General features: G+C 73.6%; 53 protein-coding genes, 1 pseudogene and 1 riboswitch (1 of these 55 cut by a window edge). Of the genes and pseudogenes, 20 read left to right on the plus strand and 34 right to left on the minus strand.

The features are described 5' to 3' along the window. Window positions 1-406 (plus strand): hypothetical protein (locus ABEA81_RS13540; protein ID WP_345605371.1); only part of this gene is annotated, 406 nt, incomplete at its 5' end. Between the two features lie 293 nt (window positions 407-699). On the opposite strand, the gene ABEA81_RS13545 is transcribed toward ABEA81_RS13540, so the two are convergent. From ABEA81_RS13545 to ABEA81_RS13575, 7 genes are read right to left on the minus strand one after another with little or no spacing between them, the layout of a single operon-like run. Beyond that, window positions 700-1,536, minus strand: a complete 837-nt coding sequence (locus ABEA81_RS13545; protein ID WP_345605372.1) for an amidohydrolase family protein — start codon at window positions 1,534-1,536, stop codon at window positions 700-702. Next, window positions 1,533-3,542 (minus strand): enoyl-CoA hydratase, encoded by a 2,010-nt coding sequence (locus tag ABEA81_RS13550; protein ID WP_345605373.1) that lies wholly within the window; start codon window positions 3,540-3,542, stop codon window positions 1,533-1,535. The genes ABEA81_RS13545 and ABEA81_RS13550 overlap by 4 nt, the downstream gene beginning before the upstream one ends. A gap of 13 nt (window positions 3,543-3,555) precedes the next feature. After that, the gene (locus ABEA81_RS13555) at window positions 3,556-4,884 is read right to left on the minus strand and encodes an ABC transporter substrate-binding protein (RefSeq protein ID WP_345605374.1); all 1,329 of its coding nucleotides are present in this window, start codon (window positions 4,882-4,884) and stop codon (window positions 3,556-3,558) included. A 30-nt stretch (window positions 4,885-4,914) separates the two neighbouring features. Beyond that, on the minus strand, window positions 4,915-5,769 hold the full coding sequence (locus ABEA81_RS13560) for a carbohydrate ABC transporter permease (RefSeq protein ID WP_345605375.1): 855 nt from the start codon (window positions 5,767-5,769) through the stop codon (window positions 4,915-4,917). Continuing rightward, window positions 5,766-6,722, minus strand: a complete 957-nt coding sequence (locus ABEA81_RS13565) for a carbohydrate ABC transporter permease (protein ID WP_345605376.1) — start codon at window positions 6,720-6,722, stop codon at window positions 5,766-5,768. The genes ABEA81_RS13560 and ABEA81_RS13565 overlap by 4 nt, the downstream gene beginning before the upstream one ends. After that, window positions 6,719-7,564, minus strand: a complete 846-nt coding sequence (locus tag ABEA81_RS13570) for an NAD(P)-dependent oxidoreductase (RefSeq protein WP_345605377.1) — start codon at window positions 7,562-7,564, stop codon at window positions 6,719-6,721. Before ABEA81_RS13570 ends, ABEA81_RS13565 begins: the two co-directional genes overlap by 4 nt. A 15-nt stretch (window positions 7,565-7,579) precedes the next feature. Next, window positions 7,580-8,341, minus strand: a complete 762-nt coding sequence (locus ABEA81_RS13575) for an RraA family protein (protein ID WP_345605378.1) — start codon at window positions 8,339-8,341, stop codon at window positions 7,580-7,582. 139 nt (window positions 8,342-8,480) lie between these two features. Between ABEA81_RS13575 and ABEA81_RS13580 the strand changes: the two genes are divergently transcribed. Then, entirely contained in the window at window positions 8,481-9,176 is a 696-nt protein-coding gene (locus ABEA81_RS13580) for a GntR family transcriptional regulator (RefSeq protein ID WP_345605379.1), read from the plus strand. 5 nt (window positions 9,177-9,181) lie between these two features. Here the strand turns inward: ABEA81_RS13580 and ABEA81_RS13585 are convergent, their stop codons facing one another. The 5 genes from ABEA81_RS13585 to ABEA81_RS13605 form a co-directional block, all read right to left on the minus strand. Continuing rightward, window positions 9,182-9,691, minus strand: a complete 510-nt coding sequence (locus ABEA81_RS13585; protein WP_345605380.1) for a DUF5134 domain-containing protein — start codon at window positions 9,689-9,691, stop codon at window positions 9,182-9,184. Between the two features lie 81 nt (window positions 9,692-9,772). Next, window positions 9,773-10,690: a fumarylacetoacetate hydrolase family protein gene (locus ABEA81_RS13590; RefSeq protein ID WP_345605381.1), complete on the minus strand. Its 918-nt coding sequence runs from the start codon at window positions 10,688-10,690 to the stop codon at window positions 9,773-9,775. Next, the gene (locus ABEA81_RS13595; protein ID WP_345605382.1) at window positions 10,690-11,616 is read right to left on the minus strand and encodes an MBL fold metallo-hydrolase; all 927 of its coding nucleotides are present in this window, start codon (window positions 11,614-11,616) and stop codon (window positions 10,690-10,692) included. The genes ABEA81_RS13590 and ABEA81_RS13595 overlap by 1 nt, the downstream gene beginning before the upstream one ends. After that, window positions 11,613-12,167, minus strand: a complete 555-nt coding sequence (locus ABEA81_RS13600; RefSeq protein WP_345605383.1) for an MFS transporter — start codon at window positions 12,165-12,167, stop codon at window positions 11,613-11,615. The genes ABEA81_RS13595 and ABEA81_RS13600 overlap by 4 nt, the downstream gene beginning before the upstream one ends. Continuing rightward, on the minus strand, window positions 12,062-12,814 hold the full coding sequence (locus ABEA81_RS13605) for an MFS transporter (protein WP_345605384.1): 753 nt from the start codon (window positions 12,812-12,814) through the stop codon (window positions 12,062-12,064). The genes ABEA81_RS13600 and ABEA81_RS13605 overlap by 106 nt, the downstream gene beginning before the upstream one ends. 95 nt (window positions 12,815-12,909) lie before the next feature. Between ABEA81_RS13605 and ABEA81_RS13610 the strand changes: the two genes are divergently transcribed. Then, a complete protein-coding gene (locus ABEA81_RS13610; protein ID WP_345605386.1) occupies window positions 12,910-13,524 on the plus strand; it encodes a TetR/AcrR family transcriptional regulator in 615 nt (204 codons plus the stop codon). Between the two features lie 116 nt (window positions 13,525-13,640). After that, on the plus strand, window positions 13,641-14,789 hold the full coding sequence (locus tag ABEA81_RS13615; RefSeq protein ID WP_345605387.1) for a Gfo/Idh/MocA family protein: 1,149 nt from the start codon (window positions 13,641-13,643) through the stop codon (window positions 14,787-14,789). Window positions 14,790-14,835: 46 nt separating this feature from the next. On the opposite strand, the gene ABEA81_RS13620 is transcribed toward ABEA81_RS13615, so the two are convergent. Beyond that, window positions 14,836-15,771, minus strand: a complete 936-nt coding sequence (locus ABEA81_RS13620) for a DMT family transporter (protein WP_345605388.1) — start codon at window positions 15,769-15,771, stop codon at window positions 14,836-14,838. Between ABEA81_RS13620 and ABEA81_RS13625 the strand changes: the two genes are divergently transcribed. Then, complete coding sequence (locus ABEA81_RS13625) at window positions 15,770-17,221, plus strand: aminotransferase-like domain-containing protein (RefSeq protein WP_345605390.1); 1,452 nt, start codon at window positions 15,770-15,772, stop codon at window positions 17,219-17,221. The two genes, ABEA81_RS13620 and ABEA81_RS13625, sit on opposite strands and share 2 nt — an antisense overlap. Here the strand turns inward: ABEA81_RS13625 and ABEA81_RS13630 are convergent. Next, the gene (locus ABEA81_RS13630; protein ID WP_345605391.1) at window positions 17,203-18,144 is read right to left on the minus strand and encodes a nucleotidyltransferase domain-containing protein; all 942 of its coding nucleotides are present in this window, start codon (window positions 18,142-18,144) and stop codon (window positions 17,203-17,205) included. The genes ABEA81_RS13625 and ABEA81_RS13630 overlap by 19 nt on opposite strands. Before the next feature lie 232 nt (window positions 18,145-18,376). On the opposite strand from ABEA81_RS13630, the gene ABEA81_RS13635 reads away from it, so the two are divergent. Next, window positions 18,377-19,159, plus strand: coding sequence for a GntR family transcriptional regulator (locus tag ABEA81_RS13635; protein WP_345605392.1), 783 nt, complete (start codon window positions 18,377-18,379; stop codon window positions 19,157-19,159). Window positions 19,160-19,204: 45 nt separating this feature from the next. Here the strand turns inward: ABEA81_RS13635 and ABEA81_RS13640 are convergent, their stop codons facing one another. Beyond that, a complete protein-coding gene (locus tag ABEA81_RS13640; protein WP_345605393.1) occupies window positions 19,205-19,762 on the minus strand; it encodes a cysteine hydrolase family protein in 558 nt (185 codons plus the stop codon). Between the two features lie 265 nt (window positions 19,763-20,027). Here ABEA81_RS13640 and ABEA81_RS13645 point away from each other — a divergent pair, with 265 nt between their 5' ends. Both ABEA81_RS13645 and ABEA81_RS42670 read left to right on the plus strand, forming a co-directional pair. Continuing rightward, window positions 20,028-20,219, plus strand: a complete 192-nt coding sequence (locus ABEA81_RS13645; RefSeq protein WP_345605394.1) for a hypothetical protein — start codon at window positions 20,028-20,030, stop codon at window positions 20,217-20,219. A gap of 87 nt (window positions 20,220-20,306) precedes the next feature. Continuing rightward, window positions 20,307-20,534: pseudogene (locus tag ABEA81_RS42670) on the plus strand (tannase/feruloyl esterase family alpha/beta hydrolase); the annotation flags it as partial. Window positions 20,535-20,653: 119 nt separating this feature from the next. On the opposite strand, the gene ABEA81_RS13650 reads toward ABEA81_RS42670, so the two are convergent. The 4 genes from ABEA81_RS13650 to ABEA81_RS13665 are packed head-to-tail and all read right to left on the minus strand — an operon-like array spanning window position 20,654 to window position 23,992. Continuing rightward, the gene (locus ABEA81_RS13650; protein ID WP_345605395.1) at window positions 20,654-21,970 is read right to left on the minus strand and encodes an ABC transporter substrate-binding protein; all 1,317 of its coding nucleotides are present in this window, start codon (window positions 21,968-21,970) and stop codon (window positions 20,654-20,656) included. A gap of 9 nt (window positions 21,971-21,979) precedes the next feature. Then, the gene (locus ABEA81_RS13655) at window positions 21,980-22,792 is read right to left on the minus strand and encodes a carbohydrate ABC transporter permease (protein ID WP_345605396.1); all 813 of its coding nucleotides are present in this window, start codon (window positions 22,790-22,792) and stop codon (window positions 21,980-21,982) included. Further along, complete coding sequence (locus tag ABEA81_RS13660; protein ID WP_345605397.1) at window positions 22,789-23,676, minus strand: carbohydrate ABC transporter permease; 888 nt, start codon at window positions 23,674-23,676, stop codon at window positions 22,789-22,791. The genes ABEA81_RS13655 and ABEA81_RS13660 overlap by 4 nt, the downstream gene beginning before the upstream one ends. A 16-nt stretch (window positions 23,677-23,692) precedes the next feature. Further along, a complete protein-coding gene (locus ABEA81_RS13665) occupies window positions 23,693-23,992 on the minus strand; it encodes an acyl-CoA dehydrogenase family protein (RefSeq protein ID WP_345605398.1) in 300 nt (99 codons plus the stop codon). Between the two features lie 598 nt (window positions 23,993-24,590). Here ABEA81_RS13665 and ABEA81_RS13670 point away from each other — a divergent pair. From ABEA81_RS13670 to ABEA81_RS13700, 7 genes are all read left to right on the plus strand, one after another. Beyond that, window positions 24,591-25,745 (plus strand): LLM class flavin-dependent oxidoreductase, encoded by a 1,155-nt coding sequence (locus ABEA81_RS13670; RefSeq protein WP_345605399.1) that lies wholly within the window; start codon window positions 24,591-24,593, stop codon window positions 25,743-25,745. After that, a complete protein-coding gene (locus tag ABEA81_RS13675; protein WP_345605400.1) occupies window positions 25,742-27,085 on the plus strand; it encodes an MFS transporter in 1,344 nt (447 codons plus the stop codon). The genes ABEA81_RS13670 and ABEA81_RS13675 overlap by 4 nt, the downstream gene beginning before the upstream one ends. 160 nt (window positions 27,086-27,245) lie before the next feature. After that, window positions 27,246-28,715 carry an aspartate aminotransferase family protein gene (locus ABEA81_RS13680; RefSeq protein ID WP_345605401.1) on the plus strand — a complete coding sequence of 490 codons (1,470 nt, stop codon included), beginning with the start codon at window positions 27,246-27,248 and terminating at the stop codon, window positions 28,713-28,715. Then, window positions 28,712-30,394: an amino acid adenylation domain-containing protein gene (locus tag ABEA81_RS13685; RefSeq protein WP_345605402.1), complete on the plus strand. Its 1,683-nt coding sequence runs from the start codon at window positions 28,712-28,714 to the stop codon at window positions 30,392-30,394. The genes ABEA81_RS13680 and ABEA81_RS13685 overlap by 4 nt, the downstream gene beginning before the upstream one ends. Further along, window positions 30,319-32,925 carry a Pls/PosA family non-ribosomal peptide synthetase gene (locus ABEA81_RS13690; protein WP_345605403.1) on the plus strand — a complete coding sequence of 869 codons (2,607 nt, stop codon included), beginning with the start codon at window positions 30,319-30,321 and terminating at the stop codon, window positions 32,923-32,925. Before ABEA81_RS13685 ends, ABEA81_RS13690 begins: the two co-directional genes overlap by 76 nt. Window positions 32,926-32,966: 41 nt before the next feature. Beyond that, window positions 32,967-33,683: a dienelactone hydrolase family protein gene (locus ABEA81_RS13695; RefSeq protein WP_345605404.1), complete on the plus strand. Its 717-nt coding sequence runs from the start codon at window positions 32,967-32,969 to the stop codon at window positions 33,681-33,683. 98 nt (window positions 33,684-33,781) lie between these two features. Further along, on the plus strand, window positions 33,782-35,905 hold the full coding sequence (locus tag ABEA81_RS13700; RefSeq protein ID WP_345605671.1) for a DUF222 domain-containing protein: 2,124 nt from the start codon (window positions 33,782-33,784) through the stop codon (window positions 35,903-35,905). A 37-nt stretch (window positions 35,906-35,942) separates the two neighbouring features. On the opposite strand, the gene ABEA81_RS13705 is transcribed toward ABEA81_RS13700, so the two are convergent. The 11 genes from ABEA81_RS13705 to ABEA81_RS13755 form a co-directional block, all read right to left on the minus strand. After that, entirely contained in the window at window positions 35,943-36,485 is a 543-nt protein-coding gene (locus ABEA81_RS13705; protein ID WP_345605405.1) for an NAD(P)H-dependent oxidoreductase, read from the minus strand. Further along, window positions 36,482-36,979 (minus strand): flavin reductase family protein, encoded by a 498-nt coding sequence (locus tag ABEA81_RS13710; RefSeq protein ID WP_345605406.1) that lies wholly within the window; start codon window positions 36,977-36,979, stop codon window positions 36,482-36,484. The genes ABEA81_RS13705 and ABEA81_RS13710 overlap by 4 nt, the downstream gene beginning before the upstream one ends. Beyond that, the gene (locus tag ABEA81_RS13715; RefSeq protein ID WP_345605407.1) at window positions 36,976-37,782 is read right to left on the minus strand and encodes a DUF1684 domain-containing protein; all 807 of its coding nucleotides are present in this window, start codon (window positions 37,780-37,782) and stop codon (window positions 36,976-36,978) included. The genes ABEA81_RS13710 and ABEA81_RS13715 overlap by 4 nt, the downstream gene beginning before the upstream one ends. Further along, window positions 37,779-39,107, minus strand: a complete 1,329-nt coding sequence (locus ABEA81_RS13720; protein ID WP_345605408.1) for an NtaA/DmoA family FMN-dependent monooxygenase — start codon at window positions 39,105-39,107, stop codon at window positions 37,779-37,781. The genes ABEA81_RS13715 and ABEA81_RS13720 overlap by 4 nt, the downstream gene beginning before the upstream one ends. Further along, window positions 39,104-40,216 (minus strand): LLM class flavin-dependent oxidoreductase, encoded by a 1,113-nt coding sequence (locus ABEA81_RS13725; protein ID WP_345605409.1) that lies wholly within the window; start codon window positions 40,214-40,216, stop codon window positions 39,104-39,106. The genes ABEA81_RS13720 and ABEA81_RS13725 overlap by 4 nt, the downstream gene beginning before the upstream one ends. A gap of 166 nt (window positions 40,217-40,382) precedes the next feature. Beyond that, on the minus strand, window positions 40,383-41,573 hold the full coding sequence (locus ABEA81_RS13730; RefSeq protein WP_345605411.1) for an LLM class flavin-dependent oxidoreductase: 1,191 nt from the start codon (window positions 41,571-41,573) through the stop codon (window positions 40,383-40,385). Beyond that, window positions 41,570-42,673: an LLM class flavin-dependent oxidoreductase gene (locus ABEA81_RS13735; protein WP_345605412.1), complete on the minus strand. Its 1,104-nt coding sequence runs from the start codon at window positions 42,671-42,673 to the stop codon at window positions 41,570-41,572. The genes ABEA81_RS13730 and ABEA81_RS13735 overlap by 4 nt, the downstream gene beginning before the upstream one ends. Beyond that, window positions 42,670-44,265: an ABC transporter ATP-binding protein gene (locus ABEA81_RS13740; RefSeq protein WP_345605413.1), complete on the minus strand. Its 1,596-nt coding sequence runs from the start codon at window positions 44,263-44,265 to the stop codon at window positions 42,670-42,672. Before ABEA81_RS13740 ends, ABEA81_RS13735 begins: the two co-directional genes overlap by 4 nt. After that, window positions 44,262-45,173, minus strand: coding sequence for an ABC transporter permease (locus ABEA81_RS13745; RefSeq protein ID WP_345605414.1), 912 nt, complete (start codon window positions 45,171-45,173; stop codon window positions 44,262-44,264). Before ABEA81_RS13745 ends, ABEA81_RS13740 begins: the two co-directional genes overlap by 4 nt. Beyond that, window positions 45,170-46,120, minus strand: a complete 951-nt coding sequence (locus ABEA81_RS13750) for an ABC transporter permease (RefSeq protein ID WP_345605415.1) — start codon at window positions 46,118-46,120, stop codon at window positions 45,170-45,172. The genes ABEA81_RS13745 and ABEA81_RS13750 overlap by 4 nt, the downstream gene beginning before the upstream one ends. Next, window positions 46,117-47,712, minus strand: coding sequence for an ABC transporter substrate-binding protein (locus ABEA81_RS13755; protein ID WP_345605416.1), 1,596 nt, complete (start codon window positions 47,710-47,712; stop codon window positions 46,117-46,119). The genes ABEA81_RS13750 and ABEA81_RS13755 overlap by 4 nt, the downstream gene beginning before the upstream one ends. Window positions 47,713-48,203: 491 nt before the next feature. Here ABEA81_RS13755 and ABEA81_RS13760 point away from each other — a divergent pair, with 491 nt between their 5' ends. From ABEA81_RS13760 to ABEA81_RS13780, 5 genes are all read left to right on the plus strand, one after another. After that, window positions 48,204-48,776: an FAD-dependent oxidoreductase gene (locus ABEA81_RS13760; RefSeq protein WP_345605417.1), complete on the plus strand. Its 573-nt coding sequence runs from the start codon at window positions 48,204-48,206 to the stop codon at window positions 48,774-48,776. A gap of 240 nt (window positions 48,777-49,016) precedes the next feature. Further along, a riboswitch (SAM riboswitch) is annotated at window positions 49,017-49,130 on the plus strand. A gap of 40 nt (window positions 49,131-49,170) precedes the next feature. Further along, a complete protein-coding gene (locus tag ABEA81_RS13765) occupies window positions 49,171-50,520 on the plus strand; it encodes an aminotransferase class V-fold PLP-dependent enzyme (RefSeq protein ID WP_345605418.1) in 1,350 nt (449 codons plus the stop codon). Between the two features lie 43 nt (window positions 50,521-50,563). Then, window positions 50,564-51,397 (plus strand): pentapeptide repeat-containing protein, encoded by an 834-nt coding sequence (locus tag ABEA81_RS13770; protein ID WP_345605672.1) that lies wholly within the window; start codon window positions 50,564-50,566, stop codon window positions 51,395-51,397. 159 nt (window positions 51,398-51,556) lie between these two features. Further along, window positions 51,557-52,789, plus strand: coding sequence for a flavin-dependent oxidoreductase (locus tag ABEA81_RS13775; protein ID WP_345605419.1), 1,233 nt, complete (start codon window positions 51,557-51,559; stop codon window positions 52,787-52,789). 69 nt (window positions 52,790-52,858) lie between these two features. Continuing rightward, window positions 52,859-53,410: an LLM class flavin-dependent oxidoreductase gene (locus ABEA81_RS13780; protein ID WP_345605420.1), complete on the plus strand. Its 552-nt coding sequence runs from the start codon at window positions 52,859-52,861 to the stop codon at window positions 53,408-53,410. 77 nt (window positions 53,411-53,487) lie between these two features. Here the strand turns inward: ABEA81_RS13780 and ABEA81_RS13785 are convergent, their stop codons facing one another. The 4 genes in view from ABEA81_RS13785 to ABEA81_RS13800 are tightly spaced (at most 14 nt apart) and all read right to left on the minus strand, a layout consistent with a single transcriptional unit that may run on beyond the window. Continuing rightward, entirely contained in the window at window positions 53,488-54,459 is a 972-nt protein-coding gene (locus ABEA81_RS13785; RefSeq protein WP_345605421.1) for an LLM class flavin-dependent oxidoreductase, read from the minus strand. Between the two features lie 14 nt (window positions 54,460-54,473). Beyond that, window positions 54,474-55,097, minus strand: a complete 624-nt coding sequence (locus tag ABEA81_RS13790) for a VOC family protein (RefSeq protein ID WP_345605422.1) — start codon at window positions 55,095-55,097, stop codon at window positions 54,474-54,476. After that, window positions 55,094-55,669, minus strand: coding sequence for a UbiX family flavin prenyltransferase (locus ABEA81_RS13795; RefSeq protein WP_345605423.1), 576 nt, complete (start codon window positions 55,667-55,669; stop codon window positions 55,094-55,096). The genes ABEA81_RS13790 and ABEA81_RS13795 overlap by 4 nt, the downstream gene beginning before the upstream one ends. Further along, a protein-coding gene (locus tag ABEA81_RS13800) for a UbiD family decarboxylase (protein ID WP_345605424.1) crosses the window boundary here: on the minus strand, window positions 55,662-55,792 show its 3' end. It continues 1,252 nt past the right edge of the window; 131 of the gene's 1,383 nt are visible here — the last part of the coding sequence; its start codon lies off the right edge, out of view; it ends in the stop codon at window positions 55,662-55,664. Before ABEA81_RS13800 ends, ABEA81_RS13795 begins: the two co-directional genes overlap by 8 nt.

The raw sequence follows: 55,792 nt of genomic DNA on the forward strand, positions 1-55,792 counted from the left end.
CGCCGGGATCGTGACCGCCCGCCCCGGAGCCGCCCGCGTGGCCGCGCGGGGCACGCTGGTGGCGGCCGCCGGGTTCGTGCTGTGCGGCCTGCCGGTGGCGGGGGCGTCGATCGCCGGGGTGCTCGTGATCGGGGTCGGGGCGCAGCTCGTGCTCGCGCCCACGCTCGTGCTGATCGGCGCCCTCGCCGAGCACATCCAGCCGCCCGCATACGGCGCGGCGTACGCGCTCTACAACCTGGCCTACACCGGCGGCCTCGCAGTGGCCCCGCTCGCGGCCGGCACGGCGGCCGCGCTCGCCGGCGTCGCCGCGACGACGATCGCCGCGGCAGCCGTCGCCGGCCTGACCGGCGCCTGGCTCCTGCTGCGCCGCAGCCCTTCGTCGCCCACGCTCCCCGTCGACCGGTAGCGCGAGGCGGCACGGGGTGCGCGCCAGCGACGCGCCCCCTCGCCGCTGACGCACCCCTTCGCCCCCGAAGCCCCCCGTCGACGGGTAGCGCGAGCCGACACGAGGTGCACGAAGCGAAGCCGGTAGCGCGGGCACCCGCCCAGCGAGGCACCCCTCGCCGCGCCCAGCACCGCCCCCGCGCCGACGCACCCCTTCCCCGCCCACGCACCCCGTATCCGTCGAGGCGCCCCGTCGACGGGTAGCGCGAGCGAACGCGGGGCGCGCGAGGCGACGCAGGTAGCGCGAGCCGTCGGCTACCTGCGGGGCAGGCGGTACCAGCGGGTCGCCGTGCCGCCGCGCACCTCGGCCAGCCCCGCGTCGTCGACGCCCGCGGCGGCCACGGCGGCGTCGAGGTCGCGCACGGCCGTGCCGTAGTCGGCGCGCACGGTCACGACGGGCCAGTTGCTGGCCAGCATCAGCCGCTGCGGGCCGAAGGCCGCCACCGCGTGCGCGACGGCGGGTGCGATCGCGGCCGGGTCCCACCGGTCCCATGCGGTGAGCAGGTCGACGCCGATCGACACCTTCATCGCCACGTTCGGGCAGGCGGCGAGGGCGGCGAGCCGGGCGACCCAGGGATCGAGGTCCCCGGTCTCAAGGGGCGGGCGGGCCAGGTGGTCGACGACGACGCGCAGCTCGGGCAGCCGCCGCGCGAGCGCGACCACCGCCTCGACCTGCGCGTCGGTCACCGGGACGACGTCCCACGCGAGGTCCGCGGCGGCCAGGGTCGCCATCAGGCCGGGGTCGAGCCAGTCGAGCGGCTCCCGGGCCACCAGGCAGCGCACGCCGCACCAGCGGGCCCGGTCGGCGCGGGCGAGCTCGGCGCGGGCCATGGCGGGGTCGGCGAGCGGCAGCCAGCCGACCACCCCCGCCACCTGCGGAAACGCGGCCGCGTACGCCGCGAGCCGGTCGTTCTCGTCGGGCGTGTCGACCGACTCGACGAGCACGGTGGCCTCGACGCCCGCCGCCTCCACCAACGGCGCGAGGTCGGCGGGTTCGAAGTCCGCGGCGAGCTCCGTGTGCGCCGGATCGCGCCACGGCTGCTCCTGCAGGGCCGTCCGCCAGAAGTGGTGGTGCGTGTCGACGACGCTCACGAGCCGCTCCAGCGCGGTGCCCGGTGGGCGACGAACGCGGCCACGCCCTCGCGGAAGTCGGCGCTGCCGTAGCAGTCGGCGAGGACGTCGTCGGCGTCCACGTCGCCCGAGCCGTCCGCCGCGGCGAGCCGCCGGTCGATCTCCTTCAGCCCGGCCAGGGTGCGGGGCGCCCCGGCGGCGATCCGCTCGGTGACCGTCGCGGCCGCCGCGTCCAGCTCCGCGGGCGGCACGACGGTGTGCACGAACCCGGCGGCCGCGGCCTCGTGGGCGTCGATCGTGCGGGCGGTGAGCAGCATTCCCATCGTCCGGGAGACGCCGAGGCGGCGCTGCAACCGGGCCACGGCCGCCGGGGCGAGGATGTTGCCCAGCGTCCGCGCGATGGGCGCACCGAACACGGCGCGGTCGGTGGCCACCAGGACGTCGCAGCACGCGGCGAGCGCCAGCCCACCGCCGACCGCAGGCCCGTCGACGACACCCAGCACGGGCACCGGCACGGCGAGCAGGTCCTCGATGACGGCGCCGACGCGGCGCTCGTAGTCGAGGCCGTCGGCGGCGCGGGAGAACTCGGTGAACTGGGCGATGTCCGTGCCGGCCGCGAACGCCTCGCCCGCCCCGCGCAGCACCACCACCCGCAGGTCGGGATCGGTGCGCGCCGCGACGCAGAGCTTCTGCAGCTCGTCGTACATCTCCCAGGTCAGCGCGTTGCGCCGGGCCGGGTTGGCCAGCTCGACGTGCAGGACGGGCCCGTCGCGCCTGCTGTGCACGCTCCCCCGCGGCACCGCGGCCGCGGTCGTGCCGCGCTCGCCGCTCCGTCCCGCAGCAAGGTGGCTTTGCTCCGGTTGAGCCGGAGGAAGGCCACCTTGCTGCGACGCCGCGGCGGCGAGGACCTCCTCGGTGTGCTCGCCCAGCAGCGGCGGCGGGCGGCGGACCGCGGCCGGGGTGCCGGACAGGTGCAGCGGCGAGGCCAGCACCGGGACCGGTCCGTCGGCCGGGTCCTCCACCGTGGTCACCATCCCGCGCGCCTTGACGTGCGGGTCCTCCTCCAAGACCTGCTGGTAGTCCTGGATCGGCCCGGCCGGGACGCCCGCGGCGAGCAGCCGCTGCACCCAGGCGGCGGTGTCGTCGGCGGCGAGGCGGCGCTCCAGCTCGACCACCAGCTCCGCGCGGTGGGCCATCCGGTCGTCGTTGCGCGCGAACCGGGGGTCGTCGGCCAGCTCCGGCGCGTCGAGGGCCCGGCACAGCCGCTGCCAGAGCCGCTCGTTGTTGGCCCCGACCGTGACGAACCCGTCGCGGGTGGCGAGCGCCTGGTACGGCGCGGACATCCGGTGGGCGGAGCCGAGGGCCTGCGGTGCCTTCCCGGTGGCCCAGAACTCCGTCGACTCCCACACCGACAGCGCCACCGCCGCCTCGAACAGGGAGGTCTCGACGTACTGGCCCTGCCCGGTGCGCTGCCGGGACGCCCACGCGGCGAGGACCCCGACGGCGGTGAACAGGCCTGCCCCCAGGTCGGCCAGCGGGATGCCCGACTTCACCGGCCGGTCCCCCGGCTCCCCGGTGACGCTCATGACGCCGGCCATCGCCTGCGCGATCAGGTCGTAGCCGGGGCGGTCGGCGTACGGGCCGGTCTGCCCGAACCCGGACACGCTCGCGTAGATCAGGCCCGGGTTGAGCGGCCGGAGCGTCTCGTAGTCGACCCCGAGCTTCGCCGCGACACCCGGCCGCCAGTTCTCGACCACGACGTCGGCCGAGCGCGCCAGCTCGTGGAACGTCGCGCGGCCCGCGTCGGACTTCAGGTCGAGGGTGACGCTGCGCTTGTTGCGGTTGAGCGCGCGGAACGCGCCGGGGTGCGCGAACGACGACCGCGTCTGGTCCCCCGACTCCGGGTTCTCCACCTTCACGACGTCGGCCCCGAGATCCGCCAGGATCATCGTGCAGAACGGTCCGGCCATCACCTGGGTCAGGTCGAGCACGGTCATGCCGGCGAGTGCGCCCTCGTGGGTCGCCATACCTGGTCCTCCCTCAGCTGCTGGCGAGCGCGGCGTTGACCTCGGTCATGAACGCCCGCGCCGCGTCGCGCGTCGGCGTTCCCCCGAACACCACGCTCTCGTACGCCCGGACGAACGCGCCCTCGAAGCTCGCCTGGTACCCGGGCGGGTAGAGGACGCTCACCGGATTCTGCGCCACGATCTTCTGGTACAGCTGCAGCTCGGCGCGCTTGGTGGCCGGGAGGTTCGGATCGTCGAGCTGCTGCTGCAGGTGCCGGGTGTTGGTGACGGCGCCGTTCGACGACAGGAACGCCTTGGCCGCGCCGTCGTCGGTCATCCAGAAGTCGATGAACGCGGCCGCGGTCGGGATGTTGTCGCAGCTGGTCGGGATCGAGAAGCCCGAGGTGAAGAGCACGTTCCCGGAGCCGGACGGGCCGGCCGGCAGCGGGAGCGTCACCAGCTGCTGGCCGGGCTGCGTGCCGTCGAGCGTCTTCTGCGCGGGCGTGAGCGCGTTGCCCGGCAGGTTGTCGGCCAGCACCTTGCCCTGTGCGACGTAGCGCTGCTCGGTCTGGTCCGGCTCCTCGCCGTCCGCCTCGGGGGTGGTGGTGACGCCCGCGCCGCGGATCCGCTCCCACATGTCCCAGTACTCGACGAGCAGGTCCTCGCTGAACCCCAGCTGGCGGTCGGCGAACAGCGAGGCACCGCGGCCCGCCGTGTAGGCGATGAAGTTGTTGGGGAGCCCTCCCCCGAGGCCCACGGCCTTGATGCCGTCGGGCAGGCCGGGCTGCGCGCGCTGGAGCCAGTCGGCGAACGCGTCCCAGTCGTAGCCGTCGGCGGGCAGGCCGGCCCCGGACCGTTCGGCGAGCGTGCGGTTCACGGTCAGCGCGTCGTAGGCCGCGCCGTAGGGGATCATGTAGAGCTTGCCGTCGAGGCCGCGGCCGGTGTCGAGGACCTCGGGTGGGATCTGCGAGACGTCGATCGTCCCGGCGTCGATCATCGGCTGCAGGTCGAGCAGCGCGTTCTTCGTGGTGTAGTCGTTGAGCTGGCGGCCCTGCAGCTGGGTGACGCAGGGCATGTTCGCGCTGGAGGCCTGCACGTTCAGCCGCTCCATGTAGGCCTGGAAGTCGGCCGACTCACCCTCCACGGCCGTCCCCGGGTGCGCGGCCTTGAACAGGTCGATCACCGCGTTGGTGGCCTCGTTGCGCGGCCCGGAGCCCCACCACGAGACCCGGATGTTCCCGGTGACGTCACCGGTGCCGTCGGCGCCCTCGTTCGGGTTGGCGCCGATCGAGGTGCCGCCTGCGCACCCGGTGGCCAGCAGGCCGAGCGCGAGCGCCCCGGCCGCGAGCGAGCGTCTGAACAACTGCGTTCCCTTCTCTTCGAGTGGGCCCTGCTACTTCAGCCCGCTCGTCGCGATGCCCTCGACGAGCAGTCGCTGCGCGGCCAGGAAGAACCCCACGATCGGGGCGAGCGAGAGCGTCGCCATGGCGAAGAGCGGCCCGTACGCCGACTCGCCGGTGGCGTCGAGGAAGCCGTTGAGGCCCTGCGCGACCGTCCACGTCTCCGGGCGGACGAGGTAGAGCAGCGGCCCCAGGAAGTCGTTCCACGTGGAGATGAACGTGAACAGCGCCGTGGTGCCGAGCGCCGGGATCGACAGCGGCAGGATCACGCGGCGGAAGATCCCGACGTGCCCGCACCCGTCGATGCGCGCGGCGTCGTCCAGCTCCTGGGGCAGGGTCCGGATGAACTGGACCATCAGGAAGATGAAGAACGCGTCGGTGGCCAGGAACTTCGGCACCACGAGCGGCAGGATCGTGTTGATCCACGCCAGCTCGTTGAACAGCACGTACTGCGGCACCAGCGTGACGTGGTAGGGCAGCAGCATCGTGCCGAGCATCAGCGCGAACATCGTCCTCTTGAAGGGGAACGTCAGCCGCGCGAACGCGTAGGCCGCCATCGAGCAGGCCACCACGTTCCCGACCACCGCGAGCAGCGTGATCGCCAGCGAGTTCAGGAAGAACCGGGAGAAGTTGAGGTTCCCGAGGCTCCAGCCGTCGACGTAGTTCTGCGTCGTGATGTGCTCCGGCCAGATCGACAACGTCCCGAACGCCTCGTTGCTCGGCCGGAACGACGCGCCCACCATCCACAGCAGCGGGTAGAGGAGCACGACCAGCACCGCCACCAGCAGCGCGTGCCGCGCCAGCGCGATCACGAGGGGGTTGCGCGACCGGCGTCGCCCGAAGATCATCTCTCGTCTCCGTAGTGGACCCAGAAGCGGGCGGTGGCGAACAGGCCCGCGGTGAAGAGCGCGAGCACGACCACCAGCGTCCAGGCCATCGCCGACGCGTAGCCCATCTCGAGGTTCGCGAAGCCGCGCTGGTAGAGGTAGAGGGTGTAGAAGAGGGTGGAGTCGAGCGGGCCGCCCTCCCCGCCGGAGATCACGTACGCCGGCGTGAACGCCTGGAACGCGTTCACCGTCGACAGCAACAGGTTGAAGAAGATCAACGGTGTCAGCATCGGCAGCGTGACGTGCACGAACCGGCGCACCGCGCCCGCCCCGTCCACCGCGGCGGCCTCGTAGTACTCCTTCGGCACCTGACGCAGCCCGGCCAGGAAGATGATCATCGTGGAACCGAACGCCCAGACGTGCAGCACCACCAGCGTCGACAGCGCGGTGCCGGGGTTGCCGATCCAGCTCCCGCCCTCGATCCCGACGAGCGCGAGCACCTTGTTGACGATGCCGTCCTGGCCGAAGACCTGCCGCCACAGCACCGCGATCGCCACGCTCGAGGCGATCAGCGAGGGCAGGTAGAACGCGGCCCGGTAGCCGGGCAGGAACGCGATCGCCTTGTTCAGCAGCATCGCCACCGCGAGCGACACCACGAGCAGCAGCGGCACCGAGATCGCGACGTACCGCAGCGTGACGCCCACGGACGCGAGGTAGCGCGGGTCGGCGGTGAACATGCGCACGTAGTTGTCGAAGCCCACCCACTGCGCCGGCGTCATCAGGTTGTAGCGGGTGAACGACAGGTAGAGCGAGTAGATCATCGGGCCGATGGTCAGCAGCAGCATCCCGGCGATCCACGGCGCAAGGAAGCCGTAGGCCGCGAGCGCCTCCCGGGTGCGGCGGCTCGGCCCGCGCGCAGGCGACGGGGCCGGTGCCGCCGGGGGTGCGACGGGGGCCGCGGTCCCGGCGGTCATCGGGCCGGCTCCCGGCGGGCCTCGACCCGCGCGGCGAGGGTCTGGGCGAGCCAGCCGGCCAGCGGCACCGGGACGGCCGCGGCCCGGGCCGCCTGCACCACCTCGGCGAGGTCCTTGCTCCACGGCCGGTCGCGGACCGGCGTGCCGCTCTCGTCGTAGGCGGCGGCCGTGCGGTCCCAGAAGCCGAGGTTCCGGGCGATCCAGGAGTCGCCGAGGCTCGTCTCCAGCGCGGTGAGCAGCGCGTCGGTCGCGACGCCGTGCGCCGCCGCGAAGTCGATCGCCTCGTAGACGCCCGCGAGGTTCGCGAACATCGTGAGCTGGTTCGCGAGCTTGGCCGCCGCCCCCGCGCCGACCGGGCCGACGTGCAGCACCGGGTCGCCGATCGTGTCCAGCAGCGGGCGCAGCCGCTCCAGCGCGGCCTCCGCACCGCCCACCATCACCGTGAGGGTGCCGTCACCCGCACGCTCGGCACCCCCGCTGACCGGGGCGTCGAGCAGGTCCACGCCGTGGCCCGCCGCAACCCCGGCCAGGCGGGTCGCCGTCTGCGGGAGCACCGTGCTGTGCACGACGACGGCCCGGCCCGGTCGCTCTACGGCGAGGTAGGCGTCGAGCACCTGCTCGACCGCGGCGTCGTCGGGGACGGCGAGCACCAGCACGTCCCGATCGGCGAGCGCGGCCGCGTCCGGCACCGCCGTCGCACCGAGCGCGACGACGGGTTCGGCGCGCCCGGGCACCACGTCGTGCACGGCGAGGTCCCACCCCGCGCGCACGAGGGTGGTGGCCAGCGGGCGGCCCAGGTTCCCGAGGCCCGCGAGGCCAACGGAGGTCGGCGGCACTGCCATGGTTGCTCCTGCGGCTCAGACGCCGGCGTAGTAGGCCTCGACGGCCTCGATGTCGACCGTGCTGTCGGTGGGGAGGCCGAGGGCGGCGTAGTGCTTGCGCCGGGCGTTCATGTCGGCGAGCAGTACCGCGCGCGCGTGCGTCGCCACCTCGTGCGCGACCTCCACGGGCACGACGATGCAGCCGTCGCCGTCGGCGCCGACGATGTCGCCGGGCCGCACCTGCACGCCGCCGCACGCGATCGTCGTCTGGACCTCGACCACCTCGATGCGGCCCGGGATGATCGGGCGTCCGCGGTGGCGGGTGCAGATCGGGGTCCGCTGGCGGATCAGCTCGTCGGTGTCGCGGCAGTACCCGTCGGTGATGACACCGTTGGCCCCCTTGACGACCGCGCCCATGGAGTTCTCCGAACCCCAGAAGCCCACCTCGCGACCACCGCCGGAGTCGGTGACCACGACGTGCCCCGGCTCCAGGTCGTCGGGCAGGCGCTTGTGCCCGTACCGGCCGAACCAGATGCCGTGCGCCCCGACGATCTCCTCGGTGGTGTCGAGCTTCCACATCGGCTTGTTGGCCGGGACGCAGCGGATCGTCGCCGCGGGCCCCCAGAACCGGATGCCCTCCCAGAGCGGCCGGACCTCGCGCGACATGAGCGTGAGGTCGAAGTAGCCGATGCCGTCGAGGGCGTCGGCGACGTCGGCGACCCGCAGGTGCCGGTAGAGCGAGCCGAGGTTCTCCGGGTCGGCCTTCGCCGGGGCCGACCGGTCCTGCGCGATCGTCATGGGGCGCCTTTCGAGTAGTCCTCGTCCAAGTCGGCTATTGTCTACAACAGTCAAAAGACGTGCGCAAGACACCGGATCCCCGCGGCCCCGTCCAGCGGGTGCGGGATGCTGGTGACGACAGGAGCAGTGGGAGGGCGACATGACCGGCGTCGACGCGGCCGATCAGATCGGGTCCGGCGAGCGGATCGACCCGCCGAGCCTGGTGGCGCTGGCCGCGGAGTCGATCCGGAAGATGATCCTCTCCGGGGCCTTCGCGCCCGGTGAGCGGCTGATCGAGGAGCGGCTCACCGAGCACCTCGGGATCAGCCGCCCTCCCCTGCGGGAGGCGCTGCGGCTGCTGCAGAACGACGGGCTGGTCGTCACGCGCCCCCGCTACGGCTCCACCGTCGCCACCCTCACCGACCAGGACGTCTTCGAGATCCTCACCCTGCGCACCGGCCTGGAGAAGATGGCCGTCGAGCTGGGCGTGCCGGTGCAGGAGCGCAGCCGGTTGGCCGCCTGCCACGCGGCGCTCGAACGGATGGAGCGCAACGCCCGCGACGAGGACCGCGGCTCACTCGTCGAGAACGGCTACGCGTTCCACGCCTCGATCGTCGCGCTCGCCGGGCACCGGAGGCTGTCGGAGATCTACCGCTCCGTGCAGCAGCAGATGCTGCTCTGCATGTCCCGCAACCTGGACACCCGCGAGCGCTACTACGAGAGCCTCGTCGAGCACGTCGCCCGGCACCGCTACCTGCTGGAGCTCATCGAGGCGGGTGACCCCGCGGCCGTGCTGGCCGAGCTGGCGGTGCACGGGGAGCGCAGCTTCGCGGAGCGCCGGGACGGGGAGGACTGACCCGCTCACAGCATCGCCAGGAGCATCGCGGCCATGCCGCCGCTCATCAGGACGTGGCCGGCGCTCCCCGACGCCCTGAGCACCCGGGCGAACGGCGTCGCGCAGAGCACCACGACGAAGGCGATGGTGATCAGCTGCGTCACCGCGGGAGCCGCGTGACCGTCGTGCCCGTGCGAGGCGGGCATCGAGAGGACCATCCAGACCATCGCCCCGAGCGCGAGCAGGTGGAACGCGTTGCCGGCCGAGGGCGGCTCGGCCGGATCGACCACCCGCACGACGAACACGACCGCGAGCACCCCGAACACCACGAGCTGCGCGACGCCGCCCGGCGTGTCCGGCCCGGCAGGCCATCCCCACGCCATCCCGGCCATCGCGATGCTCATCAGCAGGTGCGACAGCTCGGCCGTCCGGTCGCCCCCGTCGACCGGCACCAACAGCCGGACCAGCGAGCGCACGCCGGTGATCGCGAAGATCACCGTGAACGCCGACACCAGCGCCAGGGGCGGAGTCGTCATGGCGGTGTTCACCCCCGACGAATAGCAACCAGGTAGTTGCCTCTCAATGTATAGCAGCCACCTGGTTGCGTCAATCGCTCGTCAGGACAACGGCAGCGCGCGGGGGCCGGGGACGATCCGCCCGGACAGCGCGCCCAGCTGCTCGACCTCGATCGTGACGACGTCGCCGGGCTGCAGCCACGGGTAGCGCTCCGACCCGTGCAGGCCGGAGAGCTCCAGCAGGCACCCGGTGCCGACCGTGCCGCTGCCGATCACGTCGCCGGGCTGCAGGCGCGTGCCGCGGGAGGCGTAGGCGAGCATCTGGCCGAACGACCAGTGGATGTCGGCCCAGCTGCCGCCGCCGAGGTCGCGGCCGTTCACCGACCCCCGCATCGCGAGCCGGTAACCCTTGCCGTCGCGGTGGGGCTCCAGCTCGTCCGGCGTGACGAGGACGGGGCCGATGCTGGTGGCGCCGTCCTTGCCCTTGGCCGGGCCGAGCCCGACCGTCGACTCGCGCTGCTGCACGTCCCGTGCCGACCAGTCGCAGAAGATGGTGTAACCGGCGATGTGCTCCTCGGCCTCGGCCGGTGTGAGGTCGCTACCGGCCCGGCCGACGACGGCGGCCACCTCCACCTCGTAGTCGAACGCCTCGCACCCGGGCGAGATCGGGACCTCCTCGTCGGGCCCCAGGATCGCGGCCGGGTTGGAGAAGTAGAAGACCGGCTGCTCGAACCACACGGGCGGCGGTGCGCTGCGGCCGAGCGCGCGCACGGCGTTGCGCAGGTGCTCCTCGAACGACAGGAAGTCGCGCACCGACGGCGGCCGCGGGATCGGCGCGCACAGCCGCACGTCGGCGAGGCCGACCACCTCGACCGGGTCCGCCGCGGCCCGCTCGGCCGCGGCCGCGAGCCCCGACTCGATCAGCCCGAGCAGCGTTCCGTCCAGCCCGTGCACGCGTCCGTCCTGCAGCAGCCCGGGGCGTTCGGTCCCGTCGGCGGCGCGGTAGGTGACCCAGCGCATCAGGCGAAGCACCCGATCGGACCGCCGTGGAACGCGACCATGTCCGGCCACACGGCGTCGAGCGGGATCCGGGTGCCGAGCGGGTGCCCGTCGAGCTCGTTGTACGCGCGGTGCAGGTTGCCGACGAGCCGCTCGCTCTCCTGCCAGGACGCGAACCGGTTGTCCTTCTCCGCGGTGGCCGCCTCCATGGGCGTGCGCCCGGCCGCGTGGTGCTCGCGGGCCACGGCGTCGACGAACGCGGCGTACTCGGCGAGGTCGCCGAGCAGCGCCGGGATCTCGTCGCCGCGGCACACCGGCCCGTGCCCGGGCACGAGGACGTCGGGCTCCAGCGCGCGGATCCGTGCCAGCGCGGGCGGGTAGCCCGCGAGGCTGCCCTCGACGAGGAACGGCTGGCCGCCTGCGAACGCGAGGTCACCGGCGAAGAGCACGCGTTCCTCGGGCAGCCAGACGATCACGTCGCTGCGCGTGTGGGCCGGCCCGACGTGGATCAGCTCCACCGCCCGCTCCCCCAGGTGCAGGGTCATGGCACCGGTGAACGTGACGTCCGGCGGCCGGATCTCCAACCGGCCGTAGTCGGGCCCGGCGAGCACCTGCGCGGCGACGAGCCCCGCGGCGAGCACGTCCTCCCGGCAGTGCACGTGCCCGATGACCGGGGTCTGCGGCGGCACGAGCCAGTTGCCGTAGGTGTGGTCGCCGTGGTGGTGGGTGTTGACCAGCGCCCGTGGCGACCCGGGGCAGACGGTCGCGACGGCCCCGAGCAGGGCCCGGTTGCGCGCCTCGGTGGACGTGGTGTCGACGAGCAGGTGCCCGGTCTCCCCGGCCACCGCGCCGGTGTTGTTGATCATCCAGCTGCCGTCCGGCTGGACGTAGGCGAAGACGCCGGGCGCCAGCTCGGTGAGCTCGGGCGGGGGCATCGTCGTGGTCATGCGGTCCTCTCCAGGGTCGGCGCCGGCTCGGGCTGCCGGTCGGTGCGGGGTAGCAGGAACGTCAGCAGGCCGGCGGCCGCGAAGAACACCGCGCAGACGAGCAGCCCGCCGGACAGGCCGGTGACCGTCGCGAGCGCGGCCAGCCCGAACGGCGCGAACGCCGAGACGCCGCGGCCGACGTTGAAGCAGAACCCGGCACCCGTCGTGCGAATGCGGGTCGGGAACAGCTCGCCGATGTACGAGCCGAAGAGCCCGGTGAACGCAGCGAAGAACGCGAACAGCGGCCCGAACCACAGCAGCGCGGTCTGGTTGCTGGTGAGCGCGTACAGCGGGAGCGTCACGGCCACGCCGAGCAGCGAGACGATGATCGCGGAGCGGCGGCCGATCCGGTCGGCGATCAGGCCGAACACGTTGTAGCCCACGAACATGCCGAGGTTCAGCACCGTCATGAAGACCGCCACCGTCCCCGCCGGGATGCCGCGCTCGGTGGCCAGGTACGTCGGCAGCCAGGTGGAGCCGCCCCACCAGCCGGTGAGCGCGAGGCCGGCCACCAGCGTGGCAACGACCGTACGCCTGCGCACGCCGGAGGCGAAATCTCGGTGACGGACACGCGGCCGCCCGCGTCCGCCGCCCGCGCGCGCGTCCAGGCCGTCGACTCCGGGAAGAACGGGACCACGACCAGCAGCGGGAGCACGACCCCGGCCCCCGCGACCAGGAACATCAGCCGCCAGTCCGGCAGGAAGAGCCCCGACAGCAGCGCCGCGACGACGCCGCCGATCGGGAAGCTGCTCAGCACGAACGCCGCCGCGCGCCCGCGGGACTCGCTCGGCCACGTCTCCACCACGTACGCCGCCACCACGCCCCACACCCCGCCGAGGCCGAACCCCGCGACGAACCGCATCAGCAGGAACAGCTCGAAGTTCGGGACGACCGCGAGAGCCGCGGTGAAGACGCCGAACACGGTCAGGGACGCGATCAGCGCCCTCTTGCGCCCGAAGTTGTCCGAGACGTACCCGGCCAGCACGCTCGACAGCCCGATCCCGAGCAGCGTCGCCGTGGCGAGCAGGCCGGCCTGCCCCGCGCCGAGCCCGAGGTCCTCCCGGATCGCAGGCAGCGCCAGCGACAGCAGGATGATCTCCATCGCATCGAACATGTAGGCGAGGAAGCACCCGCCCAGCACCACCCACCGCATCCGCATCGCGTCTCCCCTTCGAAACCGGCGCGCCGGACTGTACGGACGTCCAGTCAGTCCGGTCAACACCGTACTGAACGCCCGTCCAGTACGGTGGGTGGATGCCCCAGGCAGCCGTCGTCGAGGCCCCGATCGCCCGCCGGGAACGGATCCTCGACGCCGCCGAGCGCGTGTTCGCCGAGTCCGGGTACCACGGCACCACCCTGCGGCAGATCGCCGCCGCGGCCGGCGTCAAGCTCTCGCTGATCGGCTACCACTTCGAGTCGAAGATCGCGCTCTACACGGCCGTCTTCGCCCGCCGCCAGCACGTCAACGAGGAACGGCTGCGGCTGCTGGAGTCGATCGAGGACCTGTCGGCGCCCGACGCGCTGGACCGCATCGTCGCCGCGTTCATGGACCCGGTGGTGGCGCTCGCCGAGGAGGGGGCCGCGTACCGGCGGCTCGTCCTGCGCGAGGCCGCCGACCCGTCGAGCATGCGGCGGCCGGTGATCCGCGAGCTGTTCGACCCCATGGCCCGGAGGTTCATCGACGCGCTGCGGATCGCCCTGCCCGGCAAGCCGCCCGGGTTCTACGAGTGGAGCTACCTCTTCGCGGTGGGCGCGCTCACCCAGAGCGCCTTCGACGACCGCATGGGCAGCCTCACCGACACTCCCCCGCCTGCGTCCAACGTCGAACTGCTGCGGGGGTTCATCACGGCGGGGTGGCGGCACGGCTGAGGGCCGTCGCACACGAACATCGGCGCTCGCACACGAACTGCAGTTGGTGTGCGAGCGCACAGGTTGGTGTGTGAGCGGGCGTCGTAGGGTGGCAACCGCTTTCCTCGGGAGGATCGGTGACCATCGACGGACGTCCACGCGTCGCGTTGCTCGGCGTGCACGGCTACGGGCGCGTGCACCTCGACGGGCTGATGCGCCTCGCCGCCACCGGTGCGGTGCGGGTGGCGGGGCTCGCGGACCCGCGGCCGCCCGAGCCGCAGGCCCTCGAGCGGCTGCGGGCGCTGCCCGGCGGCGCCGACGTCCCGGTGCTCGCCGACGCGGCCGCGCTGCTGGAGCGGGTACGCCCGGACGTCACGATCGTCTCCACCCCGATCCACACTCACCTGCCGCTGGCCCGGCTCGCGCTCGCGGTGGGGTCGCACCTGTTCGTGGAGAAGCCGCCGACGGCGTCGATGGAACAGTTCCGGGTCCTGTCCGCCGAGATCGCCGCCGCCGGGCGCGTGTGCCAGGTCGGCTTCCAGTCGTTCGGCTCGCACGCCCTCGCGCACGCGGCCCGGCTCGTCGCCGACGGCGCCGTCGGGCGGGTTCGCGGGATCGGGGTGCACGGCGCGTGGGTGCGGGAACGCGCCTACTTCACGCGCGCGGCCTGGGCGGGCCGGATGGAGCTGGACGGCGTGCCGGTCACCGACGGCGCACTCACCAACCCGTTCGCGCACGCCACGGCGTCGGCGCTGCGGGTGGCGGGGGTGCCCGACGACGCCGACGTCGCCGTCGAGCTGGAGCGCTACCGCGTCGCCTCGCCCGAGAGCGACGACACCGCGGCGGCCCGGCTCACCGCGGAGGGCCTGCCGATCGTCGTGGCGGTGACGCTGTGCGCCGCCGAGCAGCGGCCGCCGCTCATCGTCGTGCACGGGGAGCGGGGCCGGCTGGAGCTGGAGTACACCACCGACACCCTGACCGGCCGCACCGCCGACGGCACGGAGGTCACCGCGCCGCCCGGCCGCACCGTCCTGCTGGACAACATGGTGGAGCACCTGGCCGACCCGGCCGTACCGCTGCTCGCGCCGCTCGCCGCGTGCGCGCCGTTCATGCACCTGGTGGAGGCCGTGCGGCGCGACGGGCCGGCCCGCCCGCTCCCGCCGAGCGCCGTCACCGGGACGGGTGGCCGGCCGGTCGTGAAGGGCGCCGACGAGCTCGGACGGCAGTGCGCCGAGGAGCTCGCGCTGTTCTCCGAGCTGCCGGTGCCCTGGCCGGGAGCGGCCTGAGCGGGCGCCTGGGAGGTCAGGAAAGCCACGTTCCCGGCCGCCAGGTTCAGGATCGTGGCTTTCCTGACCCCGCGGTCCGGTCGAGGCGGATCCGCACGGCGATGCCGGCGCAGACGATCACGGCGATGCCGCCGAGCACGGTCGGCCAGGTCAGCTCCTCGCCCAGGAGGAGCGCCGCCCAGGCGATCGTGAGCACGGGCTGCACCAGCTGCACCTGGCTGACCTGCGCCATGGGACCGATGGCCAGGCCGCGGTACCAGGCGAAGAAGCCGAGGAACATGCTCACCGCCGCGAGGTAGGCGAACGCGGCCCACTCGACCGGCGTCGCGTCGGGCGGCTGCCGGACGACCGACGCGGCGGCCAGGGCGATCATCAGCGGCGCGGCCAGCACGAGCGCCCACGAGACGGTCTGCCACGAGCCGAGCTCCCGGGCGAGCAGGCCGCCCTCCGCGTAGCCGATCGCGGCCGCGACGACGGCGCCGAACAGCAGCAGGTCCGCCGGGTCGAGCCGGCCGAACCCGCCGCCCTGCAGGGACGCGAACCCCAGCGCGGCGAGGGCGCCGATCACCGCCATGACCCAGAACGACCGGGGAAGGCGCTCCCGCTCCCGCAGAACGGCCACGACCGCGGTCGCGACGGGCAGGAGCGCGATCACCACTGCGCCGTGAGCGGCCGGCACCGTCGTCAGCGCGTACGAGGTCAGCAGCGGGAAGCCGGCGACGATGCCGCCGGCCACCACGGCCAGCCGCACCCACTGACCGCCCGTGGGCGGGCGCTGCCGGGTCAGGACGAGCGCGGCGCCGGCGAGCACTGCGGCGCCGACCGCGCGGCCCGAGCCGATGAGCAGCGGCGACAGCCCCCCGACGGCGACGCGGGTGAAGGGCACGGTCAGGGAGAAGGACGCCACGCCCAGCAGGCCCCACCAGAGCCCGGACGATAACGACGCGGCGCCGCGGCGAGTAGCGCTACTGTCTACTGACATGTCCGACGATAGCAGTGCGCGGATCGTGGCCGGGCTCCGCACGTGGATCGCGCAGGCACCCCCGGGCGCGCAGATGCCGTCCAACCGGGCGCTGATGGCGCGGTACGGGGCGAGTCCGGTGACGGTCCAGAAGGCGATGCGGACGCTCGGCGCGCTCGGGCTCGTCGAGAGCCGCCCCGGCGTCGGCACGTTCGTCCGTGCGGTGCGGACCGCCCGCGCGCTCGACTACGGCTGGCAGACCGGCGCGCTCGGGGCACCGCGGGCGCGCATCCCGACGCTGTCGACGCCCCTGCGCAGCGCGGCCCCCGACGCGATCGGCCTGCACGCCGGCTACCCCGACCGCACGCTCCTCCCCGAGCGCCTGGTGCGCACGGCGCTCACCCGGGCGGCACGGAGCACCGCCGCGCTCGTGCGCTCGGACGCGGCCGGCTCGCCGGAGCTGCGGGCCTGGTTCGCCACGGAGCTCGCCGAGGCGACCCCGGCCGGCGGCACCCCGCCGGCCGCGCGCGACGTGCTGATCGTGCCGGGCAGCCAGAGCGGGCTGAGCTCGATCTTCCGGGCGATCGTGGGCTTCGGCCGCCCGGTGCTCCTGGAGTCCCCGACGTACTGGGGCGCCATCCTCGCCGCGGCGCAGGCGGGCGTGCGCGCCGTCCCCGTGCCCAGCGGGCCGGACGGCCCCGACCCGGACGAGCTCGCGCGCGCGTTCGAGGAGACCGGGGCCCGCCTGCTCTACGCCCAGCCCAACTACGCCAACCCGACGGGCGCGCAGTGGTCGCGGGAGCGGGCGGAGCGGGTGCTCGACATCGTCCGTGCCCGCGGCGCGTTCCTCGTCGAGGACGACTGGGCGCACGACTTCGGCATCGACGGCGCCGCCCGCCCCCTCGCCGCGCACGACGAGGCGGGACACGTGATCTACGTGCGCTCCCTGACCAAGAGCGTGTCACCGGCGGTGCGGGTGGCTGGGGTGATCGCCCGTGGCCCGGTCCGGGACCGCATCCTCGCCGACCGCGGCGCCGAGTCGATGTACGTCAGCGATCTCCTCCAGGCCGCCGCGCTCGACGTCGTCACGCACCCCGGATGGCGCACCCACCTGCGCCACCTCGGCCAGCAGCTGCGGGCGCGCCGCGACCTGCTGGTCGACAGCCTCGCCGAGCACGTCCCGGACGCCCAGCTCGACCACGTGCCCCGCGGTGGCCTGCACCTGTGGGCCCGCCTGCCCGACGGCACCGACGTGGACCGGCTCACCCGCGACTGCGAGACCGACGGCGTGCTGATCGCGCCAGGCACCGAGTGGTTCCCCGCCGAGCCGTCCGGCCCCTTCGTCCGGCTCAACTACACCGGCCCCGACCCCGAACGGTTCCCCGACGGGGCCCGCGTGATCGGGCGCGCGCTCGCCCGGCAGGCCCCGGCGGACCGGTCCGCGCCCCGGGTTCAGGAACCGCGTGGATGACGTGTCGCGTCGGGTGCGGCGCTGCCAACCAGCTCCTCCAGCACCGGACCGACCCTCGCCGCCACCGCCTCGTCGACGAGGGCGACCTCGTCGACGAGCAGCGCGCACGTCGCCGCGAATGCCCGGTGCACCTCCGCGGGGTCGGGCGACCGGACCAGGGTCGCGGCGAGGGGGGCCGTCACCGCCCGCGGGAGGTCGTCGACGCCGCGGCCCTGGACGGTCGCCAGGTCGTGCCGCAGGCAGGCCAGTGCGATGACGTGCTCCCGCATGCCACCGATCATGTGCTCGGCCTGCCAGATCCGCCCTGGACCGATCGCCGGGCGCGCGTGCAGCGCGTGGAGCCAGGTCCATCCGACGAGCCGCGTCGCCGGTGCGGGCGGCGCGACATCGCCGTCCAGTGCCTCGCCGAACACCAGCACGAAACGGGGTCCGGTCGGCCGGAACCGGTCGAAGGGCCAGAAGGAGATGTCGACCTGCAGCGTGTCGGCGCGCAGGAAGACGCGGTAGAGCGTGTCCGCGCGGATGACGTCGAGGTGGTCGACCGCGGAGTGCTCGCGGCGCATGAGATCGGTCCGGTCCGCGACGACCGCGTCCCGATCGACGTTCGCGCCGACCCGCAGGGCGAGGTCGATGTCCGACCACCGGTCCTGGCGGCCGGATGCGGTCGAGCCGACCAGCGCGGCAGCGGCGATCCGTCCGTCGCGGCGCGCCCTGTCGAGCAGGGTCTCCTGCAGCCGACCACGCGTCCCCTCGGTGAACACCCGGTCACCCCCCTGCTCGTCGAGCCATTCGGGTGCGAACAGTGACCACACCTCGGCGTCGTATCGGGTGCCGCGATGCAGGTACCGCTCCCGGAGCGCGCCGTCGCGATGCATGCCGAGCCTGCGGGCGACCGCGATACTCGCGACGTTCTGGGGTGCCACCCACCACATCCGCCACGAGGTCCGACAGCCTGATGAACCGGCCCACGAACTCGCGCCCTCGATCGATGTGGGCCAGGAACTCCTCGGCGTGCTCGAGCCGCAGTGGGCGCGGTGCGGCCCCGTCGCCGAGGGACGTGCCTTCCGGCGAGACGGCCGTCATCGACGCACTCCCTTCCCCTTTGAGATATCAGATGCTCATTTTGCTGTATCAATGCGGTGATAGGCTCACTCGGTGGGTGACATCCATCCCGTGCTCACGGGCACGCCTCACATCCCCGCCCTGTTGCTGGTCGGCCGTGAGGACGCGGGCCTCGGCCGCACCAGCCAGGCCTACCGGGCGATCAGGCGCCAGATCATCGACCTGACACTGCCACCCGGCAGCAGCTTCACCGAGACGTCGCTCGCACGGCAATGGCACATCAGCAAGACCCCGGTGCGCGAGGCGCTCGCCCGGTTGCGGCGCGACGGGCTCGTGACCGCGCTCCCGCGCGCCGGGTACGTCGTCAGCCCGATCACGCTCCGGGACACCGACGATCTCTGTGCGATGCGGACGCTGCTGTCCGCCGAGGCCGCCGCCGCTGCCGCGCGCCGTGGCGTCGGGGCGCCCGCGCTCGACCGGCTCGACGAGCTGTCCCGGGTGCCCGTCGCGCTCGCCGCGGGCGAGGTCGGGCAGGAGGAGTCGCTGCGGGCCGGGATCGAGTTCGAGGCCGTCATCGCCAGCTCCTGCGGCAACGACCGCCTCGCCAAGGCGGTGGTCGACGTGGTCGACGAGCTGGAGCGGGTGCTGCGGATGGCCGCGTTGATCGCTCCGGAAGCCGCGAGCCCGCCCGGGGAGCTGCAGGCCATCGTCGAGCGGCTGCGCGCGCGGGACGTCGACGGCACCCACTCGGCCGTGCGCGAGCGGTGCGAACGCGTGCGGCGCGACGTGCTGCTGGTCCTGGCCAGGAGCACGTCGGTCAGCAGGGCGAACATCGAGATGCCGCCGGCGGTGCTCCCGCCGGCCACGCCGGCGTGAGGAGAAGTCCCGCGGCGCCCCCCGGGCGGTCCGGCAACGCGCCGTTCACGCGTCCCGTCCCCCGTCCCAACGGCCGCAGGGCACGACCGCGAACCCCCGGCTGGGGAACACGGTGTCCATGAAGAAGTCGTGCATCGCCGGGTCGCCGTCGGCGCACCCGTCGCGCAGGACCGTCAGGCGGTAGCCACGGTCCGCGGCGTCGTAGCAGGTCGCGGCGACCATCGCGCTGGTCGCGACGCCGGCGACCGCGAGCGTGTCGACACCGCGCGCGCGGAGCACGAGGTCGAGATCCGTGCCGGCGAACGCGCTGGCACGCCGCTTCAGGACGACGACGTCCTCCTCGGCGACCGGCAGATCGACCTCGGTCCCGGCCGATCCCTCGTGGAACGCATCCCCGGCGTCGTGGAACGACCGGAACATCGCGTTGCCCGCCGGCAGGTCGGCCCCGTTGCGGCGGAGGCCGAAGTGCACGAACACGACGAGGGCACCGGCCGCGCGAGCGCGCGGGAGCAGCTCGGTGAGCGGCGGCACGACCTGCCGGGCGAACGGGTAGTCGGCCGTGATGCCCCGCTGGATGTCGCCGATGACCAGCGCGGAGTTCATGACGCGCTCCCGGCAGGCCGCTCCATCCGTCGCCCGGTGGTCGGCAGCACGGCGATGCCGGCCGCGTGGTCCGGCGGGGTCGATGGGACCTTCATCGGGACGACTCCTTCACTCGTGGGCGGCTGAGATCAGAGTATGACCTCTCTGAGATGCCAACAACTCTGATTGAGGTCTCAGGCCTTGCCATTGACGCAACCGGCGGGTTGTCATAGTCTGAATTGCAACCAACGGATTGCTATATCAGACCGGTGCCCGGGAGGACCCGATGTTCGACCCACTTGCCATGGTCATCGCCGACAAGGCGACCGTGCAGCACGTGATGTCCGGTTGCCCGGACGCACCGACGACACCCGACCGCCCGCCCCGGCAGCGCCTCCACCGGCCGCGCCGGTTGGTGGTCACGGCTCTGCGGCGCCTTGCCGACCGGATCGAGCCGGAGTGCGTCCCGGCCTCGTGACCGGGTCATGTGTCGCACGCGCGGCGGGGCATGTGCAGATGGCAACGATGATCCACACCTACTTGCCGTCGGCTCGTCGACCACTACGAGCGGTTGCGGGCCATGTTCGGACCGGATCGCGCGCAGGAGTTCGTGCGCCTCTTCCTCACCGCCGGCGTCGGGCACTGCCGCGGCGGCGCCGGTGCGCAGCCGGCCGACCCGCTCGCCGCCCTCGTCGGCTGGGTGGAGAACGGCGAGGCGCCCGTCACCCTGGACGGCGAGCGGCTCGACGGGAACGGCGCGACCACCGCAACGCGCCCGATCTGCCCGTACCCACCGTCGCCCGCTGGAACGGCCAGGGCGACCCGAACGACGGCAGCGCCCATCATGCGACGAGACGACTCGGATGGCGGTCCCGCGCCCCGGAGCGCCCCACTTTCACAGGGTCAGGAACGTCAGCGCATCGCCGCGTTGCCCGCGTCCTGGGCCTGCTGCAGCCCCTCCGCCACCGGGGTACGGCCGGCGAACACCTCGTTCAGGATCGGGTTGAACGCGGTGGACGCGGCCTCGAACTTCGGGCCGGAGGGCGCCGGGATCGTTGCGGTGCCGCCCTCGTCGCCGAAGAAGCGGGTGTCGACGCCCTGCCCCTCCCAGTAGTCGTAGTACTCCTGCTGCGCGCCGGTCACGGCGGGCAGCGCCGCGCCCTCCGCCCCGACGAAGGAGGCGCCCTCGGCCGAGCCCAGCCAGCGCAGCACCTTCAGGATGGCGTCCCGGCGGGGGCTGTCGGCGTTGCCGGCGGCGATCACGCTGTTGACGACGCTGACCCGGCCCGCGGGGCCGCCCAGCAGTGGCGCGATGCCCCACTCGAACGTCGCGCCGTCGCCGATGTTCTTGAGGTTGTAGGTGCCGGACTGGAAGAGGGCCATCTTGCCCTGGAGGAACTGGTCGCGGCTGAAGTCGCCGTTGTCGTTGGTGTCGGCCGCCGACGGCGCCACGTGCTCGGTGTTGATCAGCTTCACGAGGTAGTCGAACGCCTCGACGGTCTTCGGGTCGGTGAAGGTCAGCGTCTCGTCGGGGGCCTGGATGCGGCCGCCGTTGGAGCCGACGAAGTCGTAGTAGATGGCCTGCAGGTCGCGGCCCGCGTTGAAGCCGTACTGGGTGATCGCGCCCGGGTCGAAGCCGGGCTGGTCGGCCGTGCGGCCCGCGCTGTCGCGGGTGAGCCTGCGCGCGGCGGGCAGGAACGTGTCGGCGGCCGGGTCGGTGGGGTTCCAGGTGAGGTTGTCCGGGTCGACGCCCGCGGCCGCGAGCATGGCCTTGTTGTAGTAGACGACGATGCGGCCGTCGGTGAGCGCCGGGACGCCCCAGAGCGTGCCGTTCCGCGAGTACTGCTCCACCGCGGCCGGCACCCAGCTCGCGACGTCGCCTCCCAGCTCCTTGCCGACGTCGATCAGCTTGCCGCCGTCGGCGAGCGACCCGAAGTTGGAGCTGTTGAGCCAGTAGACGTCCTCGGCCGTGCCGCTCGCGACGTCCAGGTTGAGGCCGGTGAAGTAGTCGCTCCACGGCACGACGTTCAGCTCGACCCGCACGTCCGGGTTCTGCTGGCTGAACTCGTCGAACGACTGCTCGTACGCGGTGGCGACGTCCTCGTCCCAGAGCCGCACGGTGACCGTGGTGACGCCCTCGTCGGAGGGGGCGTCGTCCGGGGCGGCAGGCGAGCAGGCGGCCAGCGCGAGTGCGGCGGCCACGGCCGTGACGAGGGGGCGCAATCTCATGGGGACTCCCTACCGGAACCCGGTGATCGTGATCGAGCGGACGACGTGGCGCTGGAACGCGAGGAACAGGATCGTGAGCGGCAGGACCGCGATGGTGGTGGCGGCCATGACGATCGTCCAGTTGGAGTTGTACTGGGACTGCAGGGCCGCGGTCGCGACCGTCAGCACCTGCCACTGCCGCCCCGTGGTGATCACCAGGGGCCACAGGAAGTTGTTCCAGTGCGTGACGACGGTGATGATCGCGAGCGTCGCGAGGATCGGCCTGCTCACCGGCACGACGACGTGCCACAGGATGCGCAGGGTGCCCGCGCCGTCGAGCTTCGCGGCGTCGAGCAGGTCGCCGGGGATGCCCTTGAAGTACTCCCGGAGCAGGAAGATCCCGTACGGGTGCCCGAACACGTACGGCAGCACGAGCGCCCAGAACGTGTTGCGCATGCCGAGGTCGGCGAACACCGCGTACAGCGGGATGATCGTGACGACCTGCGGCACCATCAGCGTGGCCACGTACAGCCAGAACACCGCGTCCCGGCCCGGGAAGCGCAGGCGGGCGAAGGCGTAGGCGGCGAACACCGAGAACACCAGCTGCCCCACCAGGATCACGGCCACGACCTGTGCGGTGACCGCGACCGGCGCCACGAAGTCGTAGCGGTCGCCGAACAGCTCGGCGAAGTTCACCAGGGTCGGCGGGTCCGGCGGGGTGAGCACGGGCTCGGACGCGAACTGCAGCGGGGACTTGAGGGCCGTCTGCAGGCTCAGCAGGAACGGGGCGAGCGTCGCGACCGCGCCCAGCACCAGGAGCAGGTACGTTCCGGCGGTCCTCATGTCGACAGGTCGTAGGTCGTGCGGCGGGCGAACCACCGCTGCTGGACGAGGGTCACCGCCACGAGCAGCACGAACAGCACCAGCGCCATCACCGCGGCCTGGCCGACCGCGCGCTGCTCGAAGGCCTCGTAGTAGATCCGGCCCGCGACGACGTCGGTGACGCCCTGGGGGCCGCCGTTCGGGGTGAGCGCGTAGACGGAGTCGAACACCTGGAAGCTCGAGACCACCCCGGTGACCAGCACGAAGAACGTGGTGGGCCGCAGGAGCGGCAGGGTGACCCGCCAGAACCGCTGCCACGGGGTCGCCCCGTCGAGCATCGCGGCCTCGTGCACGGTGTCCGGGATCGCGCGCAGCCCGGCCGAGAAGAAGAGGGCGACGTAGCCGACCTGCGTCCACACCGTCACCGCCGCCACGGACGGCAGCGCGAGCGCGGGGTCGGCGAGCCATTCGACGCGCCGGCCGAGCAGCGCGTTGAGCGCGCCGTCGGTGGGGGCGAGGACCCACCGCCACACCACGCCGAGCACGAGTGGCGCGCAGATCCACGGCAGCACGTACAGCACCCGGAACGCGGCCGACCCGCGCAGCCCGCGGTTCAGCAGCAGCCCCGCGACCAGCCCGAGCACGGTCTGCGCCGGGATCACGATCGCCACGAACACGGCGGTGGTCAGCAGCGAGCGGGCGAACCGGCCGTCGACGGCCACCGCGGTGAAGTTCTCGAACCCGACGAAGGTGCGGGGGCCGATCAGGTCCCAGCGCTGCAGCGCGAGCCCCGCGACCACGAGGATCGGCAGCACCAGGAACGCGCTGATGCCGAACAGGCTGGGTGCGAGCAGCAGGTAGGCCGTGCGCGTGTCGCGGCGCGCTCCCTGCCGCCTGCCGGCCATCCGCCCCCCGAGAGGATCATGTGTAGAGCGTGAACGGCGGGTACGTGCCGTTGACGTAATGATCGCCCACCTCGCGCCGCTTGTACGCCACGGGGTCGTGCAGGGTGTGGGTGCGGACGTTGCGCCAGAACCGGTCCAGCCCGACCGCATTGCTGGTGGCACGGGCGCCGGTCACGTCGAAGATCGTGTTCGTGACGCCGAGCGCGACGTCCGTGGCCACCACCTTGAGCGCAGCCACGTGCTCGGCGAGCTCGCCGCGGGCGTCCCAGGTGAGCGCGGCGCCGGCGGCGTCGGCGCGGTCGAGGTGGTCGGCCACGCACGGCGGTGGTCTCCAGCCTGCCGCCGAACTCGCGCTCGAACGCCGGGGCGAGCAGCTGCGTGAACGCCAGCACGTGCGGCTGGTTGACCATCGCGCGGATCGTCGCGCCGGTGAGGTCGGCGGGCGCGCCGGCCGGCAGCGAGGTGGCCGTTCCCTCGCAGGCGGCGAGGCCGAGGCCGAGAGCACCCGCCCCGAGTGCGGAGCGCCGCAGGAGGCGGCGGGACAGGACAGGCGACATCGGGGACTCCGGGAAGCCGAGCACGGAGGGGGAACGGGGCCGGGCGTCAGGCCGGACAGACCGCCGTGCTCGTGCGGCAGAGGTCGACGTGGTGGCGGCGGACGAGCGCAGCGCTCATGCCCTCCTCCTCCGGGTCGAGACATCAGATGCCGCGAGGAACGGTAGAGAAACCCGCCCCCGTAATCAAAGCTCCGACGCATCTGCGATGGACGTCACGCCGAATTGTCGGGACATCGACCGGCATTGCCCATTCATTGGGAACGAATTGTCCGGACCATTACGACGAGTTTGCATTTCCGGCGCCGCCGTGCTGCGCTGGAAATGCTTTCTGTGCCCGTTCCCCGAGGAGAACCTCCCGTGTCCCTGACCGCCCACTGGTTCCTGCCCACCTACGGCGACGGCCGCCAGCTCGTCGGCGGCGGCCACGGCGTCGGCGTCGGCTCCGCAGGCGGCGTCCGCCCCGCCTCGATCGGCTACCTCACGCAGGTCGCGCGGGCGGCCGAGCAGGTGGGGTTCTCCGGCGCCCTCACGCCCACCGGGGCGTGGTGCGAGGACGCCTGGCTCACCACGGCGATGCTGGTGGGCGAGACGGAACGGCTGAAGTTCCTCGTCGCGTTCCGACCGGGGTTCGTCTCCCCCACGCTCGCCGCGCAGATGGCCGCCACCTACCAGCGGCACTCGGGCGGGCGGCTGCTGCTCAACGTCGTCACCGGCGGTGAACCGTCGGAACAGCGGGCGTACGGCGACTTCCTCGACAAGGACGCGCGCTACCGCCGCTCCGGGGAGTTCCTGGAGGTGGTGCGGGCGCTGTGGCGCGGGGAGGAGGTCGACCTGCACGGCGAGCACGTGCAGGTCGAGGGCGCGCACCTGGACCGGCTGCCCGACCCGGTGCCGCCGCTGTACTTCGGCGGCTCCTCCCCCGCCGCACTGCAGGTGGCCGCCGAGCACGTCGACGTCTACCTGACCTGGGGCGAACCGCCGGCGCAGGTGGCCGAGAAGATCGCCGCCGTCCGGGTGCTCGCCGCGAAGCACGGCCGGAACGTCCGCTTCGGCATCCGCCTGCACGTGATCACCCGCGACACCTCCGAGCAGGCATGGGCCCACGCGGAGTCGCTGCTCGCGGCGATCGACCCGGCCACCATCGAGCGGGTGCAGGCCGGGCTCGCGCGCAGCGAGTCGGAGGGGCAGCGGCGGATGCGCGCCCTGCACGGCGGCTCGACGGCGAGCCTGGAGGTGTCACCGAACCTGTGGGCGGGCGTCGGGTTGGTGCGCGGCGGGGCCGGTACCGCACTCGTCGGCAGCCACGGCGAGGTGGCCGACCGGATCGCCGAGTACCACGCGCTGGGCATCGACGAGTTCGTGCTCTCCGGCCACCCCCACCTCGAGGAGGCCTGGTGGGTGGGCGAAGGCGTGCTGCCCATCCTGCAGCGGCGCGGCCTCTGGCAGCCACCCGGCGGGGCGAACCTCGCGCCCGCCCCGTCCCGGACCGTCCCGTTCGCGGCCGCCCGATGAGCAACGACACTGTGACCGCCCTGATCGAGGATCGCGCTCACGCCGCGGGAACGCGGACCGTCCTCACCGCGAGCCTCATCGGCACCACTGTCGAGTGGTACGACTTCTTCCTCTACGCGACGGCCGCGAGCCTGGTGTTCCCGAAGCTGTTCTTCCCCGTCGGCGACGAGGTCGTGGCCACGTTGCTGGCGTTCGGCACGTTCGCGGTCGGGTTCGTGGCCCGGCCCATCGGCGGGGTCCTCTTCGGGCACGTGGGCGACCGGATCGGGCGCAAGCGCACGCTCGTCGCCACGATGCTGCTGATGGGCGGGGCCACGGCGCTGATCGGCCTGCTGCCGTCCTACGCGACGATCGGTGTCGCCGCGCCCGTGCTGCTGGTCCTGCTGCGGGTGCTGCAGGGCCTCGCGGTCGGCGGTGAGTGGGGAGGCGCGGTGCTGCTCGCCGTCGAGAACGCGCCGCCGGGAAGGCGCGCCCGCTACGGCAGCGTGCCCCAGATCGGGCTCGGGCTCGGCCTCGCGCTGGGCACCGGCGCGTTCGCGCTGCTCGGCGAGGTTCTGGACGACGAGGCGTTCCTGGCCATCGGCTGGCGGGTCGCGTTCGTCCTGAGCGTGGTGCTGGTCGCGGTCGGCCTGCTGGTGCGGCTGCGGATCATGGAGACGCCGGAGTTCCAGCGCCTGCGCGAGAGCGGCGCCACCGTGAAGGTGCCGGTGGTGCAGGTCTTCCGCACGCGGGCCCACCGCCGCGGCATCGCGGCCGGGATGCTCGCGCGCTGGGCAGAGGGCGCCGCGTTCAACACGTGGGGCGTCTTCGCGATCACCTACGCGACCGCCACCGTGGGGATGGACCGGGTGGTCGTGCTGCTCGCCGTCACCGCGGGCGCGCTGCTGATGGCCGTCGTCGCGCCGGTCGCCGGGCTGCTGGCCGACCGCCACGGGCGCAGGCTCGTGTTCGGCACCGGCGCCGCCGGGTTCGGCCTCACGGTGATCCCGTCGTTCCTGGCGGTGCAGACCGGGTCGCAACCGCTCGTCGTCGCGATCCTGCTGATGCAGCTCGGCGTCTGGTACGGCCTGATGACCGGCGCCGAGTCCACCCTCTTCGCCGAGCTGTTCGACACCGACGTCCGCTACACCGGCATGTCGCTGGTGTTCCAGGGCTCGGGCATCTGGGCATCCGGCCTCACCCCGATCGTGCTCACCGCCCTGCTCGCCGCCGGCGGCGGCAGCCCGTGGTGGCCGGCCTCCTACCTGGCGGGCACCGCGGTCGTGAGCCTCACGGCGGTGCTGGCCATGCCCCGCTGGATCGGATGGCGCCCCGCGTGGACGGGGAACACGCACTGGTGACCATGAGCCTGCCTACTCACCCACAGGTGCCCCGATTGCCCGATGTGGGTGCGCATTCATGGCATTGTGCGGACCCCACCGAGATCACGTCCGCCGGAACACCACTCCAACGATTCATCCTGTTTGCCTCCCCGCGGGATCCTGGAGTACTCATCGCAGTATGGTGATCGCTGCGGACGGCAGGGTGCGGGCTCCGCACGAGGAATGCGCGGCCGGGCGCGCGGTCGACGAAAGCCGGCCGGCCTGGCGGCCGGCCGTGTGCGGCGACCTGCCCGGGCCGCGTTCGGCCGAATTCCTGGCCAGCCAGGGGATTCACGAATCGAACGCCCGGGTCTACGGCAGGCATTTCCCGATCGCGGTCGACGAGGCACGTGGGAGCTTCCTGCGCGATGTCGACGGGAACGTGTTCATCGACTTCCTGACCGGCGCGGGCGTGCTGTCCCTGGGCCACTGCCACCCGGAGCTGGTCGAGGTGGCGGCCGCCCAGCTGGGCCGGTTCGGGCACGGCCTGGACCTGCCCTCACCGGCGAAGGACGCGTTCGTCGAGGCACAGCTGTCGATGCTGCCGGGCCGGATGGCCGACCGGACGAAGGTCCATTTCTGTGGGCCGACCGGGGCCAACGCCGTGGACGCGGCCATCAAGCTGTGCAAGACCGCCACGGGCCGGGGCGACGTGGTGTCGTTCCAGGGCGGGTTCCACGGCACCACGCACGCCGGAATGGCGTTCAGCGGGCCGGTGGGCCCGAAGGCGCCGGTCCGGAACGGCGTGCCCGGGGTGCATTTCTTCCCGTACTCGCATTGCGTGGACTGCCCGTTGGGCCTGTCCCGGGGTGATTGCGCCGTCAACTGCGCCGAGTACCTGGAACGCGCGTTGCGCGACCCGAACGGGGGAGTTCCGCGACCGGCAGCGGTGCTGTTCGAGCTGGTGCAGGGCGAAGGCGGGGTCGTTCCCGCCGACCGGGAATTCGTGCAGCGGGTGCGGGCGCTGACCCGTGAGCTCGACGTGCCGCTGGTGGTCGACGAGGTCCAGACCGGCTGCGGGCGCACGGGCACGTGGTTCGCGTTCGAGCAGTACGGGATCGAACCGGACGTGATCGTGGCGTCGAAGGCGCTGTCGGGGATCGGCCAGCCGGTCGCGTTGATCATGTACGACGAGCGGCTCGACGTGTGGGCGCCCGGCGCGCACACCGGGACGTTCCGGGGCAACCAGGTGGCGTTCGCCGCCGGTGCGCGGGCGGTGGAGATCGTGCGCCGGGAGGGCGTGCTGGACAACGTGGCCGACCGCGGCGCGCAGATCGCTCGGCGACTGGCCGTGTTGGGCGGCGAGCCGTGGGTGCGGGACGTGCGCGGCATCGGCCTGATGTGGGGCGTGGAGCTCGCGGACCCGGCCACCGGGCGCCGGGCGGGGCCGCTCGCGGAGCGGGTGCAGGCCACCGCGCTGCGGCACGGTCTGATCGTGGAGCTCGGCGGCCGCGAGGACGCGGTGGTGCGCATGCTGCCGCCGCTCAACGTCACCGCGGACGTGGTCGACGCGGCGTGCGACATCCTCGTGGACGCCATCACCGCGTGCGCGGACGAGGTCGCCGCGGCGACGCGCCGCGCACCGGGCGTCCTGGCGGCCGGGGAGTGAACCCCGCCGACCGGGCCGCCGAGACGGTCCCGGCGGTCAGCGGCATGCGCCTGCTCGAACCGGTGCGCGGGCCCGACGAGACCGTTCTGAGCACCACTCTCGGCCTGGCCATCCCCCGGCAGCGCGGTTCGCTCGGTGCGCCGAGCAGCCTATCCACCGGGGACCGGGTGCTGGTGGACCGCACCCGCCGGCAGGACCTGCGGTGGCGGCCGGGCGAACGCCTCGAGCAGCTCTTCGAGGAGCGGTGCGACGAGCTGCGTCGCGTGCGGCGCGCCGACCAGCTCTGCGTCGACTCGCCGGGCCGCGCGCTCACCTACGACCAGATGGACGCGCGCGCCAACCGGCTGGCGCGGCACCTGCTGCGACGCGGCATCGGGCCGGGCCACCGCGTGGCCCTGCTGTTCGACGACGCCGTGGACGCGTACGCCGCCATGCTGGCCGTGCTCAAGGCGGGCGCGGCCTACGTGCCCCTCGACACGGCGTTCCCGGCCGACCGCATCGCCTACATCGTGCGGGACTCCTCCGCCGTCGCGGTGCTGTCACCGGCGCACCTGCGCCCGCACCTCCAGCTGGCCGGCTGCCCCGTGATCGCCCTGGACGACGTGGCGGACCGGATCGAGCAGGAGAGCGACCGGCGGGTGCGGGAGGACGAACGCGGACCGGTCGTGGACGCCGTCGCGTACGTGATCTACACGTCCGGCTCGACGGGACGGCCGAAGGGCGTCGCGGTCGGGCACCCGAGCATCGTCAACTTCGTCCGGGTCGCGGCCGAGACCTACGGCGTGCGCCGGGACGACCGCATGTACCAGGGCCTCACGATCGCGTTCGACTTCTCCGTCGAGGAGATCTGGGTGCCGTGGGCGGTGGGCGCCACGCTGGTGCCGAAACCGAGGGGCGGCAGCCTGCTCGGCGCGGACCTGCACGCGTTCCTCACCCAGCGCCGGGTCAGCGCCATGTGCTGCGTCCCCACCCTCCTGGCGACCGTGGAGGACGACCTGCCCGGGCTGCGGTTCCTCCTGGTCTCCGGGGAGGCCTGCCCGCAGGACCTGATCAGCCGCTGGTACCGGCCCGGCCGCCGGTTCCTCAACGTCTACGGCCCGACCGAGACCACCGTCACCGCGACCTGGACCGAGGTGCACCCGGACCGGCCGGTCACCATCGGGGTGCCGCTGCCGACCTACGCAACCGTCGTGCTGGACCCGGACGATCCCGGGCGGGCGTTGCCGCACGGCGAGGTCGGCGAGATCGGCATCGCCGGCATCGGACTGGCGGAGGGCTACGTCAACCGCGACGACCTCACCGCACGGGCGTTCGTCCCCGATTTCCTCGACATCCCGGGCAACGTCTCCCGTCGCATCTACCGCACCGGCGACCTCGGGCGGGTCACGCCGGACGGGGAGATCGAGTACCTCGGCCGGATCGACCTGCAGGTCAAGATCCGCGGCTACCGCATCGAGCTCACCGAGATCGAGTCGGTGATGCTGCGGTTCCCGGGCGTCGCCGGAGCGGTCGTGAGCACGTTCGAGGCGGCACCCGGGTGCGTCGAGCTCGTCGGCTACTACAGCCTGCGCAGCGACGCGGGCCCTTCGACGAGCAGCGGTTGGTGGCCCACCTCGGGGAACACCTGCCGCGCTACATGGTGCCCGCCTACCTGGAGCACCTCGCCGCCATCCCGATGACGTCGAGCGACAAGGCCGACCGCAAGAACCTCCCGCCCCCCACCGCGAGGCGCAGCGCCGCCCCCACCGGCGAGCCCGTCGAGCCGACGACCACCGCCGAACGGGCGCTCTCCGACCTGCTGGCACGGACGCTGGGCGTCGAGCGGGTCTCCACGACCGCGCACTTCTTCGACGACATGGGCGCGAACTCGCTGCTCCTCGCCCGGTTCGCCGCGGCGGTCCGCCGGGACGGCCGGTACCCCGCACCGTCGATGCAGCAGATCTACCAGAACCCGACGGTCGCCGCGCTCGCCGCCGCCCTCGACGTCGCCGGGCCACCACCCACCGACGAGACGCCCGCAGCGGCCCCGGAGGTGACGAGGGCCGGCACCGCCCGCTACCTGCTGTGCGGCGCCACGCAGCTGCTGGTGTACCTCGGCTACACGTCGCTGGCCTCGATGGTCGGCCTGGCCGCACTGGCCTGGGTGCTGGACGCACCCGACGTCGTCGGGTCCTGGCGGCGCTCGCTGGTCGTCGCCGTCGTGGCCTTCCTCGCGCTCAGCGCGTTGCCGGTGCTCGCGAAGTGGCTGCTGATCGGGCGGTGGCGGCCCCGCGAGTTCCCGGTGTGGGGAGCCACCTACCTGCGGATGTGGCTGGTGCGCACGCTCCTGCGGCTCAGCCCGCTGAACGCGTTCGTGGGCACGCCGATCCACAACGTCCACCTGCGGATGCTGGGCGCGCGCATCGGCGCGGGCGCGGTGATCCTCGCGGGCGCGCCCGTGGTGACGGATCTGATCACGGTCGGCCCCGGCACCATCGTGCGCAAGAACGCCCAGTTCACCGGGTACCGGGCCGAGGCGGGGCGGATCCGGACCGGACCGGTCACGATCGGCGCCCACGCCGTCGTCGCCGAGCAGACCGTCCTCGACATCGACACCGCGATCGGCGACGGCGCCCAGCTCGGGCACGCCTCGTCGCTGCACCCCGGCCAGCGCGTACCGGACGGCGAGATCTGGTACGGCTCACCCGCCCGGCGCGGCGACGAGGACCACCGGCTGGTCGACTCCGTCCACTGCGGGTGGGTGCGCAGGCTCCTCTACAGCCTGTGGAGGCTCTTCAACGCCCTCGTCCTCCTGGGACCCATCGCCCTCACGGTGATGGCCGAGGTCTGGCAGTGGGCGGTGCGGAACGGGATCGCACCCGCCGTCGACGTCGCCGTCGCGGGCGGCAGCGCCGCCGCGTTCCTGAGTGTCCTCGGCTGGTCGGCCCTCGCCCTCTTCGGCGGCCTGCTCACCGGGCTGGTCTTCGTGATCGCCGTTCCCCGGCTGCTGTTCCCGTTCCTGCGCGCGAACGTGGTCTACCCGCTGTACGGGCTGCGGTACGGCGTCCACCGCACGGTGCTCCGGCTGACGAACCTGCCCGCCTACACGGCCCTGTTCGGCGACAGCTCCGCGATCCCGCACTACCTGCGCGCGATCGGCTGGCACTTCGGCGCGCCGTTCGTGCAGAGCGGCTCGAACTTCGGGGTCGCGGTCGGGCACGAGTCCCCCGTGCTGACCACGATCGGCAGCGGCACCATGGTCTCCGACGGCCTCGCGGTGATGAACGCCGACTACTCCGCCAACGCCTTCCGGCTGCGCGAGGTCCGGATGGGCCACCGCAACTTCCTCGGGAACAACATCGCCTTCCCGCCGGGTGCGCGCGCCGGCGAGAACTGCCTGCTCGCCACCAAGGTCCGGATCCCGATCGGCGGGCCGGTCCACCGCGACGTCGGCCTGCTGGGGTCACCGGCGTTCGTGATCCCCCGCTCGGTGCACCGTGACGGGGCGTTCAGGGAGCTCGACAACGAGGAAGCGCGGCGCCGCCTGCTGCGCCACAAGAACCGGCACAACACGGTCACCGTGCTCATCTACCTCGCCGCCGGGCTCGTCGACCTCTACGTGATCGCCTTCCTGAGCGTGCTGGCGCTCGAGACCTTCGCGCGCGCCGGGCTCTGGGTCGCGCCGGTGGTCACCATCGCCGGGCTGCTCTTCGGCATCTCGTTCCACGTCCTGCTGGAACGCGCCATCACCGGGTTCCGCCCGTTGCGACCCATGTTCTGCTCCGTCCTCGATCCCCGGTTCTGGGAGCACGAGCGGTTCTGGAAGATGACCCTCGGCGCCGCCCTGGGGCTGTTCAACGGCACCCCGATGAAGAACGTTCTGTGGCGGGCGCTCGGCGTGCGCATCGGCCGTCGGGTCTTCGACGACGGCTGCGGCATGCCCGAGAAGACGCTCGTCACCATCGGCGACGACGTCACGCTGGGCGCCGGCACCACCATCCAGGCCCACTCGCTCGAGGACGGCGCCTTCAAGTCCGACCACGTCGTCATCGGTGCCCGAAGCACCATCGGCCCGAACGGGTTCATCCACTACGGCGTGCACATCGGAGCCGAGACCCTGGTCGACACGGATGCCTTCCTCATGAAGGGCACGGAGACGGCACCCCGGTCGCGCTGGAGCGGCAACCCGGCCACCGAGCAGCGCGAGGCCGCCGCGCTCCGCCCGCGGTGAACGACGACCATCCACGCGGCGGCACCTGGTACACCGCACCCATGACGACCGTGACCGATGTCGAGTACCACGCCGACGGCCGGACGATGATCGGCCGCCTCGCCGTGCCCGACGGCGACGACCCACGTCCGGCGGTTCTGATCGCCCACGAGGGCCCGGGCCTGGATGACCACCAGCGCGGCCGAGCGGATCAACTCGCCGAGCTGGGCTACGTCGCGTTCGCGCTCGACTACCAGGGCGACGGGGTACCGATGAGCGACCGTGCCGCGATGATGGCCCGGCTCGACGAGCTCTGGCACGACCCGGAGCGCACCCGCGCGCTGGCCCGCGCGGGCCTGGAGGTGCTGCTCGACCAGCCCCGCGCGGATCCCGCACAGGTCGCCGCGATCGGATACTGCTTCGGCGGTCACCTGGTCCTGGAGCTGGCCCGCGCCGGCACCGATCTCGCCGCCGTGGTCGGTTTCCACCCCCGCCTGGCGACGCCACGACCGACCGACGCAGCCAACATCACCGCGAAGGTGCTCGTGTGCATCGGCACCGAGGACCCACTGATCCCGGTCGGCGAACGGCTGACGTTCGAAGAGCACATGCGCGCGGCGGGCGTGGACTGGCGGATGAACCTGTACGGCGGTGCGCAGCACAGCTTCACCCATCCTCAGGTGGACCGCATCGAGGTCCCCGGGCTGCGGTACGACGAACTCTCCGCACAGCGATCGTGGCGGGCGATGCTCGACCTGTTCGGCGAGATGTTCGGCTGACAGGCACCCGGCTGGGCCGTTCGGGCGATCTCGCGGCCGCGCCGTCCAGGCCACCCGGAATCGTCAGTGCTCGATCGTATGTTCGAATCGTGCCGGGAATGGTGGACCTCATCGACCGGGCGGTGGACCTACCGCCCGGCCCCGAGCTGTCCACCCTCCTCGCCCGCCTTCCCTGGGCGGAGGTGCCCAACGCGCGCCTGGTCGAGGTGCTGCAGGCCCGCTCGCGACAGCTCGCACACGATCAGGCCCAGTTGTTCGCGGGCATGGCGGAGATCACCCGCGCCACCCCGGTGGCCGGGCTGCCCGACGACGCCGTGTCCCGGGCCGACGACGACTTCGAGTGGGCCTCGCACGAGATCGCCGCCGCGCTCACCTGGACCCCCACCACCGCCGATCGGGAACTCGACTTCGCCCAGATCCTGGTGCGCGGCCTGCCGCTGGTGTTCGCCGCCCTCGACCACGGGTTGATCGACCGGGGCAGGGCGAAGGTGTTCTGCGACCACCTGGACCCCGCCCGCGGCGAGCTCACCGAGGCGCAGATCCGGCGGCTCTGCGAACGCTTCGTGCCCCTCGCCCCGCGCCTGACCGCCCGGCAGCTGTCCCGGCGGCTGCTGGCGGCGATCCAGGCCATCGACCCCGACCACCACCGCCGCCGCTACGAGCGCGGGCTCCGCGAACGCGGGGTCGTCCTGCACCTCAACCGCGACGGCACCGCCACCCTGTCCGGCGAAGGCCTCCCACCCGAGGAGGCCGCCGCCGCGGCCGCCCGCCTCGATCGACTGGCCGAGGCAGCGCGACGGGCGGGGCATCCGGGGCGGCTGTCCCAGATCTCGGCAGATCTGTACCTGGGCATGCTGGACGGTTCGTTCCACGGCCTCACAGAGGCGCAGATCCTGGCCGGGCTGCTCACCCACCCTCGCCCCGAGGACCACACCACCGATCCAGACCACGTCTCCGATCCCGACGACACCGCGGCCTGCACCGGGAGCATCGCCGACGACGCCGGCAGCGAGGGCACGTGTACGGAGCACGCCGGCGACACGGGGGACACGGCCACCGCCGGCGGTGTGGCCGCGAGCGACCCGACCGCGACCACGAGCGACCCGACCGCGACCACGAGCGACCCGACCGCGACCACGAGCGACCCGACCGCGACCACGAGCGACCCGACCGCGAGCAACCCGACCGCCAGTGATCCGACCGGGACCAACCGGACCGCAGCTCACCCGACCGCAGCTGATCCGACCGCACCTGATCCGACCGCACCTGATCCGACCGCACCTGATCCGACCGCGCCTGATACGACGGCCGCCGGTGCGATGTCCGCAGGTGCCGGTGCGGACCGGTGGCGCGACGAACGGATCGGGACCCGCGAGGGCATCGAGATCCGGGCCGGCCTGACCACCCTCATGGGCCGCGACCAACGCCCCGCCGAGATCCCCGGCCTCGGCCCGATCGACGCCGAGACCGCCCGCACCGCAGTCGCCCGGCAACGCCGCGGCGCACAATGGCAGTTCGCCGTCGTCGACTCCCGCGGCTACCTCCTACTCGCCGGACCACTTCGCCGCCGGCCAGGCCGCACGCCGACCGGAGCCGGGCCGCCGAACCGGGTGCGCGGAGGCGTCGTCGAACTGCACCTCACCCTCGCCGAGCTGCGCCGGTTCGGCGCCGACCCCGACCTGACCGGCGACTGGGCCGGCGTCATCGCCGAGATCGCCGAACGGTGGGCCGACCGGCACCGCCTGTGGCGCGAACTCGACCGCAACCCCCGCGCCCGGTTCGCCCGCGGTGCCCTGGCCCTGCACGTGCGGGTCCGCGACCGCACCTGCGTCGGGCCCTGCTGCGACCGCTCGGCGCGGCGCTCGGATCTGGACCACACCATCGACCACGGCCGCGGCGGCGACACCGTGGAAGGCAACATCGGGCCCGGTTGCCGGCGCCACCACCCCGACAAGGACCGCGGCTGGAGGCTCTCCCAGCCCGAGCCCGGACATTTCGTGTGGATCTCCCCGCTCGGGCGGACCTACCGGACACGCGGCGAACCGATCCGGCCCGACCTACCCGACCCGGAACCACCACCCGAGGGGAGCGACCAGCGTGAGAACCCGGACACCGACCACGGCAACCCGCTCGACCTGCGGGTCCTGTGGCGGGAAGGCCGGGACCCGGCCCCACCACCGCCCTCGCCGGCTCCCGACACCGAGGAGGAACCGCCATTCTGAGAACGAGGACGTGCCGGACCGGTGGATACCGCTCCGCTCAGATCTGCGGCGTGATCGCCTGGAGCGCAGCGGAGGCCGTGACCGCGGCCGCCAGGTCCGCCAGCGCGGCACCGTGGGCGGCGGCCAGGGTGGCAGTCTGCTCCGTCAGCGTGGTGCGGTCGACGTAGCCGCCGTGGTCGAGGTACAGACCCGGGGACAGCACCTGCACCGCGAAGAAGCCGGCGAGCACGTTCCTCAGGTCGCCGAGGGCGAGGTAGTGGTGGCCGCTCGCCCCGGTGAGCACGGTGGCGGCCACCGTGCCCTGCAGCGGGGCGGTGGCCTCGCCCCACTTGCCGCGTTCGGTGCGCTCGAGGAGATCCTTGAGCAGCGCGCTGTAGGTGGCGCGGTAGACCGGGCTGCCGAACACCACACCGTCGGCGTCGGTGAGCGCCGCGATCACCGCGTCGGCGCCCGCATCGGACAGCTCGAGCAGCGACGTCGTGGCCCCCGCCTTCTCGGCCCCGGCGAGCACCCCGGCCACCGCCGTGGCCGTGCGGCCGCCCGGCTCCGGCCCGGCGACCACCCCCAGCACGTGTGTCATCGGTCCTCCTCGATGTGCGCGGCGAGACCGTAGCGGCCCCGGTGGAAGAGCAACGGGGAGCGGGTGGCGTCGGCACCGAGGTCGTGCACCCGGCCGGCGACGATCGTGTGGTCGCCCCCGTCGTACTCCCGCCAGAGCGTGCAGCCGATCCACGCGCACGCGCCCTCGAGCACCGGCGCGCCGTACGGCCCGGGCCACCACCTCACGCCGGCGAACTTGTCCACCCCGGAGCGCGCGAACCCGCCGGACAGGTGCTGCTGGTCGGCGGCCAGCACGTTCACGCAGAACGCGCCGGCCGCCCTGATCCGCGGCCACGTCGACGAGGTGCGCGACGGGGCGAAGCTGATCAACGCGGGGTCCAGGGACAGCGAGGCGAACGACTGGCACGTGAACCCCAGCGGCCCGTCGGGCCCGGCCGCCGTGACCACGACGACGCCGGATGCGAAGTGCCCGAGGACCTCCCGCATCGTCGCGGGCTCGACGACGACCGTCACGGCTGCAGGTCGGGCCGCGGCGGAATGCGCTCCCCCGCCTCCACCGCCACCGACAGCCGGTTCTCGGCCGGTGGTAGCGGGCAGGTGGCGTGGGCCGTGAAGGCGCACGGCAGGTTGACCGTGCGGTTGAAGTCGATCGTGACGCGGCCGTCGGAGTCGGGGTCGGCGAGCGCCACCGAGCGCCCGCCGCCGTAGGTTGTGACGCCGGATGTGGCGTCCCGGAAGTGCAGGGACAGCCCGCCTGCCTTGCCGGGGAACGCGACGAGCTCGTGCTCGGCGCCGCCGAGGGTGAAGCGGACGACGCCGACGGCGGTCGGGAAGTGCTGCAGCCCGTCCACCACGGCGCCGACGGTCAGCCGCTTCGGCTCCGGGTACGCCTCGAAGCGGCCCGCGACGACCCACCGCTCGTCCACGTCGAACGCGGGCGCTCCGGTGAACGCGGTGCGCGTGATCGCGTGGGGGTCCCGGACCCGCAGCGCGTAGTCGTCGGTGCGGCGGATCACCTCGACCCGCCGCTCGCCGATCTCCACGAGCACTCCCGGCTGCCCGTCCACCGGCTCCAGGCGCACGGTCCCGGTGACGGGGACGCCGTCCACCGCGGCGTCCCCGTCGGCGGTGAGCTCGACGCCGCCGTCACCGGTGGCGCGCCAGGTGCCGGGGATGCCGTCGAAGCCGCGGGCCGTGCCGTCGAGCCAGTGCAGGGCGGTGAGGCTGAGCCAGCCGTGCGGGGTACGCAGCTGCTCCTCGCGCTCACGATGCCAGGTGTCCCACTCCTGCCGGAGCGGGGACTCGATCGTGGTCATGCGCTCTCCTTCCTGGTCGACGGTGCGTGCGGGTGGCGCAGGCCGAGGTGGTCGCGCAGGGTCGGTCCGGGGTAGGCGGTGCGGTAGCTGCCGAGGTCCTGCAGTTCGGGGACGACCTCGGCGACGAACCGGTCGAGGCCGCCGGGTGTCAGGTGCGACACCAGGATGAAGCCGTCGCAGGCGTCACGCTGCACGAACTCGTCCATCCGGGCGGCAACGGTGCGGGGCGAGCCGATGAACGACTGGCGGCCGGTCTTCTCGATCACGACCTCGCGGATCGAGAGTCCGCCGTGCGCGGCCGCGAAGTCCCGCCATTCCTGCGCGACGGCCCGTGGGTCGCGCGCGTGCCGTACCCGGCCGCGCGTGATCGAGACGTTCTCGACGTCGGGATCGACGTCGGGCAGCGGACCGTCCGGGTCGTACTGCGACAGGTCACGGCCCCACACCTGCTCGAGGAACGCGATCGCGGTCTGCGGGGAGACCTGCTGGCGGCGGATCCGCCCGGCCTCCTCCTGCGCCTCGGCGTCGGTGTCGCCCAGCACGAACGTGACGCCCGGGAGCACCTTGAGGTCGGCGCCGCTGCGGCCGTGCTGCGGGAGCCGGGCCTTCACGTCGGCGTAGAACGCCTGCCCGGCCTCCAGCGTGCCGTGCAGGGTGAAGATCGCGTCGGCGGTGGCCGCGGCGAAGTCGCGGCCCTGGGCGGAGTCGCCTGCCTGGATGAGCACCGGGTGGCCCTGCGGGCCCGGCGGCAGCGGGAGCCGGCCCCGCACGTCGAACTGCGGGCCGAGGTACTCGATCTCGGCACGCCGCGAATCCCCCCGCGCTGAATCCCAGAGGGCCCGGGTGACGGCGACGACCTCGGCCGCCCGCTCGTAGCGCTGCTCGCGGGGCAGGAAGCCACCGCGGCGGAAGTTCTCGCCGGTGAACGCGTCGGACGTGGTGACCATGTTCCACGCCGCCCGGCCCGCGGAGAGGTGATCGAGCGACGCGAACTGCAGGGCCAGCTCGTACGGCTCGTTGTACGTCGTGTTGATCGTGCCGGCCAGCCCGATCCGGGACGTGACGGCGGCGAGCGCGTTCAGCACCGTGAAGGTGTCCGGCCTGCCCACCACGTCCAGGTCGTGGATGAGGCCGCGGTGCTCGCGCAGCCGCAGCCCCTCGGCGAGGAACACGAAGTCCATCAGGCCGCGCTCGGCGTTCTGCGCGAAGTGCACGAACGAGGCGAAGTCGGTCTGGCTGCCGGCGGCCGGGTCGCTCCAGACCGTGGTGTTGTTGACGCCGGGGAAGTGCGCGCCGAGGTGGATCTGCTTCTTGTGAACGCTCACGATCCCGCTCCTGCGAAGTGGTTGGCCGGCCGAGGAAGCCCGAACCGGGCGCGCAGCGAACCGCCCGCCCGGCCCGTGCGCAGCAGCCCGCGGCCGGCCAGCAGCGGCACCGCCTGGGCGGCCACCGCGTCGAGGTCGGCCGGGAGCACGAGCGGCACCAGCGTGACGCCGTCGGCGGCGCGGGTGCGCACGGCGCTGCCGATGAGATCGGCGAGGTCGGTGGCCGGGCCGAGCACCCGCACCGAGGACGCCGGGAGCTGGCCGCCGGCGAGCGCGTCCAGCTCGGCGAGGTCGCGGCGGGCCCGGTGGCGGTCGGCGGCGAGGTGCACCTCGACGTCGAGCAGGACGGTGACGTCCTCGGGGTCGCGGCCCGCGGCGGCCACTGCCGAACGGATCCGCTCACGTGCGGCTACCGCGTCCGGCAGGTCCGGCGCCGCGATCCGCACGACGTCGGCCCAGCGGGCGGCCACCGGGAGTGCCTCCTCCTCGTCGGCCCGCAACACGACTAGGGGGTGCCCCTGCGGCGGCCGCGGCGTGATCGACGGGCCCTTGACGGAGAAGAACTCGCCCTGGAAGTCGATGTGGTGCAGCTTGTCGCGGTCGACGTAGCGCCCGGTGGCGGCGTCGCGGATCACCGCGCCGTCCTCCCAGGAGTCCCACAGCCGCACCACGACCTCGATGGCCTCGGCGGCCTCCCGCCACAACACGCCCGCGGGTGCGGCCGGCTTGCGGCCGAACAGGTCCGCCTCGGCCTGGGTGCGCGACACGGCCGGTTCCCAGCCCGCGTGCCCGGACGAGACGATGTCGAGCGTCGCGATCGACTTGGAGACGTGGAAGGGCTCGGTATGGGTGACGGTCGCGGTGGGCACCAGGCCGATCCCCGGCACCACCGGTGCGATCCGCGCGGCGACCGCGACGGCGTCCAGCAGCGGCCCGCCGTCGGGGTGGAACGAGTGCGGGATGAGCGCCAGGTCGAGTCCACGGCGCGCGGCCGTGCGCGCCAGGCCCGCGTGGTGGACGGCGGAGAGCAGCACGGCGGGGTCGAGCCCGGCCCACGCCGCGGCCGCCGGGTGCCGGCCCGCCGCGGTCAGCTCGACCGCGAGATGCATCCGTGCCTCGGTGAATGGACTCATCGTCCGGCCCCGGCCCTGCTGTGCTTACCCGCCCCGCCGGCCCCGCCGGCTACCGTTCCCCGAGCCGACCCGTCGGGGAACAACGCACGGGGAAACAGCGCAGCGCGCGGACGCTGTGACATCGATTCGTTCGCAAGCTCACTCATCGCGAGACGCTCGCCTCCGCCCGGTCTTCCTGGGTGCAACCAGCTCGCACGCCGGCATGTTCCGCCCACGCGGCGGCCAGCAGCTCGCTGCTGCGCACGCGGTCGGCGTGCTCGGTGGTGATCGTGGTGACCAGCAGCTCGTCGGCGCCGGTGACCCGGGCGAGGGTGGCCAGTTCCGCCACGACGGTCGCGGGCGACCCGGCGAACTGGGTGGCGGTCCGGTCGGCGACGATCGCGCGCTCCGCGTCGGTCCACTCGCGCGCCGCGGCCTCCTCCGGCGTGACGTAGGGCCGGGCGCCGACGCCGGTGCGGATGTCGAGCACCCACTGCGCGTACGGCGCGGCCAGCTCCCGCGCGCGCTCGTCGGTCTCGGCGACCACGACGTCCGCCGAGACCACGACGTACGGCGCCGGGCGCCGGGCCGACGGCCGGAACGCGCGGCGGTAGGCGTCGACGGTCTCGAGCACCGTGCTGGGGGAGGTGTGGTAGCTCGCCGCGAACGGCAGGCCGCGCTCCGCCGCCACGCGCGCGCTCTCGCCCGGGCTGGAGCCGAGGATCCACACGTCCAGGTCGGCGCCCTCGGCGGCCGGGACGGTGACGGTGGCCCCGTCCGGGCGGCGGGCGGCGCCGCCGAGGTGGTCGAGGATCGCGCCGACCTGGGTGTCGTAGTCCGGCGTCGGGTCCTCCGCACGGATCCCGAGCAACCGGGCGAGGTGCACGTAGGTGGACAGGTCCCCGCGGAACCGGGCGGGCGGCGGGATCAGCAGCCCGTCCACCACGCGGGACGGCGGCAGGGGCGGCGGCGCGGCGTCCGGTGCCGGAGCCGTGCCGGCCAGCCGGAGGGTCTTGTGGAGGTCGAACCGGCCCAGGCCGAGGTCCACCCGGCCCGGGTGCAGCGCCGCCACCGTGCCGAACTGCTCGGCCGCCTGCAGGGGCGAGGTCACGGGCAGCTGCACCGCGCCGGAGCCGACCCGGATCCGGGACGTGGCCGCGGCGAGGAGTGCCACCAGCACCGGCGTGGACGACGAGGCGACCCCGGATGCGAGGTGGTGCTCGGCCACCCAGTACCGCCGGTAGCCCGCCCGCTCCGCGACCCGGGCGAGGTCGACGGAGTTGCGCAGCGCGTCGGCCGCGGTGCCGCCGGCCGGGATCGGGGAGAGGTCGAGGATCGAGAGCGGGATCGTCACGAGACCGCCCCCACCGGCTCGTCGGCGGGCCGGGCGTCGTCCGGGTCGCGGGGCACGGCGCCGGCGAGCGGGCGGCTCGGGACGGCGGCGCGCAGCGCGGGCGCCACCTCGGCCTGGAACACCTCCAGCTGCTCGCGCTGGCGCCGCGGGGACAGGCCGTCGCCGTCCAGGTGCACGTGCAGCACCTCGTGGCCGAGCACCGCGTGGTAGCGCAGCACCTTGTCGACGATCTGGTGCGGGCTGCCGACCAGGGCGGACGAGCGCTCCACGAAGTCCTCGACGGTCGGGAACACGACCGGCAGCCCGAACCGTTCCGCGGCCGCGAGCCGCGCCGCGAACGCCGGCCGGAACTCCTCGATCGCCTGCTGCGAGGTCGGAGCGATGTGGAACGCCGCGGTGCCGGCACCGACGAGCGCGGCGCCCGGGTCGTGGCCGTGCGCCACCCAGCGCTCGCGGTAGTGGGCGACGAGCTCGGCGTACGGCTCGATGGGGTGTGTGACGTTGGCCGAGAACAGCGGGTCGCCGTAGCGGGCGGCCACCTCGACCGACTCCTTGCTGGTGGCGCTGCCGTGCCAGACCCGGATCGGGTGCTGGCGCGGCGGCGGCCACGTCTCGGCGTCGACGAGCGGCGGGCGGAACCGGCCGGTCCACGTCGTGCGCTCCTCCCGCCACAGCCTGCGGAAGAGCTCGTAGCCCTCCGCGTTGCGGTCCCACTGGTCGTCGGTGGTGACGTGGAACAGCTGGGCCTGCGCGGCGCCGTTGCCCTTGCCGATGATCAGCTCGAGGCGGCCGTCGGCGAGCTGGTCGAGGGTGGCGTAGTCCTCGTAGGCGCGCACCGGGTCGAGCAGCGCGAGCGTCGTGACGCCGGTGAACAGCGTGATCCGCGAGGTGCGGGCCGCGACGTGGGACAGCACCACGGGCGGCGCCGAGGACAGGAACGGCCGCTCGTGCCGCTCCCCCACCGCGTAGCCGTCGAAGCCCAGCTCATCGGCGAGCACGGCGTTCTCGACCACGCGGTGCAGGCGGGCGTTCGGTGTCGGCGTCCGGCCGGTGACCGGGTCGGGCCCGTTGGTGATCAGGGTGAGGACGAGGATCTTCATGCCGTTTCCTCCAACCGGCGGCCTGCGATCGCGGCGAGCAGCTCGCGCGTGTAGTCGTGCTGGGGCGCGGCGAAGAGCTGCTCGGTGGGCGCCAGCTCCAGCAGCCTCCCGTCGCGCAGCACGCCGACGCGGTGCGCGATCCGGCGCACCACGGCGAGGTCGTGGGAGATGAACAGGTAGGCCAGCCCGGCGTCGGCCTGCAGCCCGGCGAGGAGGTCGAGCACCTGTGCCTGCACGCTGACGTCGAGCGCGGACACCGGTTCGTCGCACACCACGAGGTCGGGCGAGAGAGCGAGCGCACGCGCGATCGCCACGCGCTGGCGCTGCCCGCCCGAGAGCTCCGCGGGGCGCCGGTCGAGCACCGACTCCGGCAGCGCGACCCGGTCCAGCAGCTCGGCGGCGCGGGCACGGCGCGACCGCGCGTCCCCCACCCGGAACGCCCGCAGCGGCTCGGCGATCACCTCGGCGATCGAGAAGCGGGGGTCCAGCGAGGCGTACGGGTTCTGGTAGACCAGCTGCGCGCGCCGCCGCAGCTCCCGCCACGCCCGCCCCCGCACGCGGGTGATGTCGGTGCCGTCGAAGACCACCGTGCCCGACGTGGGGTCGGCGAGCCGCAGCACCAGCCGGGCGGTCGTCGACTTGCCCGAACCCGACTCGCCGACCAGTGCGAGCGTCTCGCCCCGCGCGATCGTGAAGCTCACGCCGTCCACCGCCCGGATGCGCCCGCGGCCCAGCGGGAACTCCTTCACCAGATCCCGCGCCTCCACCACGGTCTCGGCGCGGGGAGCCGGTCGTTCGCGCACGGCGTCCAGGTGCAGCCCGGGGGCGCTGTCCAGCAGCCGCCGCGTGTACTCCTCGCGCGGCGCGGCGAGCACCTCCCCCACCGGCCCCTCCTCGACGACCCGTCCCGCCTTCATCACGACGAGCCGGTCGGCGCGATCCGCCGCCACCCCCAGGTCGTGCGTGATCAGCAGGACGGCCGTGCCGGACGCGCGGACGAGCTCGTCGAGCCGGTCGAGGATGTGCCGCTGCACGGTGGCGTCCAGTGCGCTGGTGGGCTCGTCGGCCACCAGCAGCTGCGGGCGGGCCGCGATCCCGATGGCGATGAGCACGCGCTGGCGCATCCCGCCCGACAGCTCGTGCGGGTACTGCCGGGCGCGGGCCCCCGCGTCGGGCAGCCCGGCCTCGGCCAGCAGCTCGACGGCCCTCGCGGGGGCGCTGCGCCGGTCGGCCAGCCCGTGCACGGTCAGCACCTCGGCGACCTGCACCCCGACCGGCTGCACGGGGTTGAGCGCGACGCCGGGGTCCTGCGGCACGAGGCCGATCCGCCGGCCGCGCACGGTGCGCCACGCCCGCTCGGACAGCCCGGTGAGCTCCTGCTCGCCGAGCGTGACGCGGCCGGCGTCGATCCGGCCGGTACCGGGGAGCAGCCCGGCGACGGCGTGCGCCAGCGTCGACTTCCCGGACCCGGACTCCCCGACGATCGCGACGACCTCCCCGGGCGCGACGGCCAGCGAGACGCCGCGCACGGCGGGGACGAGGCCACCGGCAGTGGCGTAGGAGACCCGCAGGTCCTCGATCTCGAGTGTCATCGGGACCGCTCCCCGTCGAGCGCGCGGGAGATCCGGTTCACCGCGAGCACGGTGACCGCGATCGCGGCGCCCGGCACGGCGCACAGCCACCACGCCACCGCCATGTAGTTGCGCCCTTCGGCCACGAGCGAGCCCCATTCCGGCGCGGGCGGCGGCGCGCCGTACCCGAGGAACGACAGCGACGAGACCGCGAGGATCGCGAGCCCGAACTCCAGCACCGCGAGCACCAGAACCGGCCCGGCCGCGTTCGGCAGGACGTGCCGCAGCAGCGTGGCGTGCCACCGGGTGCCGACCGAACGCGCGGCCTCGACGTAGACCGACTGCCGCACGCGCAGCGTCTCGGCGCGCATCACGCGGGCGAAGCTCGCGACGCTCGCGACGCCCACGGCGATCGCCACCTTCACCGTGCCGTACCCGAGCGCCGTGATCAGCGCGAGCGACAGCAGGACAGCGGGCACCGCGAGCAGCACGTCGACCCCGCGCATGAGCACCTCGTCGAGCCAGCCGCGGACGAACCCGGCGAGCACCCCGACCAGCCCGCCGACGACGAGCGCCACCGCCACCGCGATCAGCGTGGCCTGCAGTGAGAGCGCGGCGCCGTGCACGACCCGGGTGTAGACGTCGCGGCCGAGGTAGTCGGTGCCGAACACGTGCGCGGCCCCGGGCGCCTGCAACCGCTCCGCCGGCACGCCCGTGGCGGGGTCGCCGGGCGCCAGCACCTGCGGTGCGAACGCCGCGAGCACCACGAGCGCCACGTAGACCACCGAGACGACGAGGCCGGGCCTGCGCAGCAGGAACCGGACGCGGCCGTCCCGGCGCGGCGGCGCCTCGTCGGCCGCCGGCTCCCGTACCAGCAGCCCGGGGGATGGAAGGACGGCGGAGCCGGCGGGGCGGGTAGGAACAGTCATGAGATGGCCCCGATCCGCGGGTCGAGCAACGGGTAGATCAGGTCGACCGCCAGGTTGACCAGCACGAACACCGCCGCGGCGAACACCACGATCCCCTGCACCACCGGGATGTCCTGCACCCCGACGGCGGCGACGGTGAGCCGGCCCAGCCCGGGCCGGGTGAACACGGTCTCCACCACCACCGAACCGGCGAGGAGGTTGCCCACGACGTAGCCGAGCACGGTGAGCGCGGGCAGCGCGGCGTTGCGCAGCGCGTGCCGCAGGTGGATGCCGGCGCGGCCGACACCCTTGGCGCGCGCGGTGGTGACGTACGGCTCGCCGAGGGCCTGCGAGAGGCTCTTCGCGAGCACCTGCGCGACGAGCGCGCCGGTGGGCAGGCCGAGCGTCACCGCCGGGAGCACGAGCGCCGCTGCCCCGTTCGCGCCGACGGATGGCAAGAGGTGGAACCCGAACGCGAAGACCTGGACGAGCATCAGGCCCACCCAGAAGACGGGGAGCGACACCGCGAGCGAGGGAAGTGCCATGAGCAGCTGCCGCAGCCACGGTGCACGCGTGTAGGTGGCGACGAGCGCCACCGTGCCGCCGAAGAGGACCGCGACCAGGAGCCCGGCCACCGAGATCTGCAGCGTGGGCGGCAGCGCATCGAGGATCGCCCCGCGCACGTCCTGGCCGTTCTGGATCGAGGTGCCGAAGTCCCCGGTGAGCGCCGCGAGCAGGCGCTGCCCGTACTGCACGAGCACCGGCTGGTCGAGCCCGTAGCGGGCGCGCAGCGCGTCCAGCTGCTCCGGCGGCAGCGGCTCGCCGTCCAGGCCGCCGCTCGCCATCGTCGCCACCGGGTCGCCCGGCAGCAGGTAGAGCACCACGAACGACACCGTGAACGCCGCCCAGAGCACCCCGACCGCCGCCAGCAGCCGCCGGGCCAGGTACCGAGCGGTCACGCCGTTCACGGCTGCACCTTCCACGCGTCGTGCAGCTGGATCCGCGAGCTCGCGTCGAACAGGACACCGTGGACGTCGGCCGCGACGCCCAGCACCGTGGTCAGCTCCACGACCGGGATCGTGTGGTAGCCCCGCACGAGCAGCTGCTGCGCCTGCGCGACGGTGGCCGCGCGGTCCGCCGGGTCGGGCTGCGCCGCCTGCTCGGCGAGCAGCGCGTCGAGCGGCCCCGGCGCCAGGCGGTTGTAGTTGTTGCCGGCCGTCGAGTACTGGCTGCGCAGGATGTCCGGGTCGGCCCGGGTGAGGTTGCCCCAGTTGGCCACGAAGTCACCGGACTGCTGCGTCGGGGTGCTCTCCGAGATCGGCTTCTCCCGCAGCTGCAGGTCGATCCCGACCCGGCGCACCTGCTGCTGGATCAGTTCGACGGTGGCGCGGTTGGCGGGCGAGTTGGAGTACCAGGTGAGCACCACCGTCAGTGGCGTGCCGTTCCGCGCCCGGATGCCGTCCGGGCCGGGCAGCCAGCCCGCCGCGTCGAGCACCGACCCCGCCTCCACCGGATCGAACCGCAGCAGTGCGGACTGGTCGGCGTACCCCGGTGTGGTCGAGGCGAGCGCGCTGGTGGCCGGCGTCGTCTGCGAGCTGTAGACGGTGGCGACGACCTCGGCGCGGTCGATCGCGAGCGACACCGCCTCCCGCACCGCCGCGTCCCCGCCGATCGGGGTGGCCTGGTTGAACGAGATGCCGAACGGGATCCCCGGGTTCGCGCGTGCGATGAGCTGCACCCCGGCCGCGGCGAGCACGGCCTCGTCCTGCTGCGCGATGTTGCCGATGGCGTCCACCTCGCCGGACTGGAGGCTGCCCACCCGCACCCCGGACTCGGGCACGATCCGGAACTCGACCCGGTCCAGCTGAGCCTCGCCCGGCGACTGCCACAGCGACGAGCCCCACGCGTACCCGGCGCGCTTCGCGAGCACGATCGAGTCGTCGCGGGTGTAGGACTCGATCAGGAACGGGCCGGAGCCGATCACCGAGGCGCACCGCTCGTCGTCGCTCTTCCCCACCGTCGCCGGCGACAGGATGCCCAGGCTGTGGGTCGACGTTCCCTGCAGGAACTGCACGTTCGGCTCGTCGAACGTCACCGTGAACCGGGTCGGGCTCTCCACCGTGGTGCCCGTGTATCCCGCCAGGTAGCCCTTCGGGAGCGACGCGCGCGGGCCGAGGTCGGGCACGGCGTCGAAGTTGGCCTTCACGGCCGCGGCGTCCAGCGGCGTGCCGTCGCTGAACGTCACGCCCTCGCGCAGGGTGAACGTGTACGCGCTCGCGTCGGCGTTGGCCTCCCAGCTCGTGGCGAGCCACGGCCGCAGCTCACCGGTGGCCGGGTCCTGGTCGGTGAGCGAGTCGACCACCTGGCGCAGCGAGAAGATCGTGTCGTTGCTGCCGACCTGCTGCGGGTCGGCGCACCCCTGGTCGCTGCTCACCGCGAAGCGCAGCGTGCCGCCCGGCCGAGGGGTGCCCGGGTCTGCGGTGCTCGCGGCGGGCGTCGCGCCGCACGCGCCGAGCAGGACGGCCGCGGCGGCCAGCCACAGCACGAGAGGTCGGGACATGACGTGGTCCTTCATCCAGGAAAGCGCGCAGGAACGGGCACCGCCGCGTGTCTGCGGCAGTGCGCGATGGATGGGGTCGGGTCGTCAGGCCCGACAGAGCGCCGCGCAGGTGCGGCACAGATCGACGTGGCGGCGCCACGCATGCCACGTCGTCCGCAGCTCGATCCGTTCCGGACCCGGCACGGCGACCTCCATCGCTCCCGGCGGTAGCACCCGCTCCCGCTCGCGCGAGGGGTTGCTGCGGCGTCGTCGATCCGGGTCTCTCGGCCGCTCTGGATGGTGTCTGGATTGCACTCCGAACTTACGTAGCGATCGCATCGTTTTTCAAGCGGTGTGTCGAGCACCATCGCGAACGACGAAATGACCGGACAAGATGAGCGGCAAATGTCCGCTCGTTGACAGGACGCGGGCGCCGCCGCCTACCGTGACATTTCCGCCGACGACATTTCCGCCGACGACATTTCCGCCGACCGGGAGAGCTGGAGGCCGCCGTGCCCTGTCCACCGAGCCTGCTGGACCCGACACCCACCGGCGTCCCGTCCCTCGTCGTCCCGTCCCTCGTCACCGATGTCGCCGTCGTCGGCGCGGGCCCGGCGGGCGCCGCCACCGCGTGGCACCTCGCCCGCCGTGGCCTGCGCGTCGTGCTGCTCGAACGGCGGTCGGCGGGCGCGGTCTGGCGGGCGGCGGGCCCGGCGCCGTGGACCGACGAGGGCCTGCCCGCGCGCCTCGCCACGGATGCCGCGCGGCTGTGGGGACAGGTCGAGCAGGCCACCGGGGCGGCGTTGCTGCACGTCAGCGGCGGGGTCCGGCAGGTGCGGGCCGACCAGGCGACGGCCGCGCTCACGGCGGCAGCCACCGCGTGGGGCGCGCAGCTGCGGCACTGTGACGAGGTCGTCGCGATCGATGCCGCCGACGGCGGGGCGCTGGTGCGCACCCGATCCGCCACCGTGCGGGCCGCCCGGGTGGTGCTCGCCGGCGCCGGCCCGCTCCCCACCGACCCGGACGCGCCCGCCGCCACCGTGCCCGGCCACGCGTGCTTCGCCGTTCCCGCGCTCACCCACTGACCTTTCGGGGTGTGCGGGAACCGCGTTCCCGCGTTCCACGAATCACGCCACCTCTCGCTCCGGACAGGGCCGCCCCGGGGACACCAGCCGCGAATAGGCCGGCCACGTCCCGATTCCGCGCTGATCGTGACGCCTCGCCCGCCGCCGCAGCGGCCTGGTCCCGGACGATCGCCCGCCGACCGGGACGGCAGCGGAGATCCGCTTGACCGATCACACCATCCGCCCGTACCGTGCCCGACAGGTCAAGAGCGCCAGCGCCAAGCCCCGGCTCGCTGGCCGGCAACCCTCCTCCGCGGTGGGGTGCTCCGGGTGACGACCAGGCCGCCGTGCACCCACGGCCGGCAAGCGCGGACCCGACATCCGTCCGGGTCCCCAAAGGGTCCGGAGGACCTCGATGACTGCTGTGCTGTCCGCCCGTCCCGGCGTCCGTGCGCAGGCGACCGTCACCGGCGCCGACCTGCTCGTCCCGCTCGTCACGGGCGAGCGCGTGCGCTACGCCAACCTCGACCTCGCCGCCAGCGCTCCCGCGCTCACCGCGGTGGCCGAGCACGTCGCCGCGCTCCTGCCCTACTACGCGAGCGTCCACCGCGGCGCCGGCTACGCCTCGCAGGTCTGCACGGCGGTGCTCGAGCAGGCCCGGGAGACGGTGGGCCGGTTCGTCGGCGCTCGCGCCGACGACGTCGTCGTGTTCACCCGCAACACGACGGACGCGCTGAACCTGCTCGCCCGGTGCGTGCCGGGCCCGGTGCTGCGGCTGGACGTCGAGCACCACGCCAACCTGCTCGCCTGGGGCCCGGGCCGGGTGCTGCGCGCCGCCGTCACCGTCGAGCAGACCCTCTCCGACCTGCGCTACGCGTTCCACGCGGACCGGCCCGCGCTCCTCGCCGTCACCGGCGCCTCGAACGTCACCGGCGAGGTGCTGCCCCTCGACGAGATCACCGCGCTCGCCCACGCCGCCGGCGCCCGCGTGGTCGTCGACGCCGCGCAGCTCGCCCCGCACCGCGCGGTCGACATCGCGGCCACGGGCGTCGACTACCTCGCGCTGTCCGGGCACAAGCTCTACGCGCCCTACGGAGCCGGTGCGCTCGTCGGGCGCCGGGACTGGCTCGACGTCGCCGCGCCGTACCTGGCGGGCGGCGGGGCCGTGCACGCGGTCACCGCGCCCGACGAGGGTGGGGCGACCGAGGTGTCGTGGGCGCCCGCCCCGCACCGGCACGAGGCCGGCACCCCGAACGTCCTCGGCGCCGCGGCGCTCGCCGAGGCCTGCCGGGTGCTGCCCGGCGCGCTCGACCCGGCGCACGAAGCCGCGCTGCTGCACCGGCTCGAGACCGGCCTGAACGCCCTGCCTGGCGTCCGGACGCTGCGGATCTGGCCGGACAGCACCGACCGGGTGGCGGTCTGCACGTTCGTCGTCGACGGCCACCCGGCCGGGCGCGTGGCCGCCTACCTGTCGGCGGAGCACGGCATCGGGGTGCGGGACGGCAAGTTCTGCGCGCACCCGCTGCTGTCCCGGATCGCCGGTACCGCGGACGGCTGCGCGGTACGGGCCAGCCTCGGCCTCGGCAGCACAGTGGACGACGTGGACCGGCTCGTCGACGCCGTCGAGTGGCTCACCACCGACGGTCCCGGGTGGGACTACGCGGTCGTGGACGGCCGCTGGAGCCCGGTGCCCGACCCTCGCGGGACCGACCCGCTGGGCATCGGCACACCGACCGGCTCCGCGCTCCCCGGCTGCGGCCACTGAGGTACCCCGCCCACGGCGAGGACAATGGGGACCGATGTCCCCCATGACCGACCGCCTCACCGCCGATTGCTCCCGCTGCGCCGGCCTGTGCTGCGTCGCCCTCCCGTTCGCCGCGTCGGCCGACTTCGCCGTCGACAAGGCGGCGGGGACGCCGTGCCACCACCTGCAGCCCGACTGCCGCTGCGGCATCCACGCCGGGCTGCGGGAGGCCGGCTACCCGGGCTGCACGGTCTACGACTGCTTCGGCGCCGGGCAGCAGGTCGTCCAGGTGACGTTCGGCGGTCGCGACTGGCGCGCGAACCCGGAGCTCGCAGACTCGATGTTCGCGGTGTTCCCGGTGGTCCGGGTGCTGCACGAGCTGCTGTTCTACCTCGAGGAGGCGCGGGCGCACCCCGCGGCGGCACCGCTCTCCGACGCGCTCGAGGCGGCATTCGCGGAGACCGACCGGCTCGCCGCCGGCACGCCGGAGGAGCTCGCCGCGCTCGACGTGGAGGCGCACCGGCGGTCGGTCGCCGACCTGCTGGGACGGGTGAGCGACCTCGCCCGGGCCGGCGGCCGGGGTCCGGACCACCGCGGGGCGCGGCTGCTGGGCGCCCGGCTGCGCGGCAGCGACCTGCGCCGGGCGAGCTTCCGCGGCGCCCTGCTCGTCGGGGCCGACCTGCGCGGGGCGGACCTGCGCGGGGCCGACCTCCTCGGGGCCGACCTGCGGGGAGCCGACCTCGCCGGGGCCGACCTGCGCGAGGCGCTCTTCCTCACCGCCGCCCAGGTCGCGGCGGCCCGCGGCGACACGAGCACGCGGCTGCCGCCCACCCTCGCCCGCCCCGGGCACTGGGCGGCCGCCCGCGCACCCCGGCGCCGGCACCCGGCCCGCCGGTGAACCCAGCCACTCCCACACCAACACGCGCGCTCGCACACCAACTGCAGTTCGGGTGCGAGCACCGCGGTTCGTGTGTGACCGGGCCCCGATCACGGCCGCACAGTTGTTGTCCATTTGTCTGCTTCCGCCGGCAGCGGGACGTCGCTAGTTTCAGCCCCCATGAAGGTGCTGATCGTCGGGGCCGGGATCGGCGGGCTGGCCACCGCCCTGTTCCTGCACGATGCCGGGATCGAGTGCGAGATCTACGAGCGCAGCCCCGCGATCCGGGAGCTCGGGGTCGGGATCAACGCCCTGCCGCTGGCCGTCGCGCCGCTGGCCGGGCTCGGGCTGCTCGACCAGCTCGACGAGGCGGCGGTCCGCACGAAGGAGCTGTTCTACAGCCACCGCCTCGGCCAGGTGATCATGCACCGGCCGTGCGGCCTCGACGCCGGCTTCGACGTGCCGCAGCTGTCGGTGCACCGCGGGCGCCTGCAGGGCGTGCTGCTCCGCGCGGTCCGCGAACGCCTCGGGCCGGACGCCGTGCACACCGGGCACCGGTGCGCCGGTTTCGAGCAGGACGGCGACGGCGTCCGCGTCACGTTCACCGGCCCGGCGGGCACCCCGCTCGGCGAGCGGGACGGCGACGTGCTGCTCGGCGCGGACGGCATCCACTCCACCGTCCGCGCCACCTTCTTCCCCGACGAGGGCCCGCCGCGCTGGAACGGCGTGATGATGTGGCGCGGCGCCACCGACTGGCCGCCGTTCCTCACCGGCCGGTCGATGATCGTCGCCGGCGGCAACGCCGCCAAGCTGGTGCTGTACCCGATCGGCCGGGGCAGCTCGCCCGACACGGTCCTCACGAACTGGGCGATCTGCATCCGCACGGGCGAGCCCGGTGACCCGCCGCCGCGCCGGGAGGACTGGTCGCGTCCCGGCGACCGGGCCGAACTCGCGCCGCACATCGAGCGCTTCCACACCCCGCACCTCGACCTGCCCGGCCTGGTGGCCGCCACGCCGGAGTTCTACGAGTACCCGATGTGCGACCGCGACCCGCTGCCGCGCTGGAGCCACGGCCGCGTCACCCTGCTCGGCGACGCCGCCCACCCGATGTACCCGATGGGCTCGAACGGCGCGGGCCAGGCCGTGCTCGACGCCGTGGCCCTCACCCGCCACCTCACGTCCGGTGCCGACCCGGAGACCGCGCTGACCGCCTACCAGGACGAGCGGTTGCCGGCCACCCGCGAGATCGTGCTGCGCAACCGCGTCGGCGGGCCGGAGATGGTGATCGACGAGGTCGAACGCCGCGCCCCCGACGGCTTCGAGCGCCTCGACGACGTGATCGACCCGGCCGAGCTGGAGGCGATCGTCAAGAGCTACGCCGCGGCGTCGGTGGCGACGCCGGCGAGCCGCTGACGCGGTCGCACACCAACATCGGCGCCGGCACACCAACTGCAGTTCGTGTGTCGGCACACGAGTTGGTGTGTGAGCGGCCTGTCCTACGACCGGCCGGCGCACCACACCCGCGAGTACCTGACCGCGCTGCGCGCAGAGCTCTCGGGCACCGGCCACATCCGGGTGCCGGGCGCGCAGCCGCCGTCGGTGCTGCTCTCCGCGCTGGGTCCGGTGATGCTGCGCATCGCGGGCGAACTGGCCGACGGCACGATCACGGTGTGGACGACCCCGGCGACGATCGCCGACCACATCCGGCCGAGGATCGACGCCGTGGCGAAGGATCCGCGCGTCGTGGCGGCGGTGATGCTGAGCGTGACCGCCAGGCCGGACGCCGTGCGCGACGAGGTCGCCGGCGTGCTCGGCTTCGCGTCGGACTTCGCCAGCTACCGCACGCTCCTCGAACGCCAGGGGCAGAGCAACGTCGTGGAGACGATCGTCGCCGGAGACGAGGACACCGTCGCCGCCGCGGTCAGCGCGTACGCGGCTGCCGGCGCGACCGACGTGCTGGTCAGCCTCGTCGGCGACGACGCCGAAAAGGCGAGGACGCTGAAGCTGGCCGGCGAGCTGGCCGCCTCCCTGTAGGGGTCAGGCCCGTCGCACACCGACATCGGTGCCAACACACCAACCGCAGTTCGCGCGTGAGCACGGTGTGCCGGCCCTCAGCCCTGCAGCCGCGGGATGACCTCCTTCACCAGCAGGTCGAGCTGGCGGCGCCAGTCCCACGAGGTGATCCGCAGGGTGACCTCGGTGGCGCCGTCGGCGTAGAGCCGCTCGATGTCGGCGGCCGCCTGCTCCGGGGTGCCGGTGGCGGTCCAGTGCCTCGTCGCCTCCCGGCTGAAGACGGGGCCGTAGTACTCGCCGAGGAAGCGGTAGCTCTCCTCGTACGCCGCCTCGCGGTCCGGGTTCAGGTTGAGGTTGTGGTACGCCGACACGGGGAAGGCCTCCGGGTCGCGCCCCTCCTCCACCAGGAACTCCTTGATCGCCGGCAGGTTGACGGTCAGGTGCTCCGGGCTCTTGCGGGTGGTCATCCACCCGTCCGCGATGCGCGCGACGCGGCGCAGGGCGCGGGTGGCGAGCGGCTCGGGCGCAGGGTTGGACGCGATGTAGATCGGCGGGGGCGACTGCACCGGCTTCGGCAGCACGGTCACGTTCTCGAACGACGTGTAGCGCCCGTTGTAGGTGACGTCCTCCTCGGTCCAGAGGCGCCGGACGATCTCGGTGTTCTCCTCCATCCGGTTCGCGCGCGACGCGTCGCTGACGCCGTAGGGAGCGCCCTCCCGGGCGGAGGCGTCCTTGGGCTTGACGATCCCGGTGCAGACCGCCAGCAGCATCCGCCCGCCGGAGAGCTGGTCGAGCGTGGCCCACTGGTCGGCGAACAGGATCGGGTCGCGCACCGGGAAGCTCGCCATGCAGCCGACGGCGAGCCGCGCGGTGCGGGTGACGGCGGCGAGCGATCCGAACAGCGCGATCGACTCCGGCCGCGGCTTGGCGAGCAGGCTGTCGCCGATCCAGAGCGACTCGAACAGGCCGGTCTCGTCGGCCCAGTGCCCGGTCTCGACGAGCTCGGAGAGGCTCAGCACGTCGAAGAACGTGCCTCGCTGCGGAAGGGTCAGCCCGATCTTCCGGGTCATCGGATTCCTCCTGGTCAGCTGATCGTGATCTCGCCGCGTGGGGTGTCGAGCACCGCCTCCAGCGCCGCCGGTCCCCCGGTGACGTCGAGCGTGACGTCCAGGGCCGCGAGCGCGCGCCCCACGGCGGACGGGTCGGGGTGGCGGCCGGTGAGCGAGACGAGCCGCAGCTGCGGCAGGCCGTCGGCCGTGGGGTGCCGGGCGTCCTGCCAGTCGATCAGCGCGGGCGCGAGGCCGTCGAAGCGGTCACCCCGGTTGGGCGTGAGCCGCCATTCCAGCAGGCGCCCGTCGGGCGTCCGGCGCGAGAGCGGCGCGATGTCCCCGGGGTCGTAGCCGCGCTCGCGCGCCTGCCGGACGGTGGCGTCCAGGTCGGCGGGGCGCACGACCCACGCGGCCAGCCGCGGACCGGTCAGCCGGTCGATGCCGAAGACGGCGGGCAGTGGCTCCTCGGCCGGGTCGTCGGGCCCGATCAGCTCCAGGTACGCGGCCCCGCCGAGGCCGACGAGGTGGTTGCGGGTGCCGCGGCCGACGTGCCGGCCGCCGAGCACCGGGGCGACGCCGGTGCGTTCGGTGAACTCGGCGACCAGCGCGTCCAGGTCGGGTGCCGCGTAGACGAGGTGGTCCATCCGGGGCTCGATCACGGCGCCACCGGCTCGCCCCAGCGGCGGACGACCCCGAGGTCGAGGTCGAAGAGGTCGAGCACCCGCCCGACGGTGTGGTCCACCATCTCCTCCAGTGTCGCCGGGCGGGCGTAGAACGCAGGCACCGGGGGCGCGATCACCGCGCCCAGCTCGGTCAACTCCGCCATCGTCCGCAGGTGGTTGCGGTGCAGCGGGGTCTCCCGGACCATGAGCACCAGCCTGCGGCGCTCCTTCAGCACCACGTCGGCCGCGCGGGCGAGCAGGCTCGTCGTCACCCCCGACGCGATCTCGGACATCGACTTCACCGAGCACGGCGCCACCACCATCCCCAGCGTCCGGAACGAGCCGCTGGAGATCGCGGCGCCGAGGTCGGTGTTGGAGTAGCTGACGTCGGCGAGCGCGGTGAGGTCGGCGAGGGACAGGTCGGTCTCGTAGGCGAGCGTCATCCGCGCCGACTTCGTGACGACGAGGTGGGTCTGCACCGGGGTGGGTCGCAGCAGCTCCAGCAGCCGCACGCCGTAGGTCGCCCCGGAGGCCCCGGAGATCCCCACGATCAGCCGCGGGTCACCCATGGCACGCCGCCTGCCAGTCGGCGGGGGCGGGCGCGGTGAGCGCACCGATGTCCAGCTCCCGCTCCCCGGGCACCGCGATCCGCGTGAACTTCATCGGCGGCGCGTCCACCGGGACCGTGGCGT

The organism is Pseudonocardia adelaidensis, assembly GCF_039543345.1.
Classification (GTDB): domain Bacteria; phylum Actinomycetota; class Actinomycetes; order Mycobacteriales; family Pseudonocardiaceae; genus Pseudonocardia; species Pseudonocardia adelaidensis.

Excerpts from the sequence above, each read along its gene's own strand:
- ABEA81_RS13705 (WP_345605405.1), bottom strand. The coding sequence starts at position 36,485 with ATGACACACGTGCTGGGGGTGGTCGCCGGGCCGGAGCCGGGCGGCCGC.
- ABEA81_RS13620 (WP_345605388.1), bottom strand. The coding sequence starts at position 15,771 with ATGTCAGTAGACAGTAGCGCTACTCGCCGCGGCGCCGCGTCGTTATCG.
- ABEA81_RS13770 (WP_345605672.1), top strand. The coding sequence starts at position 50,564 with ATGACCGACCGCCTCACCGCCGATTGCTCCCGCTGCGCCGGCCTGTGC.
- ABEA81_RS13595 (WP_345605382.1), bottom strand. The coding sequence starts at position 11,616 with ATGACCACGACGATGCCCCCGCCCGAGCTCACCGAGCTGGCGCCCGGC.
- ABEA81_RS13570 (WP_345605377.1), bottom strand. The coding sequence starts at position 7,564 with ATGGCAGTGCCGCCGACCTCCGTTGGCCTCGCGGGCCTCGGGAACCTG.
- ABEA81_RS13585 (WP_345605380.1), bottom strand. The coding sequence starts at position 9,691 with ATGACGACTCCGCCCCTGGCGCTGGTGTCGGCGTTCACGGTGATCTTC.
- ABEA81_RS13610 (WP_345605386.1), top strand. The coding sequence starts at position 12,910 with ATGCCCCAGGCAGCCGTCGTCGAGGCCCCGATCGCCCGCCGGGAACGG.
- ABEA81_RS13660 (WP_345605397.1), bottom strand. The coding sequence starts at position 23,676 with ATGGCCGGCAGGCGGCAGGGAGCGCGCCGCGACACGCGCACGGCCTAC.
- ABEA81_RS13640 (WP_345605393.1), bottom strand. The coding sequence starts at position 19,762 with ATGAACTCCGCGCTGGTCATCGGCGACATCCAGCGGGGCATCACGGCC.
- ABEA81_RS13650 (WP_345605395.1), bottom strand. The coding sequence starts at position 21,970 with ATGAGATTGCGCCCCCTCGTCACGGCCGTGGCCGCCGCACTCGCGCTG.
- ABEA81_RS13565 (WP_345605376.1), bottom strand. The coding sequence starts at position 6,722 with ATGACCGCCGGGACCGCGGCCCCCGTCGCACCCCCGGCGGCACCGGCC.
- ABEA81_RS13745 (WP_345605414.1), bottom strand. The coding sequence starts at position 45,173 with ATGACTGTTCCTACCCGCCCCGCCGGCTCCGCCGTCCTTCCATCCCCC.
- ABEA81_RS13765 (WP_345605418.1), top strand. The coding sequence starts at position 49,171 with ATGACTGCTGTGCTGTCCGCCCGTCCCGGCGTCCGTGCGCAGGCGACC.
- ABEA81_RS13645 (WP_345605394.1), top strand. The coding sequence starts at position 20,028 with ATGTTCGACCCACTTGCCATGGTCATCGCCGACAAGGCGACCGTGCAG.
- ABEA81_RS13655 (WP_345605396.1), bottom strand. The coding sequence starts at position 22,792 with ATGAGGACCGCCGGAACGTACCTGCTCCTGGTGCTGGGCGCGGTCGCG.
- ABEA81_RS13735 (WP_345605412.1), bottom strand. The coding sequence starts at position 42,673 with ATGAAGATCCTCGTCCTCACCCTGATCACCAACGGGCCCGACCCGGTC.
- ABEA81_RS13795 (WP_345605423.1), bottom strand. The coding sequence starts at position 55,669 with ATGGGTGACCCGCGGCTGATCGTGGGGATCTCCGGGGCCTCCGGGGCG.
- ABEA81_RS13755 (WP_345605416.1), bottom strand. The coding sequence starts at position 47,712 with ATGTCCCGACCTCTCGTGCTGTGGCTGGCCGCCGCGGCCGTCCTGCTC.
- ABEA81_RS13695 (WP_345605404.1), top strand. The coding sequence starts at position 32,967 with ATGACGACCGTGACCGATGTCGAGTACCACGCCGACGGCCGGACGATG.
- ABEA81_RS13560 (WP_345605375.1), bottom strand. The coding sequence starts at position 5,769 with ATGATCTTCGGGCGACGCCGGTCGCGCAACCCCCTCGTGATCGCGCTG.
- ABEA81_RS13725 (WP_345605409.1), bottom strand. The coding sequence starts at position 40,216 with ATGCATCTCGCGGTCGAGCTGACCGCGGCGGGCCGGCACCCGGCGGCC.
- ABEA81_RS13700 (WP_345605671.1), top strand. The coding sequence starts at position 33,782 with ATGGTGGACCTCATCGACCGGGCGGTGGACCTACCGCCCGGCCCCGAG.
- ABEA81_RS13740 (WP_345605413.1), bottom strand. The coding sequence starts at position 44,265 with ATGACACTCGAGATCGAGGACCTGCGGGTCTCCTACGCCACTGCCGGT.
- ABEA81_RS13550 (WP_345605373.1), bottom strand. The coding sequence starts at position 3,542 with ATGGCGACCCACGAGGGCGCACTCGCCGGCATGACCGTGCTCGACCTG.
- ABEA81_RS13590 (WP_345605381.1), bottom strand. The coding sequence starts at position 10,690 with ATGCGCTGGGTCACCTACCGCGCCGCCGACGGGACCGAACGCCCCGGG.
- ABEA81_RS13715 (WP_345605407.1), bottom strand. The coding sequence starts at position 37,782 with ATGACCACGATCGAGTCCCCGCTCCGGCAGGAGTGGGACACCTGGCAT.
- ABEA81_RS13625 (WP_345605390.1), top strand. The coding sequence starts at position 15,770 with ATGTCCGACGATAGCAGTGCGCGGATCGTGGCCGGGCTCCGCACGTGG.
- ABEA81_RS13785 (WP_345605421.1), bottom strand. The coding sequence starts at position 54,459 with ATGACCCGGAAGATCGGGCTGACCCTTCCGCAGCGAGGCACGTTCTTC.
- ABEA81_RS13580 (WP_345605379.1), top strand. The coding sequence starts at position 8,481 with ATGACCGGCGTCGACGCGGCCGATCAGATCGGGTCCGGCGAGCGGATC.
- ABEA81_RS13675 (WP_345605400.1), top strand. The coding sequence starts at position 25,742 with ATGAGCAACGACACTGTGACCGCCCTGATCGAGGATCGCGCTCACGCC.
- ABEA81_RS13680 (WP_345605401.1), top strand. The coding sequence starts at position 27,246 with ATGGTGATCGCTGCGGACGGCAGGGTGCGGGCTCCGCACGAGGAATGC.
- ABEA81_RS13775 (WP_345605419.1), top strand. The coding sequence starts at position 51,557 with ATGAAGGTGCTGATCGTCGGGGCCGGGATCGGCGGGCTGGCCACCGCC.
- ABEA81_RS13575 (WP_345605378.1), bottom strand. The coding sequence starts at position 8,341 with ATGACGATCGCGCAGGACCGGTCGGCCCCGGCGAAGGCCGACCCGGAG.
- ABEA81_RS13605 (WP_345605384.1), bottom strand. The coding sequence starts at position 12,814 with ATGCGGATGCGGTGGGTGGTGCTGGGCGGGTGCTTCCTCGCCTACATG.